General features: G+C 70.5%; 51 protein-coding genes and 1 tRNA gene (1 of these 52 running past the window's edge). 31 read left to right on the top strand and 21 right to left on the bottom strand.

The features are described from left to right. Window positions 1–142 precede the first annotated feature (142 nt). The 3 genes from hrpA to MHY30_RS00015 form a co-directional block, all read right to left on the bottom strand. Window positions 143–4,288 carry an ATP-dependent RNA helicase HrpA gene (hrpA, locus tag MHY30_RS00005; RefSeq protein WP_239272785.1) on the bottom strand — a complete coding sequence of 1,382 codons (4,146 nt, stop codon included), beginning with the start codon at window positions 4,286–4,288 and terminating at the stop codon, window positions 143–145. A 93-nt stretch (window positions 4,289–4,381) separates the two neighbouring features. Continuing rightward, the gene (locus MHY30_RS00010; protein ID WP_239272786.1) at window positions 4,382–5,539 is read right to left on the bottom strand and encodes a glycoside hydrolase family 3 N-terminal domain-containing protein; all 1,158 of its coding nucleotides are present in this window, start codon (window positions 5,537–5,539) and stop codon (window positions 4,382–4,384) included. A gap of 51 nt (window positions 5,540–5,590) precedes the next feature. Beyond that, window positions 5,591–6,835 carry an LCP family protein gene (locus tag MHY30_RS00015; protein WP_239272787.1) on the bottom strand — a complete coding sequence of 415 codons (1,245 nt, stop codon included), beginning with the start codon at window positions 6,833–6,835 and terminating at the stop codon, window positions 5,591–5,593. 87 nt (window positions 6,836–6,922) lie between these two features. Between MHY30_RS00015 and MHY30_RS00020 the strand changes: the two genes are divergently transcribed. Next, window positions 6,923–7,759: an aldo/keto reductase gene (locus tag MHY30_RS00020; protein WP_239272788.1), complete on the top strand. Its 837-nt coding sequence runs from the start codon at window positions 6,923–6,925 to the stop codon at window positions 7,757–7,759. 14 nt (window positions 7,760–7,773) lie between these two features. Continuing rightward, window positions 7,774–9,612: a thioredoxin domain-containing protein gene (locus MHY30_RS00025; protein WP_239274748.1), complete on the top strand. Its 1,839-nt coding sequence runs from the start codon at window positions 7,774–7,776 to the stop codon at window positions 9,610–9,612. On the opposite strand, the gene MHY30_RS00030 is transcribed toward MHY30_RS00025, so the two are convergent. Next, complete coding sequence (locus tag MHY30_RS00030) at window positions 9,531–10,793, bottom strand: glycosyltransferase (protein ID WP_239272789.1); 1,263 nt, start codon at window positions 10,791–10,793, stop codon at window positions 9,531–9,533. The genes MHY30_RS00025 and MHY30_RS00030 overlap by 82 nt on opposite strands. Window positions 10,794–10,963: 170 nt before the next feature. Here MHY30_RS00030 and MHY30_RS00035 point away from each other — a divergent pair, with 170 nt between their 5' ends. Next, the gene (locus MHY30_RS00035) at window positions 10,964–12,055 is read left to right on the top strand and encodes a hypothetical protein (RefSeq protein ID WP_239272790.1); all 1,092 of its coding nucleotides are present in this window, start codon (window positions 10,964–10,966) and stop codon (window positions 12,053–12,055) included. Between the two features lie 9 nt (window positions 12,056–12,064). On the opposite strand, the gene MHY30_RS00040 is transcribed toward MHY30_RS00035, so the two are convergent. Next, complete coding sequence (locus tag MHY30_RS00040; RefSeq protein WP_239272791.1) at window positions 12,065–13,630, bottom strand: dolichyl-phosphate-mannose--protein mannosyltransferase; 1,566 nt, start codon at window positions 13,628–13,630, stop codon at window positions 12,065–12,067. A 22-nt stretch (window positions 13,631–13,652) separates the two neighbouring features. On the opposite strand from MHY30_RS00040, the gene rsmI reads away from it, so the two are divergent. The 3 genes from rsmI to MHY30_RS00055 are packed head-to-tail and all read left to right on the top strand — an operon-like array spanning window position 13,653 to window position 17,008. Beyond that, the gene (gene rsmI, locus MHY30_RS00045) at window positions 13,653–14,471 is read left to right on the top strand and encodes a 16S rRNA (cytidine(1402)-2'-O)-methyltransferase (RefSeq protein ID WP_239272792.1); all 819 of its coding nucleotides are present in this window, start codon (window positions 13,653–13,655) and stop codon (window positions 14,469–14,471) included. Between the two features lie 48 nt (window positions 14,472–14,519). Further along, on the top strand, window positions 14,520–16,094 hold the full coding sequence (gene metG, locus MHY30_RS00050) for a methionine--tRNA ligase (protein WP_239272793.1): 1,575 nt from the start codon (window positions 14,520–14,522) through the stop codon (window positions 16,092–16,094). Next, a complete protein-coding gene (locus MHY30_RS00055; protein WP_239272794.1) occupies window positions 16,091–17,008 on the top strand; it encodes a TatD family hydrolase in 918 nt (305 codons plus the stop codon). The genes metG and MHY30_RS00055 overlap by 4 nt, the downstream gene beginning before the upstream one ends. Before the next feature lie 57 nt (window positions 17,009–17,065). Here the strand turns inward: MHY30_RS00055 and MHY30_RS00060 are convergent, their stop codons facing one another. After that, window positions 17,066–18,523: a sugar porter family MFS transporter gene (locus MHY30_RS00060; RefSeq protein ID WP_239272795.1), complete on the bottom strand. Its 1,458-nt coding sequence runs from the start codon at window positions 18,521–18,523 to the stop codon at window positions 17,066–17,068. 58 nt (window positions 18,524–18,581) lie between these two features. Between MHY30_RS00060 and rsmA the strand changes: the two genes are divergently transcribed. Together rsmA and MHY30_RS00070 are read left to right on the top strand one after the other, a co-directional pair. Then, complete coding sequence (gene rsmA, locus MHY30_RS00065) at window positions 18,582–19,421, top strand: 16S rRNA (adenine(1518)-N(6)/adenine(1519)-N(6))-dimethyltransferase RsmA (RefSeq protein ID WP_239272796.1); 840 nt, start codon at window positions 18,582–18,584, stop codon at window positions 19,419–19,421. A 203-nt stretch (window positions 19,422–19,624) separates the two neighbouring features. Further along, entirely contained in the window at window positions 19,625–20,560 is a 936-nt protein-coding gene (locus MHY30_RS00070) for a phosphodiesterase (RefSeq protein ID WP_239272797.1), read from the top strand. Here the strand turns inward: MHY30_RS00070 and MHY30_RS00075 are convergent. Beyond that, complete coding sequence (locus MHY30_RS00075) at window positions 20,511–22,091, bottom strand: stealth family protein (RefSeq protein WP_239272798.1); 1,581 nt, start codon at window positions 22,089–22,091, stop codon at window positions 20,511–20,513. The genes MHY30_RS00070 and MHY30_RS00075 overlap by 50 nt on opposite strands. A 243-nt stretch (window positions 22,092–22,334) precedes the next feature. On the opposite strand from MHY30_RS00075, the gene MHY30_RS00080 reads away from it, so the two are divergent. The 7 genes from MHY30_RS00080 (at window position 22,335) to MHY30_RS00110 (ending at window position 28,910) form a co-directional block, all read left to right on the top strand. Further along, window positions 22,335–23,267: a 4-(cytidine 5'-diphospho)-2-C-methyl-D-erythritol kinase gene (locus tag MHY30_RS00080; protein WP_239272799.1), complete on the top strand. Its 933-nt coding sequence runs from the start codon at window positions 22,335–22,337 to the stop codon at window positions 23,265–23,267. Window positions 23,268–23,404: 137 nt separating this feature from the next. Next, entirely contained in the window at window positions 23,405–23,707 is a 303-nt protein-coding gene (locus MHY30_RS00085; protein ID WP_239272800.1) for a DUF427 domain-containing protein, read from the top strand. Window positions 23,708–23,721: 14 nt separating this feature from the next. Continuing rightward, complete coding sequence (locus tag MHY30_RS00090; protein WP_239272801.1) at window positions 23,722–24,546, top strand: ABC transporter ATP-binding protein; 825 nt, start codon at window positions 23,722–23,724, stop codon at window positions 24,544–24,546. Next, complete coding sequence (locus tag MHY30_RS00095) at window positions 24,543–25,223, top strand: ABC transporter permease (RefSeq protein ID WP_239272802.1); 681 nt, start codon at window positions 24,543–24,545, stop codon at window positions 25,221–25,223. The genes MHY30_RS00090 and MHY30_RS00095 overlap by 4 nt, the downstream gene beginning before the upstream one ends. Then, window positions 25,220–25,981 carry an ABC transporter permease gene (locus tag MHY30_RS00100; RefSeq protein WP_239272803.1) on the top strand — a complete coding sequence of 254 codons (762 nt, stop codon included), beginning with the start codon at window positions 25,220–25,222 and terminating at the stop codon, window positions 25,979–25,981. The genes MHY30_RS00095 and MHY30_RS00100 overlap by 4 nt, the downstream gene beginning before the upstream one ends. Window positions 25,982–26,015: 34 nt before the next feature. Then, window positions 26,016–26,927: an ABC transporter substrate-binding protein gene (locus MHY30_RS00105; RefSeq protein WP_239272804.1), complete on the top strand. Its 912-nt coding sequence runs from the start codon at window positions 26,016–26,018 to the stop codon at window positions 26,925–26,927. Between the two features lie 192 nt (window positions 26,928–27,119). Next, window positions 27,120–28,910, top strand: a complete 1,791-nt coding sequence (locus MHY30_RS00110) for an ABC-F family ATP-binding cassette domain-containing protein (protein ID WP_239272805.1) — start codon at window positions 27,120–27,122, stop codon at window positions 28,908–28,910. An 18-nt stretch (window positions 28,911–28,928) separates the two neighbouring features. Here the strand turns inward: MHY30_RS00110 and MHY30_RS00115 are convergent, their stop codons facing one another. Continuing rightward, window positions 28,929–29,441 (bottom strand): hypothetical protein, encoded by a 513-nt coding sequence (locus MHY30_RS00115; RefSeq protein WP_239272806.1) that lies wholly within the window; start codon window positions 29,439–29,441, stop codon window positions 28,929–28,931. Further along, entirely contained in the window at window positions 29,438–29,935 is a 498-nt protein-coding gene (locus MHY30_RS00120; RefSeq protein WP_239272807.1) for a MarR family winged helix-turn-helix transcriptional regulator, read from the bottom strand. Before MHY30_RS00120 ends, MHY30_RS00115 begins: the two co-directional genes overlap by 4 nt. Before the next feature lie 68 nt (window positions 29,936–30,003). Here MHY30_RS00120 and MHY30_RS00125 point away from each other — a divergent pair. From MHY30_RS00125 to MHY30_RS00150, 6 genes are all read left to right on the top strand, one after another. Then, window positions 30,004–30,075 (top strand) — tRNA-Gln (locus MHY30_RS00125). 1 nt (window position 30,076) lies between these two features. After that, window positions 30,077–31,525, top strand: a complete 1,449-nt coding sequence (gene glmU, locus MHY30_RS00130) for a bifunctional UDP-N-acetylglucosamine diphosphorylase/glucosamine-1-phosphate N-acetyltransferase GlmU (RefSeq protein ID WP_239272808.1) — start codon at window positions 30,077–30,079, stop codon at window positions 31,523–31,525. Beyond that, window positions 31,515–32,549, top strand: a complete 1,035-nt coding sequence (locus tag MHY30_RS00135) for a ribose-phosphate diphosphokinase (RefSeq protein ID WP_239272809.1) — start codon at window positions 31,515–31,517, stop codon at window positions 32,547–32,549. Before glmU ends, MHY30_RS00135 begins: the two co-directional genes overlap by 11 nt. A 108-nt stretch (window positions 32,550–32,657) precedes the next feature. After that, a complete protein-coding gene (locus MHY30_RS00140) occupies window positions 32,658–33,143 on the top strand; it encodes a hypothetical protein (RefSeq protein ID WP_239272810.1) in 486 nt (161 codons plus the stop codon). A 4-nt stretch (window positions 33,144–33,147) separates the two neighbouring features. After that, a complete protein-coding gene (locus tag MHY30_RS00145) occupies window positions 33,148–34,023 on the top strand; it encodes an FAD:protein FMN transferase (RefSeq protein ID WP_239272811.1) in 876 nt (291 codons plus the stop codon). Next, on the top strand, window positions 34,023–35,576 hold the full coding sequence (locus MHY30_RS00150) for an FAD-dependent oxidoreductase (RefSeq protein ID WP_239272812.1): 1,554 nt from the start codon (window positions 34,023–34,025) through the stop codon (window positions 35,574–35,576). The genes MHY30_RS00145 and MHY30_RS00150 overlap by 1 nt, the downstream gene beginning before the upstream one ends. A gap of 62 nt (window positions 35,577–35,638) precedes the next feature. On the opposite strand, the gene MHY30_RS00155 is transcribed toward MHY30_RS00150, so the two are convergent. The 6 genes from MHY30_RS00155 to MHY30_RS00180 form a co-directional block, all read right to left on the bottom strand. Beyond that, entirely contained in the window at window positions 35,639–37,078 is a 1,440-nt protein-coding gene (locus tag MHY30_RS00155) for a cell wall metabolism sensor histidine kinase WalK (RefSeq protein WP_239272813.1), read from the bottom strand. A gap of 44 nt (window positions 37,079–37,122) precedes the next feature. Continuing rightward, entirely contained in the window at window positions 37,123–37,857 is a 735-nt protein-coding gene (locus MHY30_RS00160; protein WP_239272814.1) for a response regulator transcription factor, read from the bottom strand. A 22-nt stretch (window positions 37,858–37,879) separates the two neighbouring features. Further along, window positions 37,880–38,383 (bottom strand): VanZ family protein, encoded by a 504-nt coding sequence (locus MHY30_RS00165; RefSeq protein WP_239274749.1) that lies wholly within the window; start codon window positions 38,381–38,383, stop codon window positions 37,880–37,882. Further along, on the bottom strand, window positions 38,338–39,933 hold the full coding sequence (gene gndA / locus MHY30_RS00170; protein ID WP_239272815.1) for an NADP-dependent phosphogluconate dehydrogenase: 1,596 nt from the start codon (window positions 39,931–39,933) through the stop codon (window positions 38,338–38,340). Before gndA ends, MHY30_RS00165 begins: the two co-directional genes overlap by 46 nt. 85 nt (window positions 39,934–40,018) lie before the next feature. Continuing rightward, entirely contained in the window at window positions 40,019–40,534 is a 516-nt protein-coding gene (locus MHY30_RS00175; RefSeq protein WP_239272816.1) for a gluconokinase, read from the bottom strand. A 45-nt stretch (window positions 40,535–40,579) separates the two neighbouring features. Then, the gene (locus MHY30_RS00180) at window positions 40,580–41,251 is read right to left on the bottom strand and encodes a FadR/GntR family transcriptional regulator (RefSeq protein WP_239272817.1); all 672 of its coding nucleotides are present in this window, start codon (window positions 41,249–41,251) and stop codon (window positions 40,580–40,582) included. A 160-nt stretch (window positions 41,252–41,411) separates the two neighbouring features. On the opposite strand from MHY30_RS00180, the gene MHY30_RS00185 reads away from it, so the two are divergent. Both MHY30_RS00185 and MHY30_RS00190 read left to right on the top strand, forming a co-directional pair. Next, window positions 41,412–42,800 (top strand): GntP family permease, encoded by a 1,389-nt coding sequence (locus tag MHY30_RS00185; protein WP_239272818.1) that lies wholly within the window; start codon window positions 41,412–41,414, stop codon window positions 42,798–42,800. Between the two features lie 82 nt (window positions 42,801–42,882). Next, a complete protein-coding gene (locus MHY30_RS00190) occupies window positions 42,883–43,884 on the top strand; it encodes a zinc-binding dehydrogenase (protein ID WP_239272819.1) in 1,002 nt (333 codons plus the stop codon). Between the two features lie 76 nt (window positions 43,885–43,960). Here the strand turns inward: MHY30_RS00190 and MHY30_RS15020 are convergent, their stop codons facing one another. After that, window positions 43,961–44,086: a hypothetical protein gene (locus MHY30_RS15020; protein WP_275437739.1), complete on the bottom strand. Its 126-nt coding sequence runs from the start codon at window positions 44,084–44,086 to the stop codon at window positions 43,961–43,963. A gap of 284 nt (window positions 44,087–44,370) precedes the next feature. On the opposite strand from MHY30_RS15020, the gene MHY30_RS00195 reads away from it, so the two are divergent. Next, a complete protein-coding gene (locus MHY30_RS00195) occupies window positions 44,371–45,009 on the top strand; it encodes a 50S ribosomal protein L25/general stress protein Ctc (protein ID WP_239272820.1) in 639 nt (212 codons plus the stop codon). A 104-nt stretch (window positions 45,010–45,113) separates the two neighbouring features. Next, window positions 45,114–45,695 (top strand): aminoacyl-tRNA hydrolase, encoded by a 582-nt coding sequence (gene pth, locus MHY30_RS00200; RefSeq protein WP_239272821.1) that lies wholly within the window; start codon window positions 45,114–45,116, stop codon window positions 45,693–45,695. A 31-nt stretch (window positions 45,696–45,726) separates the two neighbouring features. Here pth and MHY30_RS00205 read toward each other — a convergent pair whose 3' ends face one another. The 3 genes from MHY30_RS00205 to MHY30_RS00215 form a co-directional block, all read right to left on the bottom strand. Further along, entirely contained in the window at window positions 45,727–45,891 is a 165-nt protein-coding gene (locus tag MHY30_RS00205) for a hypothetical protein (RefSeq protein ID WP_239272822.1), read from the bottom strand. Window positions 45,892–46,232: 341 nt separating this feature from the next. Next, on the bottom strand, window positions 46,233–46,760 hold the full coding sequence (locus MHY30_RS00210) for a hypothetical protein (protein WP_239272823.1): 528 nt from the start codon (window positions 46,758–46,760) through the stop codon (window positions 46,233–46,235). Window positions 46,761–46,872: 112 nt separating this feature from the next. Next, window positions 46,873–47,358: a hypothetical protein gene (locus tag MHY30_RS00215; RefSeq protein WP_239272824.1), complete on the bottom strand. Its 486-nt coding sequence runs from the start codon at window positions 47,356–47,358 to the stop codon at window positions 46,873–46,875. A 120-nt stretch (window positions 47,359–47,478) separates the two neighbouring features. Here MHY30_RS00215 and mfd point away from each other — a divergent pair, with 120 nt between their 5' ends. Next, window positions 47,479–51,075: a transcription-repair coupling factor gene (mfd, locus tag MHY30_RS00220; RefSeq protein ID WP_374204578.1), complete on the top strand. Its 3,597-nt coding sequence runs from the start codon at window positions 47,479–47,481 to the stop codon at window positions 51,073–51,075. A 5-nt stretch (window positions 51,076–51,080) separates the two neighbouring features. Here mfd and MHY30_RS00225 read toward each other — a convergent pair whose 3' ends face one another. Beyond that, window positions 51,081–52,034 carry an NAD(P)-dependent alcohol dehydrogenase gene (locus tag MHY30_RS00225; protein WP_239272865.1) on the bottom strand — a complete coding sequence of 318 codons (954 nt, stop codon included), beginning with the start codon at window positions 52,032–52,034 and terminating at the stop codon, window positions 51,081–51,083. A gap of 89 nt (window positions 52,035–52,123) precedes the next feature. Between MHY30_RS00225 and MHY30_RS00230 the strand changes: the two genes are divergently transcribed. The 3 genes from MHY30_RS00230 to MHY30_RS00240 are packed head-to-tail and all read left to right on the top strand — an operon-like array spanning window position 52,124 to window position 53,433. Further along, on the top strand, window positions 52,124–52,558 hold the full coding sequence (locus MHY30_RS00230; RefSeq protein WP_239274750.1) for a hypothetical protein: 435 nt from the start codon (window positions 52,124–52,126) through the stop codon (window positions 52,556–52,558). Then, a complete protein-coding gene (locus tag MHY30_RS00235) occupies window positions 52,558–52,773 on the top strand; it encodes a helix-turn-helix transcriptional regulator (protein WP_239272867.1) in 216 nt (71 codons plus the stop codon). Before MHY30_RS00230 ends, MHY30_RS00235 begins: the two co-directional genes overlap by 1 nt. Before the next feature lie 60 nt (window positions 52,774–52,833). Beyond that, window positions 52,834–53,433 carry a gamma carbonic anhydrase family protein gene (locus MHY30_RS00240; protein ID WP_239272877.1) on the top strand — a complete coding sequence of 200 codons (600 nt, stop codon included), beginning with the start codon at window positions 52,834–52,836 and terminating at the stop codon, window positions 53,431–53,433. Window positions 53,434–53,463: 30 nt separating this feature from the next. Here MHY30_RS00240 and MHY30_RS00245 read toward each other — a convergent pair whose 3' ends face one another. Then, window positions 53,464–56,136, bottom strand: coding sequence for a phosphoenolpyruvate carboxylase (locus MHY30_RS00245; RefSeq protein WP_239272901.1), 2,673 nt, complete (start codon window positions 56,134–56,136; stop codon window positions 53,464–53,466). Between the two features lie 355 nt (window positions 56,137–56,491). Between MHY30_RS00245 and MHY30_RS00250 the strand changes: the two genes are divergently transcribed. Both MHY30_RS00250 and hisS read left to right on the top strand, forming a co-directional pair. After that, window positions 56,492–57,082, top strand: a complete 591-nt coding sequence (locus tag MHY30_RS00250; RefSeq protein ID WP_239274751.1) for a MazG family protein — start codon at window positions 56,492–56,494, stop codon at window positions 57,080–57,082. 200 nt (window positions 57,083–57,282) lie between these two features. Further along, a protein-coding gene (hisS, locus tag MHY30_RS00255) for a histidine--tRNA ligase (protein ID WP_239274752.1) crosses the window boundary here: on the top strand, window positions 57,283–57,671 show its 5' end (the start). The gene runs 862 nt beyond the window's last position; the window shows 389 of its 1,251 coding nt (coding positions 1–389); it begins with the start codon at window positions 57,283–57,285; its stop codon lies beyond the right edge, outside the window.

Consider the following 57,671-nt stretch of genomic DNA (forward strand, 5'->3'; position numbering starts at 1 on the left):
GGCTCGGTCTGCTCCTGCAGCCCGAGCCCGTCCTGGTGAACGTCGAGCTGTAGCCCCTCCAGGGCGCGAGTCGCCAGGATTTGTCGCCCCGGCGCAGCCGGCGGCGACAAATCCTGGCGACTCACGCCCGTGAGTGAGCGACCTACGCCGACGTGAGGGCCTTTGCCAGGCGCTGCGGAGAGACCGGTTCGACCGTCCCGAGGCGCTGGGCGAACAGGCTCACGCGGAACTCCTCCAGGAGCCACCGCGTCTGCACGAGGTTCGCCGGGGCGTCGGCCGGAAGGGGCGTCGCGCCCCCCGCCTCGACGAAGCCGGCGGCGCCGCGCTCGTACTCGGTCATGCGCTGACGGTCACGGCCCGGGTTGTCGGGCAGGGTCTTCACCCGGTCCAGAGCACCCGCGAGGTACCGGGGCAGATGCGCCAGGCGGGCCAGCCCGGTGCGCGAGATGAAGCCGGGGAAGATCAGGCCCTTCAGCTGCCCCCGCACGTCGTTCAGGGCCCCGAGCAGCGTGATGGAGGAGGCATCCTTCATCGCCCGCTCGACCTCGCGCTGCGCGAGCAGGATCTTCGCGACGAGCGACACGGCCTTAAACGTCTCGTCGACCGACGCCGCGGAGAAGGCGTCACGGACGCGCTCGAAGTCGGCTTTGGTGCGGACGATCCCGCCGGATGCCGTGCGCCGGAGCACGTCGTCGGCGACGGCGACCCGCGCGTCTTCGATCAGTGCTTTGGCGTTCTGGTACGGCGACGCCGCCAGCGCCAGCTTCTCGTTCGCGGTGAGGTGGTCGAGCACGTAGGTTGCCGGAGAGGGGACGGCGAGCAGCATCAAGCGGAGGATGCCGGCACGCGTGTGCCGCGCGGCCTCCTCCGGCGTCGCCTCCACGCGGAGCGCGACGCTGTCCCCCTCGTCGATGAGCGCCGGATACCCGCGCACGACACCGCCGGCGACCGGGGTGTCCACGACCTCGGCGAGGTCGTCGAGATCCCACGTCGTGAGCTTCGCGCGAGAGGCGAAGGCGGGGGATGCCTCGACGACACGCGCCGCGGCCGTCCGCACCGGAGTACGCGCGATCGTCGACTCCACGCTCGAGCGCGCACGATCGGCGAGTCGTCGCTGCAGCGCGCCCAGGTCGCGGTCGGAGCCGACGGCGCGGCCGCGGGGGTCGACGGCGCGGAACGACATCATGAGGTGCCCGGGCACACGATCGAGTTCGAAGTCCGCGGCGCTCACGCGCTGGTTCGCCACGCGCTGCACCAGCGCCGCGAGCGCGTCGACGAGCGTCGTCTTCGGAAGGCCGTTGGCATGCTCGGGGCCCTTCTCGGCGAGCTCGGCGCTGAACTTCTCGGCCCAGTCGGCGGCCGGGACGACGTTGCGGCGGATGGTCTTGGGCAGGGCCCGCAGCAGCGCGGTGACGAGTTCGTCGCGCATCCCCGGCACCTGCCAGTCGAAGCCGTCGGGGCGCAGCTGGGCGAGCAGCGGCAGCGGGACGACCACCGTCACACCGTCATCCGGTGCTCCCGGCTCGAAGCGGTACGCGAGGTTCAGCGTCTGGTCGCCCTGCCGCCAACGGGCCGGGAAGGCGCGGTCATCGCCCTGCGCGCGGTCGCCGGTGAGATCGGACTCGCGCAGATCGAGCAGGTGCGGCGTGCGGTTCGAGGCATCCTTCCACCAGGTCTCGAACGAGCGGACGTCGGTGACGTCCGCGGGGATCCGTGCGTTGTAGAACGCGAACACCGCCTCGTCGCCGACGAGGATGTCGCGGCGACGCTCGCGCTCCTCGATCTTCTCGAGGAGGCGGCGCTGCTCCTGGTTGCGGCGGAGGAACGCGGTGAGGCGCTTGTCGAGCACCGACGGATCCCATTCGCCCTCGACGAGCGCATGCCGCACGAACATCTCGCGCGCGAGCGGTCGGTCGAAGCGGGAGAGCTGCACCCTCCGGCGACTGACGAGTTCGACACCGAACAGCGTGACCTTCTCGTAGGCGGCGGCGGAGCCGGCATCCTTCGACCAGTGGGGCTCGCTCAGCGAACGTTTCACGAGATCGGGGGCCAGTTCTTCGGCCCACGCCGGGTCGACCGCCGCAACCGTGCGGGCGAACAGACGTGACGTCTCGACGAGCTCGGCGGCCATGACCGCGGAGGGACGCTTCTTCTTCAGTCCCGAGCCGGGGAAGATCGCGAACCGCGCGCCGCGCGCGCCGATGTACTCACCCTTCGTGGGGCGGGCGTCGCCGGGCGCCTTACGGTCCTTGGTCTGCGCGATCGTGCGCGGATCCAGGATGCCGATGTGCGACAGGAGCCCCGCCAGGATGGCGCGGTGGATGGCATCCCCCTGCGCGTGCCCCTCGGGTGCTTCTTCGCGCGACCCTCGCCGCGCTTCGGACGGTGCATGTCGCGAACGGTGCGGTTGGGAGCGACCCGAAGCCGCAGTCTGGGCGCGACGCCGCTCGCGGCCGGCGCCAAGCAGCGACGTCAGCTGCCGGTGTACGTCGACCCACTCGCGCACGCGCACATAGTTGAGGTGCTCGCTGCGGCACAGCCGACGGAACGCGCTCGAACCGAGCTCGGCCTGCTTGTCCTGCAGGTACGCCCACAGGTTCAGCAGCGACAGGAAGTCGCTGGTCGGATCGGTGAAGCGGGAGTGGAAGCGGTCGGCTTCCTCACGCCGCTCCTCGGGACGCTCCCGGACGTCCTGGATCGACATGCCGGCGACGATCGCCATGACCTCGGGCAGCACGTCGGTCTCGCGGGCCTCGAGCAGCATGCGGGCGAAGCGCGGGTCGATGGGGAGCCGCGCGATCTCGCGTCCGATGCCGGTGAGCCGGGGACCGTGCTCGTTCCGCCGCCGCGACGGGTCGCCGTCCTCACGCACGTCGCGGTCGGTGTCCGCTCCCCGCGACCCGGGTGCCGGCAGCTTCACGGCACCGAGCTCGACGAGCAGGTCGAACGCGGCCTTCACGCCGCGGGAGTCGGGCGGCGTGAGGAACGGGAAGGCCTGGATGTCGCCGAATCCGAGCGAGAGCATCTGCAGGATGACGGATGCCAGGGAGGTCCGCAGGATCTCGGGCTCGGTGTACTCGGGGCGGCGGAGGAAGTCGTCCTCGGAGTACAGGCGGATCGCGATACCCGGCGACGTGCGGCCGGCGCGACCCGAGCGCTGCTGCGCGGAGGCTTGAGACACGGCCTCGATCGGCAGGCGTTGGATCTTGGACCGGTTGCTGTACCGCGAAATGCGCGCGGTGCCCGTGTCGACGACGTACCGGATGCCGGGAACGGTGAGGCTCGTCTCGGCGACGTTGGTCGCGAGGATCACGCGGCGACGGACGCCGGCGACCGTGGAGCGTTCGAACACGCGGTGCTGCTCCGCGGCCGAGAGACGCCCGTAAAGGGGGAGGACCTCGGTCGGGGCGGCATCCTTCTGGTACGCCCCGCGGATCGCGTCCGCGGCATCCCGGATCTCGGCCTCGCCGGGGAAGAAGACGAGGACATCGCCCGCGGGCTCCCGGTCGAGCTCGCGCAGCGCCGCGACGACGGCACCGACCTCGTCGACGTCGTCGGTGTCGCGCTTGCCCGCTGCCGGGCTGCGGAGCTTCTTGCGTTGCGGCGCGGTCCTGCCGGCATCCGGGTCGGAATCGCCGTCGTCCTCCGGAGACGGTTCCGCTCCATCGAGCGGCCGGTAGCGGATCTCGACCGGATAGGTTCGGCCGGACACCTCGATGACGGGCGCCGGGATCGGGTCGCCGCCGGGCTGTGCGGGGGCGGCGGCGAAGTGTCGCGCGAAGCTCTCGGGATCGATCGTCGCCGACGTGACGATGATCTTGAGGTCGGGCCGCTGCGGCAGGATGCGCCGCAGGTATCCCAGCAGGAAGTCGATGTTCAGCGAGCGTTCGTGCGCCTCATCGACGATGATCGTGTCGTAGCGGCGCAGCAGACGGTCGCGGTGGATCTCGTTGAGCAGGATGCCATCGGTGACAAGCGCCACACGGGTGTCGGCTGACACCTTGTCGGTGAAGCGCACCTTGTAGCCGACCGTGGACCCGAGCGGCACCTGCATCTCTTCCGCGATGCGCTCCGCGATGGTCCGCGCGGCGATGCGGCGCGGCTGCGTGTGCGCGATCGAGGTGCGGCCGAGCTCGAGGCAGATCTTCGGCAGCTGCGTCGTCTTTCCCGACCCCGTCGCGCCGGCGACGATCACGACCTGGTGGTCGCGGATGGCGCGCGCGATCTCGTCCCGCGCGGTGCTGACGGGCAGCTCGGGCGGGTAGACGATGACGGGTTCACCAGACACAGCCTTCCAGCCTATCGGCCCCCATCGCGTGAGTCGCCAGGTTTTGTCGCCGCGCGGGACGCGCAGGCGACAAGACATGGCGACTCAGGCGGGTCAGGGCGCCTTCGCGGCGAGGACTCGGCGAGCGGCGGCATCCACCTTCGCGGCGAACGCCGGGTCGGCTTGGGCCTTCGCGATCACCGCCTGACGCATCTCGGGGTAGACCGAGGAGTCGGCCGAGACGAGCAGCAGATCGATCCCGGCGTCGACCGCGAGCGTCGCTCGGTCAGCGGGCGGCCACGGTCGCACCTGCTGCGCGGCCGAGAGGTCGTCGGTCGTGACGACGCCGTCGAAACCGACCGTGTCGCGCAGCACGCCCACGACCGTCGGCGAGAACGCGGCGGGGGAGTTCGCGTCGATCTTGGCGTAGATCGCGGTGGAGAGCATGACCACCGCGGGACCCTGCGGGAGGACGGTGCGATAGACGCCGACGTCGGGACCGTCGGCGGTGACGAAGTCGTCGGTGACACCGGAATTCGTGTCGGTGTTCTCGCCCACGTGCCCGAGCCCGGGGAAGTGCTTGAACGTGGGAAGGATGCCGCCGTCGCGCATCCCCTGCGCGAACGCCCCGGCCTTGGCGGCAACGGTGGCGCCGTCGTAGCCGTACTCGCGGGCGAGCTCGCCGATGGGCGGATTGCTCTGCGCGGTCTCGGGGCTCGTCACGACGTCCGCGACGGGAGCGAGGTTCATGTTCACGCCCGCCTGCGCCAGCTGTCGGCCCCACGTTGCGGCGTTGGCGCGGAGCGTGGCGTCGTCCTGCTGTCCCTGGTCGACGGCGGAGGGGATGTCATCGAATCCCGGCCCGGACAGCACCTGAACGGTGCCCCCCTCCTGGTCGGTCGCGACCCACAGCTCCGGCTGGCCCGTTGCCACCACCGAGGTGAACCCGCTCACCAGGTCGGCGGTCGCCTGCGCGCCGGCATCCGACCGGCCGTGGAGGAAGATGCCGCCGATGCGATCGTCGCGCACCGCGGCCAGGGTCGTCGGGTCGGTGCCGTTCACAGACGTCCCGACCATGAACATCTGCCCGACTTTGTCCTCGAGGCTCCAGCCGGCGAGGGGATCAGGTGTCGGCGTGGGGGTGGGAGCGGGGGTCGCTGTTGCTGACGGCGTCGGCGTCGCGGAGGGTGTTGGCGCCGGTTCGGGAACGCAGCCGGCGAGCGCGACGGCGGCGAGCAGGAACAGGACCATGGACCGCGCAGTCTTCGTCACCCCTCGATCGTCGCGCATCACTCGCCTCCGCGCACCTGGGCTGAGTAGTGCTCAGCCGTTGCCGGCCGAGCACGTGGCCTGGTCGGCCTTCGACCCGCTGACGTTGCTCGGCAGTTCGACGACCTCCGGCGCGGCGGTGGGGTCGGTGGCATCCGGCGCCGGGGTGGTCTCGACGGGAGCCGGTTCGGTCGGGGCCGGTGCGGACGGGTCGGCGATCACTCCGCCGTTCGCGCCGGCCTCACCCGTGAGCGCCAGGGGAGCGTTGCGTTCGAGCGCGTCCCACAGGATCGCCGCGGATGCCTCGTCGGGCACCACGCGGTTCGGGTCGTCGGGATCGTCGACCACCGGGAACTGCACGAACGTGATGTCGTCGAAGGGGACGTCCTTCAGCGTGTAGGCGAGCTGCGCGATGCGGATCGGATCGGCCAGGCTCTCGCTCGGCGTGATGTTGTTCACCGCGGTGTTGGCGAGACCGATGAGCGTCCCGGGGTTGGACAGCACCTCGTCGCTGCGCAGCTTGTTGACCAGCCGCGAGAGGTACTGCTGCTGGTTGCCGATGCGGGCGAGGTCGCTGCCGTCGCCGATGCCTTTGCGCGTGCGCAGGAAGGCCAACGCGTCGTACCCGGTGACCACGCGGGGGCCGGGCTCCCAGTCGATGCCCGCGTCGGGGTCGTCGATGCCGTCGCCGCCGATGCACACCTCCACGCCGCCGATCGCGTCGGTGATGTTCACCACGTTGCCGAAGCTCACTTTGGCGGCGAAGGGGATGCTCTGACCGCTCAGCTGAGACACCGTCTCGGCGACGCATGTCAACCCGCCCGCGCCGTAGGCACTGTTGATGGGTGCCTTGAAGGAGCCCTCGAAGACGGTCCCGTCCGGGGCGGTGCACTCCGGGATCGGCAGCTCCAGGTCGCGGGGGAAGGACACCACGGTCACGCGGCGGGGATCGGCCGAGACGTGCACGAGCATGTTGACGTCATTGCGGGTGCCGTCGTTCTCGGGGTCGGTGCAGCGGGCACCGAACGCCTCCCGTACCTGGTCGTCGCATTCGTCCGTGCCGACGACCAGCACCGTGAACGGTTCGCCGTACTCGCTCAGCGCCGGGGGCTGTTCCGGGGCGTCCTGGAGCGGCACGGCTGCCTCCTGCAATCGCTGCGACAGAGACCAGGCGTAGAAGCCGCCGACGGCGACAGCGGCGACGACCGCGACGGTCAGCGCGATCGCGAGGGCCTTGGCCCCGCGGCGCCATCCGGAGGCGGGACGTCGGCGCGCGTGCTGCGCGGAGGGCTGCGTCATGGGGGTAGTCAACCATGGCTGTCCGTGTCCGACCGTGCGGCGTCAACCCCGGAACGAGGTTCGCCTCTCGCTCCTAGGGTTGGTCTCATGACTGTTCCCTCTGTCCAGCTCAATGACGGAAACTCCATCCCCCAGCTCGGCTACGGCGTGTTCCTCGTTCCCGCCGACGACGCTGAGCGCGCCGTGTCCGAGGCGCTCGAGGTCGGCTACCGCCACATCGACACCGCCGCGATCTACAAGAACGAAGAGGGCGTCGGCCGCGCGATCGCCGCCAGCGGCATCCCGCGCGACGAGCTCTTCATCACCACGAAGCTCTGGAACGACCGCCACGACGGCGAGGAGCCGCACGCCGCGATCGACGAGAGCCTCGGCAAGCTCGGCCTCGACGCCGTCGACCTGTACCTCATCCACTGGCCGACGCCGAAGAACGACAACTATGTGCACGCGTGGCAGAAGATGATCGAGATTCGCGAGGCCGGGAAGACCCGGTCGATCGGTGTCTCGAACTTCCTCGTGCCGCACCTCGACCGCATCGTCGCCGAGACGGGTGTGACCCCTGTGGTCAACCAGATCGAGCTGCACCCGGCGCTCAGCCAGCGCGAGATCCGGGCGTGGGGCGCCGAGCACGACATGCACATCGAGTCGTGGGGCCCGCTCGGCCAGGGCAAGTACGACCTGTTCGAGATCCCCGCCGTCGTCGACGCCGCGGACGCCCACGACAAGTCGCCGGCCCAGGCGGTGCTGCGGTGGCACATCCAGCACGGCCTCATCGTCTTCCCGAAGTCGGTGCGCCGCGAGCGCCTCGAGGAGAATTTCGACCTGTTCGACTTCGAGCTCAGTGCCGACGAGATGGCCGCGATCGACGCGATCGACCCCGGCGACGACTCGGGCCGTGTCGGCACCCACCCCGACGACCTCAACTGAGGACGGATGAGACGCTGAACCGCCTCGCGAACGCCTCGAGCCCCTACCTGCGGGCCCACGCCGACAATCCCGTCGCGTGGTTCCCGTGGGGGCCCGAGGCGTTCGCCGTCGCGGCCGAGCGCGACGTTCCCGTGCTCGTGTCCATCGGCTACAGCACGTGCCACTGGTGTCACGTCATGGCGCGGGAGTCGTTCCAGGATGCCGAGACCGCCGCGCTCGTCAACGACGGGTTCGTGGCGATCAAGGTCGACCGCGAAGAGCACCCCGACGTCGACGCGGCCTACCTCGACGCCGCCTCCGCGTTCACGCCGCACCTGGGATGGCCCCTGACAGCATTCGCCTCGCCGGACGGCCGCGTCTTCTACGCCGGCACGTACTTCCCGCCGGAGCCGCGCGGACAGCTTCCCTCGTTCCGCCAGGTGCTCGCTGCCGTTCGCGAGGCCTGGACCGAGCGGCGAGCCGAAGTGGATGCCACGGGCACCGCCCTCCGCGAGGCGCTTGCCGCCGCAGCCCCCGCCGCGGCCGAGGCGCTCCCGTCCGCCGACGCGCTCGCCGATGCCGTCGCGGCCGTCGTTGCCCGCGAGGATCACGAGTTCGGCGGGTTCGCGGCGGGCGCCGCCGTCGAGTCGCCGAAGTTCCCGAACACCCCGGTGTTGCGCCTGCTGCAGCACCCCGCACTGGCGTCCCTCGCCCCCGAGGCCGCGAGCGTGGCATCCCGCGCCCTAGCGGCGATGACGGGGTCCGAGCTGCGCGACCCGGTCGAGGGCGGATTCTTCCGCTACGCCACGCGCCGCGACTGGACCATCCCGCACTACGAGCGGATGCTGACCGACAACGCCGGACTCGTCGAGGTCGCGCTCGCCGCGGGCGACGACGGGACCGCCGCCGAGACCGCGCGGTTCCTCGTCGACGTCTTGCAGTTGCCGTCCGGGGGGATCGCCGCCGCGCAGGACTCCGAGTCGATCATCGACGGGCAGCGTTCCGAGGGCGGCTACTACCGGGCCACCGATCGTTCGCAGCTGGCGCCCCCGGCCCTCGACGCCAAAGTGGTCACGGGCTGGAACGGGCACGCGATCGCCGCGCTGGCCGCCGCCGGTGCCCGGACGGATCCGCGATTCGTGGAGGCCGCCCGGTGGGCCGCCGACACCGTGCTCGAGAACAACGTCGCCGACGACGGGTCTCTGCGGCGCGCGTCGCTCGACGAGATCCGGTCCGCCGCTCCCGCGACGCTCGAGGACTACGGCGGGCTGGCGCGCGGTCTGCTCGTCCTCGCACGCGTCACCGGGGAAGTGGCGTACGCCGAACGGGCGCGCGCCCTCGTCGACGCGTGCGTCGGGGCCGATGGCATCCACCCGCCCGGTGGGGGCGATCCCGTACTCGCCCGGCAGGGGATGCAGCCGCAGGGTGTTCCCAGCGACGGCGCGGCTCCATCGGGGCCGTCGGCGTTCGCTGCCGCGGCCCTGGACCTGTGGCGGATGGGTGCGGGGGAGCGCTACCGCGAGGCAGCGGCGATGCTCGTCCGGGCGGCTGCGCCCGCGGCGCTGGGGGCACCGCTCGCCTACGGGGCGATCCTGGAGGTGGCGCTGGGGCTGGCGACGCCGCCCCGTCAGCTCGTCGTGGTCGGGGAGACGGACTCCGAGATCGCCGACGTGGCCCGCCGCGTCGTGGCCGACGTCATCGCGGTGGTCACCCCCGCTCAGGCGACCGCCTTCGCTCAGGCCGGCTTCGCGCTCTTCGAGGGCAAGGTCGCCCGCGACGGCGGGGCAACCGCCTACGACTGCCGGGCGTTCACCTGCGCGCTTCCGACCTCCGATCCCGCCGCGCTGGAGACACCGCGGCGCACGTCCGCGTAGATCGCGAGGTACGCCGCAGCGGGGGCGGGCGGGGGCGGAACCGGGGTCGTCGGTCGTGGACCGTCCGCCAATGCCGACGCGAGAGCCGTTGCCCAGGCGCCCGGGTCGGAGAAACCGGTCACGGTGCGGATCCCCTCGCCGTAGAGATCAGCGAGCTCGGGCAGTCCGCCGACGTGGGAGGCCACGACCGGCGTTCCCGCTTGGAGCGCCTCGGCCGCGACGCGGCCGAACGGCTCGTGCCATTGGGTGGGGACGGCCAGCACGTCGCAGCGGGCGAGGAGGTCGCCGGGGTCGACGTAGCCGAGTTGGACGCACGCGCCGGCGGCGTACTCGAGGGCATAGCGGTCCGTGAGGGCGCGTCCGTAGGACGTGGGTCCGCCGGCGACCAGCAGACGGACTTCGATGCCGCCCGCCCTCAAGAGACGGACCGCCTCGTGCAGGATGCCGACCCCCTTGTCGGCGTCCAGACGGCCGAGGTACCCCACGACCGGGAGCCCGTCGGCCCGGTGGGACGGCGTCGCGCTCTCGGCGGTATCGCCGGAGGGGCGGGGGCGGTTGCGGACGATCGTCGGGGTGTCGTCGCGGCCGCGCACCCCGGCCGCCCTCATCCGGCGCCACACGTAGTCGCTCACCCCGACCACGCGGCGGGGGCGCAGCCACGACAGGGTGAAGGGTGCCTTGAGGATGCGGCAGCGCAGGCTCCGGCGGGAGCACACGGAGTGGTTGTGCTCGCCGAACGACGACGTGCAGACGAGGGAGTAGTCCCGCACCGTCTGGACCGTCGGGACGCGTCGGACGGCGAGCCATGCCAGCCAACCGAACCCGGCGATGTTGTTGAGGTGGACGACGTCCGGCCGTCCCTGGCGGATCTCCGCACGCAAGGCCGCGTACTCGCGAAGTCGCAGGAGCTCTCCCACGTGCCACAGGGCCCGAGCCCACCGGGCCGGATGGCGCCCCTCGGGGTGCAGGCGCCGTCGCCACAGGCGTCGGACCGAGACCCGTCCGGGCTCCGGGGACGCATCGGCGTCGCGGTGGGCGTCGCGTCGACTGCGCGGGGCGAGACACAGGACCCGGACGACGTGCCCGTCGGCCGCGAGGTCTTCGGCCAGCTCCTGCACGGAGAGCTCGGCGCCGCCGATCACGAAGGGAGGGTACGACGTGTTGACGAGCAGCACCTTCACTCGTGCGATTATCGCCGTGTCACCGGCCCCGTTCTTCGGGTCGTCCCTGGAGTCGTCTCTGCGCTCACCAGAGGTCGAGCCTTCATTCACCATGACCGCGATCGGCGCTGGCCGAGAGCCGTCTCGTCGGTCAGGATGTGGGGGTACCCGATCGCTCGAGGAGGAGCACCATGTCCGCGCACGCCATTCCCGACACCCCCGAGATCCGCGCCCGGATGGATGCCGCTCAGGCTGAGGGGATGGCCGCGCTCGGTCTGCACGGGAGCGAGGTGCAGGCCTGGGAGGACGGCTATCGCGCCGCCGAGGCCGCCGACTCGACCTTCGAGTGGTGGTACTTCGACTGCCAGTTCGACGACGGCTCGACCCTCGTGGTCACCTTCTCGAACAAGCCGCACACCGACCCGGGTGGGCCAATCACACCGACCGTGCTGGTCATCCGCCAGCTCGCCGACGGAACACGGACCCACGTCGAGCCCTCTTTCCCCGCGGAATCGTTTGCGGCCGAGACCACCCGGTGCGATGTGCGCATCGGCGCCAACACGGTGACCGGAGACCTCGACACCTACCGGTTGCACGTGGATGTCGAGGGCCTGACCGCCGACGTCACAATCCATCGCGCCGCGCCGTCGTGGCGGCCGGGCGCCGGGATCACTTTCTTCGACGCGGCCAAGACGCACTATCTCGCCTGGGTCGTTCCGGTCCCGTACGGCACCGTGGAGGCGACGATCACCCAGAGCGGAAAGACCGTCACTCTGACGGGCACCGCGTATCACGACCACAACTGGGGCAACCACCTCATGGGGTCGTTCCTCGACCACTGGTTCTGGGGGCGCGCCCACCTCGGGGAGTACACACTCGTGTACGTGCAGATGACCACGAAGGGACTGTTCGGTCTGGGACAGATTCAGATCCCGACCTTCTACCTCGCGCGCGGCAACGAGGTACTGACCGATGACCTCTTGCCGCTTCGGCTCATCACAAGCGGCGAGGTCCCGGGTCCCGGACACCAGACGTATCCCACGCGGCTCGAGTGGACGTGGGAACGCGAAGGCGACCGCATCGCCTTCACCGTCACGCAGCCGCGACTGATCGAGGCACTCGACATGCGCCCGCGACGATCGCCCCTGTCGGCCGTGCTGCACGCGGGGGAGCACCCGGAGTACTACGACTTCACCGCCGACGCCGAGCTCGACATCCGGCTCGGTAACCTCGTCGACCGCGTCACGGGCCGGACGCTCTACGAGAAGATGATGTTCCGCTGACGCGGGCGGTCAGATCCAGGTCGGCAGCCAGTTGTGCAGGCGCCAGAACTCGTAGGGCACCGGCAGTCCCGTCCACACCGGGTACCAGAACGCCGAGAGCAGCAGGCACGCGGCGAGGAACACCGTCACCCAGGCCTGCCCGCTCGCCCGTGACATCGATGCGGGACCCCGCGCGACGTCGCGGAGCGCGAACGTCAGCGCGAGCACGAGGAAGGGCGCCATGGCGACCGTGTAGAACTGGAAGATCGTGCGCTCGGGGTAGAGAAGCCACGGAACGTACGTTGCGGCGAGGCCGGTGAGAACGAGGGCGTAGCGCCCGTCGCGCACGATCACGAACCGCACCAGCAGGTACACCGATGCCGCGATGCCCGCCCACCACAGCAGCGGGTTGCCGATGCTGGAGATGGCCTCGGTGCAACCATCGGGGAGCTGGCATCCGTTCACACCGAAATCGTCCTGATGCCAGTACATCGACGTGGGGCGTACGAGCAGCGGCCACTGCCACGCGGGGCTCGCGTACGAGTGCGGGGTGGCGAGCCCGACATGGAACCCGTACATCGCCTGGTGGTAGGCCCACAGATTCTGCAGCGGCAGCGGCACCCACGCCCAGAACCCGGTGCCGGGGGAGGCGTCGACCGCGTGGCGTCCGTACCCGCCGTCGGTGAACAGCCACCCGGACCAACTGGCGAGGTACACCACGGCGGCAACCGGGACGAGCAGCACGAACGAGACGGCACCCTGGCGTACGGCATCCGCGGGCCACTGCGCCACGCCCGCCCGCCGGCGAGCGAGCGCGTCGGACACGACGACGTACACACCCACCGCGGCGAGGACGTACAGCCCCGACCACTTCACCGCCGTGGCCGCGCCCGCCGCCGCCCCCGCGGCGAGCAGCCAGGGGCGATTCCAGAACACGGGTCCCCACGCCGACCGCGTCTGGCCGCGTGCGGCCCACCGCTCCAGCGATGCGCGCCGGTCCCGCGCGACGAAGAACAGCGTCAGCACGACGAAGAACGTCAAGAAGATGTCGAGCAGCGCCACCCGGCTGAGAACGATGCTGAGGCCGTCGATGGCCAGGAGACCGGATGCCACCGAGGCGAAGACGATCGATCCCGTCAGGGTGCGCGCGAGCACGTACACCAGCAGGACGGTGGCGGTACCGAACACGACCCCGGCGATCCGCCAGCCGGTCGCGGTGTCGGCGCCGAAGAGGGCCATGCCCGCGCCGATGAAGATCCGCCCGAGCGGCGGGTGGACGACGTAGCTGCCAACGCCGGAGAAGAAGTCGGTGTCGCCGCTGTTGAAGCGTTCATCGGCGCCCTCGGGCCACGTCGAGGGGAAGCCGAGCAGCCACTGACTCCACGAGTCCTTGACGTAGTACGTCTCATCGAACACCAGTTCGTGCGGGTCGCCGACGTGGACCACGCGCAGCACGAAGGCGATCACGGTGATGAGCGTCGGTGCGAGCCACCGCCACAGGCGTTCCCCGCGCGGGGTGGCCAGGAGCGCGTCGCGCCATCGGTCGAGGCGCGTCGCCGGCTCCGCGGTCGAGGCGGGCGGAAGGACGGCACTCACGCCCCCAGCATAGGGTGGGGCGGTGATCATCCTCGCGGCGACCCCCATCGGCAACCTGGGCGACGCATCGCGCCGGCTGGTGGAGGCCCTCGAGAACGCCGCCGTGGTCGCCGCCGAGGACACCCGGACCACGCAGCGTCTGATGGCGGGGCTGGGCGTCGCGAATCGACCGCGGCTGATCGCCCTGCACGATCACAACGAGAAGGACCGTGCCGCCGAACTCGTCGAGCTCGCGCGTGAGGACGATCTCCTCGTCCTCAGCGACGCGGGCATGCCCACCGTCAGCGATCCCGGCTATGGACTCGTCGCGGCGGCCGCCGCGGCGGGGGTCACCGTCACCGCTCTCCCCGGACCCAGCGCGGTAGTCACCGCGCTCGCCGTCTCCGGACTGCCGACCGACCGCTTCGCGTTCGAGGGCTTCCCGCGCCGTAAGCCGGGCGAGCGGCGCCGCATGTTCGCCGAGCTCGCCGCCGAGCAGCGCACCCTGGTGTTCTTCGAGTCGCCGTCGCGGCTGGCATCCACCCTCGACGACCTCGCCGCCGCATTCGGCGCCGACCGTCCGGCGGCGGTGTGCCGCGAGCTGACGAAACTCCACGAGGAGGTGCGGCGCGGCACCCTCGCCGAGCTGGCCGCGTGGGCGGCCGAGGGCGTGCGCGGCGAGATCGCGATCGTCGTCGGCGGCGCGTCCGCGCGCGAAGTGGCGTTCCCGGATGCCGTGACCCAGGTCTTGGAGCTCGTTCGCGACGGCGCGCGCCTGAAGGCCGCGGCGGCCGAGGTGGCGGCGCTGACCGGACACTCGTCCCGCGAGCTGTACCAGGCGGCGCTCGCGGTGCGGGGCTGACGCGTCACACCGGCCGGGCCGGGCGGCGCGCCCCCGTAGAATCCTGAGGTGACTTCCGGCCGATCCTTCTACATCACGACGCCGATCTACTACCCCAGCGACCTGCCCCACATCGGGCACGGGTACACGACCGTCGCCGTCGACACGCTTGCCCGCTGGCACCGCCAGGCCGGGGACGACACCTGGATGCTGACCGGCACCGACGAGCACGGGCAGAAGATGCTGCGCGCCGCCGCCGCGAACGGGGTCACTCCGCAGGAGTGGGTCGACAAGCTCGTGAACGAATCGTGGTTCCCGCTCCTGCGCACTCTCGACGTCGCCAACGACGACTTCATCCGCACGACGCAGCCCCGCCACGAGGAGCGGGTGCAGCAGTTCGTGCAGGCTCTCTTCGACCGCGGGTACATCTACGCGGGCGAGTATGAGGCGCTCTACTGCGTCGGCTGCGAGGAGTTCAAGCCCGAAGCCGAGATCGTCGACGGCACGGGCCCCTTCGAGGGTCTCAAGGTGTGCGCGATCCACTCCAAGCCGCTGGAGCTCCTCCAGGAGAAGAACTACTTCTTCAAGCTCAGCGAGTTCCAGGATCGCCTGCTCGAGCTGTACAAGACCGAGCCCGACTTCGTGCGTCCCGAGTCGGCGAAGAACGAGGTCGTGTCGTTCGTGCGCAGCGGCCTGAAAGACCTGTCGATCTCGCGCTCGGCGTTCGACTGGGGCATCACGGTGCCGTGGGACCCGTCGCACGTCATCTACGTGTGGGTCGACGCGCTGCTGAACTACGCCACGGCCGTCGGGTACGGCACCGACCCGGAGGAGTTCGCTCGACGGTGGCCCGCGTACCACGTCGTCGGCAAGGACATCCTGCGGTTCCACGCCGTCATCTGGCCCGCGATGCTCATGGCCGCGGGGCTGGACGTCCCCCGCGGGGTCTTCGCGCACGGTTGGCTCCTCGTCGGCGGCGAGAAGATGTCGAAGTCGAAGCTCACCGGCATCGCCCCGACCGAGATCACCGACGTCTTCGGGTCCGACGCCTACCGCTTCTACTTCCTTTCGGCCATCGCCTTCGGCCAGGACGGTTCGTTCTCGTGGGAAGACCTGTCGGCCCGGTACCAGGCCGAGCTCGCCAACGGCTTCGGCAACCTGGCATCCCGCACCATCGCCATGATCGAGCGCTACTTCGAGGGCATCGTGCCCCCGGCGTCCGCCTACACCGAGGGCGACCGCGCGATCCAGGCGACGGTGGCGGATGCCGCGACGCGGGCCGACGCGGCGGTCGAACGCTTCCGCCTCGACGAGGCGATCCAGGCCATCTGGACCATCGTGGACGCGCTCAACGGCTACATCACCGAGAACGAGCCGTGGGCCCTCGCCAAAGACGAGACGCAGCGCGAGCGACTGGGCACGGTGCTCTACACCGCGGCCGAGGGCCTGCGCGCGCTCGCGGTGCTGCTCTCGCCGGTCATGCCCGCCTCGACCGAGAAGCTGTGGATCGCGCTCGGCGCGGCCGAAAGCCTCGGGCGCCTGCACGATCAGCCGCTCCGCGAAGCCGGGGAGTGGGGTGCGCTGCGACCGGGCTCGTCGGTCAACGGCCTCGCTCCGCTCTTCCCCCGGGTCGAGCAGGCGTGAGCACTCCCGTCGAGCGTCCCCGCGGCACGATCGAGGGCGGTGACCCCAGCCAGTACGTGCGCGAGCGGTCGGCGGACGGCCGCCGCGACGTCAGCTACCCGCCGGCCCCGGAGCCCCTGCGGGTGCCGGTCTACGACAACCACTGCCACCTCGAGATCGAGGACGGCGAGACCGGGCTGTCGCTCGACGAGCAGCTCGAGCGCGCGGTCTCCGTCGGCGTGCACGGCGTCGTCCAGGCCGGGGGAGACGTCGATTCCTCCCGGTGGTCGGCGTGGGCGGCGGCGAACCACCCGCGCGTCCTCGCCGCGGTCGCGATCCACCCCAACGAGGCGCCCGCCTACGCCGCCGCCGGCGAACTGGATGCCGCGATCGCGGTCATCGACGAGCTCGCGGCCGAGCCGCGGGTGCGGGCCATCGGCGAGACCGGCCTGGACTTCTTCCGGACCGAGGCCGATGGCATCCCGGCCCAGATGCATTCGTTCGAAGCGCACATCGCGCTCGCGAAGAAGCACCGCATTGCGATGCAGATCCACGACCGCGACGCCCACGACGCGGTCCTCGAGACGCTCGAACGGGTCGGCGCCCCCGACAAGACGGTGTTCCACTGCTTCTCGGGCGACGCCGACATGGCACGCATCGCGGCCGAGCGCGGGTACTACCTCTCGTTCGCGGGGAACGTCACGTTCAAGAACGCGCAGAACCTCCGCGACGCGCTCGCCGTGACCCCGCGCGAGCGCATCCTCGTCGAGACCGACGCGCCCTTTCTGACCCCGACGCCGTACCGCGGGCGTCCCAACGCGCCGTACCTCGTGCCCGTCACGCTGCGCTTCCTGGCCGCCGAACTCGGCACGGATGCCGACGAGTTCGGGGCGCAGGTCGCGGCCAACACCCTCGAGGTGTACGGCGAGTTCTGACGCGACCCGGAACGACGAAGGCCGGCACCCTGCGAGGGTGCCGGCCTTCGTCGTTCGTCAGGCCTTCGTCTTCTGCTTGCGGACGAACAGCGTCTCGGTCTGCTCGAGCTCCATGCCCTTGGTCTCGGGGATCTTCCACAGGACGAAGACGAAGGACAGTGCCGCGAAGAACGCGTAGGCGCCGTAGGTGATCGTCAGCGACCAGTCCGCCAGCTGGGGGAACGTCCACGACACGAGGAAGTTCGCGAGCCACTGAGCGCCCGCGGCGACGCCGAGCGCCTTGCCGCGGATACGGCTGGGGAAGATCTCGCCGAGCAGCACCCATACCAGCGGGCCCCACGAGGCGCCGAACCCGACGACGAAGAGGTTCGCGGCCACGAGGGCGACGGGGCCCCACGCACCGGGAAGCGAGACATCCTGACCCGAGCCCGTCGCGAACGAGAACGCGAGCGCCATCGTGCCGAGCGACAGAGTCATGAGGGCGGAGCCCACGAGCAAGAGCGGCTTGCGCCCGACGCGGTCGACCAGCCAGATGGCGATGAGCGTCACCAGCACGTTGGTGACCGAGGTGATGACCCCGATGAGGAGCGAGTTGCTCTCATCGAATCCGACCGCGCGCCACAGGCTCGTGGAGTAGTAGAAGATGACGTTGATCCCGACGAACTGCTGGAACACCGACAGGATGATGCCGATCCACACGATCGGCTGCAGCCCCAGTGCGGGGCCGGCGAGCGACGCCCCCTTGTTCTTGCGGTCGGTCTCGATCGCGGTGGTGAGATCGTTGACGGTCTTGTCGAGGTCTGCCGGCGGCACCAGGCGCGCGAAGATCGCGCGTGCTTCGTCGGTGCGACCACGCGAAAGCAGGAAGCGCGGCGACTCGGGCATCGTGAACGCCAGGAAGCCGTAGACGGCGGCCGGGATGACGCCGATCAGGAACATCCACCGCCAGGCATCCAGGCCCCACCACAGCATGTTGTCGGCGCTGCCGCCCGCCACGGCGACGAGGAGCGCGTTGCTCAAGAGCGCGGCGAAGATGCCCAGGGTGATGGCGAGCTGCTGCAGCGAGGCGAGGCTCCCGCGGATCTGGCGGGGCGCGACCTCGGCGATATAAGCCGGTGCCACCACCGACGCGATACCGATGCCGAGGCCGCCGAGGATGCGCCAGACGATCAGGTCCAGCACGCTGAAGGTGAGCGCCGACCCGATCGAGGAGATGAGGAACAGGGCGCTGCCGACGATCATGACCTTGAGGCGCCCGTAGCGGTCGGAGAGCGCACCCGCCGCGATCGCGCCGACGGCGCAGCCGATCAGGGCGATCGCGACGACGAAGCCGGTGAGGATCGGCTCTTTGGTGTAATCCGCCTCGATCGAGCGGACCGCGCCGTTGATGACCGACGAATCGAAGCCGAAGAGGAACCCGCCGACGGCCGCTGCGATCGAGAGGACGATCGCCCGCCGCCCGTAGGGACTGCGAAGGGTGAAGGCATTGGCGGGGATCGACTGCGTTTGACTCACCCGCTTCACGGTACTCCTCGCACAGGGGTGAACGGCGGAGGCTGACTACAGTGGAACAATGCCCGTTTCCCTCCTCGGTGCCGCCGAGATCCGCCGGCTCGCCGCCGACCTCGACGTCACACCGACGAAGAAGCTGGGGCAGAACTTCGTCGTCGACGCCAACACGGTGCGCAAGATCGTTCAGGCGGCGAGGGTCTCGGCATCCGATCGGGTGGTCGAGATCGGGCCGGGACTGGGCTCGCTGACGCTCGCGATCCTCGAGGCCGGTGCCTCCGTCGTCGCCGTCGAGATCGATCACCGCCTGGCCGCGCGCCTGCCCGAGACCACGGCCGCGCACGGCGTTGCCGAAGACCGGCTGACGGTCATTGACGCCGACGCTCTCCAGGTGCGCGAGCTGCCCGGCGAGCCCGAAGTGCTCGTCGCGAACCTGCCCTACAACGTCTCGGTTCCCGTCCTCCTGCACTTCCTGGAGACGTTCCCGTTCCTGCGGCGCGGAGTGGTGATGGTGCAGGCGGAGGTGGGGGAGCGCCTCGCGGCCCCTCCCGGGTCGAAGGTGTACGGCGCGCCCAGCGTCAAGGCTGCCTGGTACGGACCGTGGCGCCTGGCGGGAACGGTGTCGCGTCAGGTGTTCTGGCCGGTCCCCAACGTCGACAGCGTCCTCGTCGGGTTCGAGAGGGATGCCGTGCCGCGCGGCGACGAGGAGCTTCGGCGCCGCACCTTCGCGATCGTGGATGCCGCTTTCCAGCAGCGCCGCAAGATGCTGCGCCAGGCGCTCGCGGCGGTGCTGGGCGGTTCCGCCGCCGCCGCGTCCGAGGCGCTCGAGCGCGCCGGCGTGGATCCGACGTCGCGCGGCGAGCAGCTATCGATCGACGACTTCGTCCGCATCGCCGCCCTGTAACCCGGCGCCCCTGGGGCGCGAGTCGCCAAGATTTGTCGCCTGCCGCGGAGCGGCGGCGACAAATCTTGGCGACTCGCGCGTCCGGGACGGGGGAATTCGCGACGTGTTCATCACGCGTTCCCGAAACATGTCTGTAACATTTCGAGCCAACCGGGAGCATCACGCCGGTCAGAGGTCGCACCCGACGACCCGAAGGGAACGAGATGCGCTACGCCGAATACCCGCGCGCCGAACGCGTGCTGCTGCACCTGAGTGACACCCACCTGCGCGCCGGCGGGGCACCGCTGTACGACCACGTCGACTCGGAAGCGCGTCTGGCGCAGGCGGTCGCGGCGATCGAGGCATCCGGTATCCGCCCCGACGGGCTCATCTTCACCGGTGACCTAGCCGACTGGGGTGAGGGCGATGCGTACGCGCGCGTCCGGGCGATCGTCGAACCGGCGGCCGAGCGCATCGGAGCGCCCGTCATCTGGGTCATGGGCAACCACGACGACCGTGCGACGTTCCGCGCGCACCTGCTCCCCGGCGACGACAGCGACCCGACAGCCCCGGTCGACCGCGTCGACGAGGTCAACGGTCTCCGCGTCGTCACGCTCGACACCTCGGTCCCGGGTCACCACCACGGCGAGGTCACCGCCGCGCAACGCGAATGGCTCGCTGAGGTCCTTTCCGTTCCCGCCCCTCTGGGCACGGTCCTCGCGATGCATCACCCACCCGTTCCCAGCGTGCTCGACCTCGCCGCCAGCGTCGAGCTGCGTGATCAGCGCCTCCTGGCCGACGTGCTGCGCGGCAGCGACGTCCGCACGATCCTGGCGGGGCACCTGCACTATTCGACCTTCGCCACGTTCGCGGGGATCCCGGTGTCCGTGGCGTCCGCGACGTGCTACACGCAGGACCTGATGGTCCCCGTCGGCGGCACCCGTCCCCAGGACGGGGCTCAGGGCTTCAACCTCGTCCATGTGTACGACGAGATGATCGTCCATTCGGTCGTGCCGGTGGGGACGGCCGAGGTGCTGCAGTACGTCGACGCGGCGGAGTCGCAGGAACGGCTTCGTGCGGCCGGCATCGCGGTGCCGACCGCACGCGAGCTCAGCGGACGGGTGTCGCCGCCGACGGCGCCTCTGCCGATCCTGCGCTGACCGCGGTCTTCTCCCAGGGCGCGGCCACGGGGAAATAGCGCTCGAGACAAGCGCGAAGCGCCGGCACGCGCACCTCTTCGGGGATCTCGGGCACGCTGCCGTCGTTGAGGCAGAACATGTCGGTGTCACGGCGCGACACCAGGCGCTCCATGCGGCGCAGGGAGTCGAGCTGCGTCGTCTGCACGTACCGCGTGCGCGGCTCGGTCGTGATGACCGCCCGCCCGGTGGCCAGCGCGTAGTAGTGGTAGAGGCTGTTGGTCACCGAGATATCGGTCGCCGACCGGAACCTGCTCGCCGCCGTGCGCGCGTAGTCCTCCGCGAACTCGCGCTCCAGCTCGTACGCGACCGAACGCCGCAGCGGCGTGGCGCAGTGCTCCAGATCGAGGGTGATGACCCGTCCGAACCGTTCCTGGAGCAGTGCGCGATTGACCCGCAGACCGTTGTCGTGCCCGGACCTTCCGACGTGCGTGGGCCCGCTGCCGATGCGGATGCCGCTTTCGACGAACCGGCTGATGCCGGAACCGCTGAAGAACAGTTCGGGGGTGACCGGACGGCCGAAGAACATGTCGTCGTTGCTGTAGAGGAAGTGCTCGGCGAGGCCCGGAATGCGGTGCAGCTGGGCTTCCACCGCGTGCGAGTTGTGGGTCGGCAGCACCGACGGGTCGGCGAAGAACTCCTCGCTGCGCACGATCGTGACCTTGGGGTGATCGGCCAGCCACTCGGGGGTGGGCGAGTCGGTCGCGATGAAGATGCGGCGGACCCAGGGTGCGTACATGTGCACGCTGCGCAGCGCGTAGCGCAGCTCGTCGACCTGGCGGTAGCGGGCGGCGTTGTCGTCGCCGTCGCCGACGACGTAGCCCTTCATTCGTGCCGCACGCTGCCGCTGGAACTCGCTCGAGGACCCGTCGACCCATGAGAAGACCATGTCGACGTCTTCGGTGAACTCGTTCGGGTGCGGGTCGAACATCCCGGCGATCGTCCGCCAGCGTCGCCCGTAGCGCTCGACCTCGACGAGGTCCAGGTCGGCGACGGCGAACGTGCGGCGGGTCAGCGCGCTCGGGCGCGGTGCCTCGACGGTCTGCGCGCCGAAGCGCCACAGTTCGAGGCGCGGCGCGAGAGCGGAACCGTAGCGGTACGACCCCTCCGTCGACGTGCGCGGACGGAAGACGGCATACGCTTCGACCGCGTTGCGGCTCGGTGTCACGCTGTGGGCGGGTACGGGGTCTTCGCCGCGCGCCTTCAGGTAGACGGGGCCGAGGTCGGGGTCGCGCAGCGCCGCGAGCGCGGCATCCGCGTGCGTGGTGTCGACGACCAGTTTCGGTCGGCGGTTGGCATCCCGCACCAGCAGCACGGCGATCCCCGCGGCCTCGATGGCGGCGGCCACCGTGAGGAGGTCGTCTCGCTCGGCGTCCGCGGGGGTCGAGGAGTCGTCGATGACGTGGAGGATGCCGTCGACCATGCGGATGTCGTTCCGCGAGAGGAGGGCGCGCCACGGGTCGGTCTCGACAGAAAGGGGGACCATCGATCGCATACTGTGCCTCCTCGGGGGTGATGGGGGACGATTCGTACACCGTAGGTAGCCGGCGTTACGTCCGCGTTTCGGCGACGGCGCCGAACGGCGGAGGGTGGGGCGCTACTGTCGAAGAGTGACTGAGATCGCCCGTTCCGGCCCGGCCGCCATCGACCCGTCTCTCGCGGGCCGGACGTTCTCGGACCGACGTTCCAGTTTCGCACACCCGGCGGCGTGCGAAGTCCCGGGCGTGGCGGTGCGTCGATGAGCGGTCCGCTTCCCGCGCGCGTGCGCGTGCGCGCGCCCGGAAAGATCAACGTCTTTCTCGAGGTCGGTGACGTCCAGGACGACGGTTATCACGATGTGGCGACCGCGTATCAGGCCGTGTCGCTCTACGAGGAGGTCACCGCGACGGCGTCGGATGACGTCACGATCGAGATCGTCGGCACCTCCACGGTCGACGTCGAGGGCGTGCCCACCGATGAACGCAATCTCGCCGTCCGCGCCGCGCGGATGCTCGCGAGAGTGGCGGGTGTGACGGACGGAGTGCACCTGGCCGTCCGCAAAGCCGTGCCGGTGGCGGGCGGAATGGGGGGCGGGTCCGCCGACGCGGCCGCAGCGCTCGTGGCGTGCGACGCCCTCTGGGGGGTCGGGATGCCGACGGCCGACCTGGCGCGCCTGGCAGCGCGTCTGGGCGCCGACGTGCCGTTCGCGCTGCTCGGGGGCACCGCGGTCGGCACGGGGCGTGGCGACGAGCTGAGTCCCGCTTTGGCGTCCGGCCGCTTCGACTGGGTCCTCGTTCCCAACAGCACCGGCCTGTCGACTCCCGTCGTGTACGGAGAGCTCGATGCGCACCGCGAACGCCATGCCGTCGACATCGGCCGGGCGACCCGGGCGCCGGCCGTCGACCCCGACGTCCTGCACGCCCTGCGACAGGGCGACGCGCAAATGCTCGCCGCCACCGTGCGCAACGACCTCCAAGCGCCCGCGCTGCACCTCCGGCCCGATCTGGCCCGTGTCCTCGAGCGGGGGGAGGGTTCGGGAGCGCTCGCCGGGATCGTCTCGGGCTCTGGACCGACGCTCGCTTTCCTCGCCTCCGACGAGACCGCGGCCATCGACCTCCAGGTCTCCTTGAGTGCTGCCGGGTACCCGGCTCTTCATGTGCACGGGCCGGTCGCTGGCGCACGTGTGGTCTGACCAGGCGGGCACCATAGCCCAGGTCGTCACATGCGGCAATCTGCCATTTCGTGTCGGAGGCCCTCGCTAGCCTCAATCGAGGTGGCCACCCACCGGCGGGCGTTGCGCCCGCAAGCGCCCACGGAAGGGGAATCCCCATGAAGGCAGTACTCGACGGCGTCGTCATCGCCGAAGCGGACCGCAGCGACCTCGTGTCGATCGAGGGCAACTGGTACTTCCCGCCGAGCGCGGTACGGGAAGGTGCCCTGTCGCAGAGCCCGACCCCGTACACGTGCCCGTGGAAGGGGGCGGCCCAGTACTGGAACGTCTCGCTCGACGGAGCCGAGCTCCCCGACGGTGCGTGGTCCTACCCCGACCTCCGACCGGGAGCGGTCGACCGTGTCGGCACCGACTTCGCCGGGTACGTCGCGTTCGACCGGAAGGTCGTGGTCTCCGACTGAGTTCGGACACGCGCATGATCGAGTTCTCGACCGTCTCGAAGGTCTTCCCCGACGGCACTCGTGCTGTCGACGATTTCAGTCTCGTCATCCCCTCCCGAAAGACCACGGTCTTCGTGGGATCGTCGGGATGCGGAAAGACCACGCTCCTGCGGATGATCAACCGCATGGTGGAGCCCTCCGCCGGCACGATCAGCATCGACGGCGACGACATCGCGTCGCGACCCCCGGTGCAGCTGCGGCGCAGCATCGGCTACGTGATGCAGAACTCCGGGCTCCTGCCGCACTTCACCGTCGCCGAGAACATCGCGACGGTGCCCGTTCTTCAGGGTGAGAACCGCAAGAAGGCGCGCACCCGCGCGCTCGAGCTGATGGAGACCGTGGGCCTGGACACCGCGATGGCCGACCGCTATCCCAGCCAGCTCTCGGGCGGTCAGCAGCAGCGCGTCGGCGTCGCGCGGGGCCTCGCGGCCGACCCGAACATCCTTCTCATGGACGAGCCGTTCGGCGCGGTCGACCCGATCGTCCGCGACGAATTACAGCAGGAGCTACTCCGGCTGCAGAGCGACATCGGCAAGACCATCGTCTTCGTCACTCACGACATCGACGAAGCCTTCCTCCTGGGTGACCAGGTGGTGCTGCTCGAGAAGGGCGCCCGGGTCGCCCAGGTCGGGGCTCCGAGCGAGATCATCGAGAACCCGGCGAGCGACTTCGTCGCGAGCTTCATCGGCGCGGTGAAGGGCAAGCGTGCCCTGCGGTTGAAGCAGACCCCCCGGGGCACCGTCGTCGTAGACGCCGAGGGACGCACGCAGGGTGCGCTCGTGGAGGAGCCGCGCGCGTGACCTGGGTCTGGAACAACCTCGACCTCATCGCGGAGCTGACGCTGGTGCATCTGCGTCAGAGCCTCATCGCGCTCGTGGCCGGCTTTCTGCTCAGCATCCCGCTGGGGTGGGTGGCGTGGCGTTACCGGCTCGTACGCAGCGGTGTCATCACCATCACCGGGCTGCTCTACACGATCCCGTCCCTCGCCCTCCTCATCCTGCTTCCGGTCGTGACCGGGTGGTACTCGATCGTGAGCGAGACCAACCTCATCGTGGCCCTCGCGATCTACGCGGTCGCGATTCTCGTCCGCGCGGTCGCCGACGGCCTCGACTCCGTCGACGCCGGGGTGCGGCAGGCGTCCACGGCCGTCGGCTACGGGTCGTTCCGCCGCTTCTGGGCGGTGGAGTTCCCCCTCGCGGGACCCGTGATCCTCGCCGGTCTGCGCGTCGCCTCGGCGAGCACGATCGCTCTGGCCACGGTCGGCATCCTGGTCGGCATCCAGAACATCGGGTACCTGTTCACGAACGGTCTGCAGCGCCGCATCATCCCGGAGGTGTTCGCCGGCGTGATCGCCGTCGTCGTGCTCGCGCTCGTGATCGACCTCCTGCTCGTGGTCCTCGGACGCGTGCTCATGCCGTGGACGCGGCGTGTCCGCACGCGGGCGCCGCGCGCGAACCGGACGGCGGTGGCCGCGTGAACCTCATCGGCGATGCCATCGGCTGGATCTTCTCCGGCGAACCGGGGCGCGGATTCGACAGCATTCCCTCGGCCATCGGGGTGCAGCTGCTGTACACGGTGATCTCCGTGGTGATCGCCGGGGTGATCGCCATCCCCCTCGGCTGGTTCATCGGCCACACCGGAAAGGGCCGCGAGATCGCAGTGGCCGTCTCGGGCGCCGCGCGTGCCATCCCCTCGTTCGGTCTGCTGATCCTGCTCACGCTGCTTCTCGGAGTGCTCCACAAGCCCGAGGCGGCCGTCATCTCGTTCGTCGTGCTGGCGATCCCGTCGCTCTTGGCCGGCGCGTACACGGGGTTCGAGGCCATCGACCGCCGTGTGCTCGACGCGGGGCGGTCGATGGGCATGACCGAGTCGCAGATCCTGTGGCGCATCGAGGTGCCGCTCGGGCTGCCCCTGCTCGTCGGCGGCATCCGTGCGGCGACGCTGCAGGTGCTGGCGACCGTGACGATCGCTGCCTACATCGGTCTGGGTGGGCTCGGGCAGTACATCATCGCGGCCATCCCGCTCCGCCGGTTCGACATCCTCATCGGCGGGGCCATACTGGTCGCCGTGCTCGCCCTCGTCATCGACGGACTGTTCGCCCTGCTGCAGCACCTCGTCGTGCCCCGTGGCATCCGGGCCGCCGGCGCCGCCTCGCCGCGTGCGCGCTCGGCGCGCGAGCGCCGCGCCGAGGCCGTTGCGGTCGGCGCCCCCGCGTCCCCGCCCACGACCACCTGACTCACCCGACTCCCACCACCAGAAAGAGGAACCCATGTTCACAGCACGAACTCGCAAGGGCCTCGGCGTCTTCGCCGGGCTCGCGGTCGCCTCGCTCGCCCTCGCCGGCTGCGGCGGCTCGAGCGACCCTCTGAGCGATGGCGGCGACGCCAGCGCGTCCGCCGATGAGATCGTCGTCGGCTCGCAGGCGTACTTCTCGAACGAGATCATCGCCGAGATCTACGCTCAGGCCCTCGAGAACGAGGGGCTCACGGTCAAGCGCCAGTTCCAGATCGGTCAGCGCGACGCCTACATTCCGCTGCTCGAGGACGGCACCATCACCGTGTTCCCGGAGTACAGCGGCAACCTGCTGCAGTTCTTCGACGAGGAGACCACGGCTCGCACCGCCGACGAGGTCTACGCCGCTCTGCCCGACGCTCTGCCCGAGGGCCTCGAGGTCCTCGACCAGTCCTCGGCGACCGACCAGGACTCGTACACGGTCACCGCGGCCTTCGCTGAAGCCAACGGCCTGACCACCATCGCCGACCTGGCGAAGGTCACGACGGGGCTGACCCTCGGTGGCAACGCCGAACTCGCCGAGCGCCCCTACGGCCCCGAGGGGCTGAAGGCGACCTACGGCGTGGACGTGCAGTTCTCGCCCACCGGTGAGACGACGGTCGACGACCTCGTCGCCGGCACGATCCAGGTCGCGAACGTCTACACCGCCGACCCCCGCATCCAGACGGACGACCTCGTCACGCTGGAAGACCCCGAGGGCCTCTTCCTCGCTTCGAACGTCGTTCCGGTCGTGAACTCGAGCGTCGCGTCGCAGGTGTCCGACATCCTGAACAAGGTCAGCGCCGCGCTGACCCCCGAGGGGCTCGTGGAGCTCAACGTGAAGTCGACCGTCGACCAGGAGTCGCCGGCCGACATCGCCGAGGCCTGGCTCGCCCAGAACGACCTCTGAGGTCGTAGCCGCGCCCCGCGGGGCCGTCCGGTCATCCGGGCGGCCCCGTTTCGCGTGTGCGCGCGCTGCTGGCGTCCGTGTTCTCCCCAGCTCGCCTCATCGATGGTCGTCTCGCGGACGGGATGCCGGATGCCAGCAGGCGGGGACAGGGCGGAAGCACGCCGCGTCCGCGCCGCGTAGCCTGGGACGGATATGGCACATCTGCTCGGGGGCGAAGCCCTGCACCTGGAATACCCGACCAAGGTCGTGTTCGACTCCGTCTCGCTCGGCGTGAACGAGGGCGACCGCATCGGCATCGTCGGCCGCAACGGCGACGGCAAGTCGAGCCTGCTCGGGATGCTCGCCGGGATTCGCGAACCCGACGGTGGTCGTGTGACCGTGCGCGGGGGAGTGACGGTCGGCGTCCTCGATCAGCAGGACACCCTCGACGACGACGACACCATCGGCCGCGCGGTCGTCGGCGACCGGGCCGAGCACGAGTGGGCGGGTGACGCCCGCACGCGCGACGTGATCGCAGGGCTCTTGGGCGACCTCCCCTGGGACGCCCGACTCGGGGATCTGTCCGGTGGCCAGCGCCGCCGTGTCGCGCTCGCGCGGCTCCTCTCGGGCGACTGGGACGTGCTGTTCCTCGACGAGCCCACCAACCACCTCGACGTCGAGGCCATCACGTGGCTCGCGGGGCATCTGAAGAAGCGGTGGGCGCCGAACGCGGGCGGTCTGCTCGTCGTCACGCACGACCGGTGGTTCCTCGACGAGGTGTGCAACACGACGTGGGAGGTGCACGACCGGATCGTCGAGCCCTTCGAGGGCGGCTATGCGGCCTACATCCTGCAGCGCGTCGAGCGCGACCGTCAGGCGGCCGCGATCGAGCAGCGTCGGCAGAACCTCGCCCGCAAAGAGCTCGCGTGGCTGCGACGCGGCGCACCGGCGCGCACGTCCAAGCCGAAGTTCCGCATCGATGCCGCGAACGAGCTGATCGCCGACGTCCCCGAGCTGCGCGACCGTGTCGCACTGCAGTCGCTCGCCGTCGCCCGCCTCGGCAAGGACGTCGTCGACCTCCTCGACGCGGGCGTGACGTACGGCGACCACACGGTGCTGCGCGACGTGGAGTGGCGCATCGCCCCGGGGGAGCGCACCGGCATCCTGGGCGTGAACGGCGCCGGCAAGTCCACGCTGCTCGGCCTCGTGTCCGGCACCATCGAGCCCACCACGGGTCGGGTGAAGCGCGGGAAGACGGTCAAGGTCGCGACCCTGACGCAGCGTCTCGACGAGCTGGAGCAACACCTCGACGACCCGGTCCGCGTCGTGATCTCGCGCTTGCGCACCACCTACACGTTCGGCGCCGGGTCGAAGGCGCAAGAGCTGACCCCCGGACAGCTCCTCGAGCGCCTCGGCTTCTCGAGCGCCCAGCTCTCCACACCCGTGAAGGATCTCTCGGGCGGGCAGAAGCGCCGCCTGCAGCTGCTGCTGATCCTGCTCGACCAGCCGAACGTCCTCATCCTCGACGAGCCCACCAACGACCTCGACACCGACATGCTCGCCGCGATGGAAGACCTCCTCGATTCCTGGTCGGGCACGCTCATCGTCGTCTCGCACGACCGCTACTTCCTGGAGCGGGTCACCGACCAGCAGTTCGCGATCCTCGATGCGCGCCTGCGTCACCTCCCCGGAGGCGTCGACGAGTATCTGCGTCTGCGGGCGATCCAGGATGCCGAGCCCCGGCGCTCGACGAGCACGGAGGTCGTGGCATCCGCGGGTCTGCAGGGTGCGGAGCTGCGCGCCGCGCAGAAGGAGGCATCCGCGACCGAGCGCAAGATCGAGAAGCTGCAGGCTCAGATCGATCGGGCCAAAGCCGCGCTGGCCGATCACGACCAGTCGGACTACGTCGGGCTCGGGAAGGAGATGCAGCGCATCTCGGAGTGGGAGTCCGAGCGCGACGAGCTCGAGCTGCGCTGGTTCGAGCTCACCGAGGCGATCGGCTGACCGCGACCGATCCGGGCGTCAGTGGAAGCCGTACTCCAGGATCACGATGAAGATGCCCAGCATCGCGGTCGCCAGGGCTCCGAGGATGCGGCCGAGGACCGGCGCCCGGCGGCTCTGGAAGGCGTGGTAGCCGAGGATGGCCAGCACGATGAACGCTGTCAGCAGGCAGTTGTCCACGGCGTCGGCGAGGGTGGCCCCGGTCAGGTCGGACACGACCAGGACGATGATCGAGGGCACCGAGGCGTAGAGCATCCCGGCGCCGTGGCGGAGGGCGTTGCGTGTGGCCGCACGGAAGCCGTGCTCGGAATGCTCGGTGAGGGTGTGGGCGAAGACGTGCGCGATGAAGAAGACGATGAGACTCGCAACGGAGGTCGCCAGCATGTCCTCGATGCTCTCGGCGTGGTCTTCGGCGATCGTCACGAGGGCCGTGAAGACGATCAGGCCGTAGATGGCGGCGGGTGAGCGGAACCGGACGTCGAGCCACGTGACGATGCGTCGCCAGACCGACGGTGACGTCGCCGGGGCGCTCACGCGTCGAACCCCAGACTGAGCTTGCGCAGCAACGTGGCCAGGCGGTCACGGTCGGCGCGGGAAAGGCTCTCCAGCAGCAGCGCCTCGGCGTCGACGAGGCGGGTGATCGCGGCATCCACGCGCACGCGACCGTCTTCGGTCAGGGTCACCAGAATGCTCCGTCCATCGCCCGGATCGGCTTCTCTCCGCACGAACCGGCGGGCGACGAGCCGGTCGATGCGGTTGGTCATCGTGCCGCTGGAGACCAGGGTCTGCTGCAGCAGCTGCTTGGGGCTGAGCTGGTAGGGCTCGCCGGCGCGACGAAGTGCCGAGAGCACGTCCCACTCCCAGGACTCGATGTCGCTGCGGCGGAACGCCTCTTTCCGGGCGATGTCGAGGTGCCGTGACAGGCGCGCGACGCGCGAGAGCACCTCGAGCGGCGAGAAGTCGAGGTCGGGTCGCTGGCGCACCCAGGCCTCGACGATGCGATCGACCTCGTCGCTGTCCCGGCTCACGTGTTCATTATGTCGAGAACGTTCCGGCGTCGCGGTCTGGCAGACTTGACCGGTGCCCGCGGGCACGGTCCGCCGTGGTGTAACGGCAGCACGACAGCCTTTGGAGCTGTGAGGTTCAGGTTCGAATCCTGGCGGCGGAGCATGACATCAACGACCGATCTCGCCGTCGTGGTGCTCGCGGCGGGGCAGGGCACCCGCATGCGTTCGCGCACCCCTAAGATCCTGCACACGGTGGGCGGGAGGCCGCTCGTCGGGCACGTGCTCGACACCGCCGCAGCCCTGGATCCGGCGCGCATCGTCGTGGTCGTGCGGCACGAACGCGAGCGCGTGGCCGAGACCGTCGCCGAGCTGGCGCCCGGGGTCGTCATCGTCGATCAGGACGAGGTGCCGGGCACCGGGCGCGCGGTCGAGGCCGCTCTCGGCGCACTCGAGGACTTCACGGGCGACGTGCTGGTGCTCAGCGGCGATGTTCCGCTGCTGCAGGCGCACACGCTCACCGATCTCGTCGCGGCCCACCGGGCCGGCGGCACGGCCGTGACCCTGCTCACCGCGCACGTGGACGATCCGCAGGGCTACGGCCGGATCATTCGCGACGACACCGACGGTGTGCGCCGCATCGTCGAGCAGAAGGATGCCACGGCCAATGAGGCCGCGGCCCGCGAGATCAACGTCGGGGTCTACGTCTTCCAGGTGTCGCCGCTGCGCGACCACCTCGCGCGCGTCGGCACCGCCAACGCGCAGGGCGAGAAGTATCTGACCGACGTCGTGGCGTTGCTGCGCGATGCGCAGCTGGGGGTCGCGGCATCCGTCACCCCCGATGCGGGTGCGGCCCTCGGGGTGAACGACCGCATCCAGCTGTCGGAGGCCGGGCGCACGCTCAACGAGCGCACCGTGCGGCACTGGCAGCGCGAGGGTGTCACGGTCGTCGACCCGGCCACGACGTGGATCGACGTCACCGCCGTGCTGGCCCCCGACGTGACGATCCTGCCCAACACCCACGTCCGTGGTGCGACGGTCGTCGCCGCGGGAGCGACTATCGGACCCGACACGAGCCTGGTGGACTGCGAGGTCGGCGAGGATGCCACCATCACCCGCACCGACGCGACCCTCGCGGTCGTGGCGGCGGGGGCGACCGTCGGCCCGTTCGCGTACCTGCGCCCCAACGCGCGCGTGGGGGTGGGCGGCAAGGTCGGCACGTTCGTCGAGGTGAAGAACTCCTCCATCGGCGAGGGCAGCAAGGTGCCGCACCTGTCGTACATCGGCGACACCGAGATCGGCCGTGGCGTGAACCTCGGGGCCGGGGCGATCACGGCGAACTACGACGACATCGCCAAGCATCGCACCGTCATCGGCGACGAGGTGCACAGCGGCTCGCACAACGTGTTCGTGGCGCCGGTTACCATTGGAGACGGCGCCAAGACCGGCGCCGGCGCGGTGATCCGCAAGGATGTGCCGGCCGGTGCGCTGGCCCTCAGCGTTGCACCCCAGCGGAACATCGAGGGGTGGGTCGAGAAGAATCGACCGGGCACGGCCGCGGCGGACGCTGCAGCGCGTGCTCGGGATGAACAGGAAGCGCGCGATGGCTCGTAAGAAGAACCGTGTAGATCTCGACCGCGACAACGGCATCGCCCCCGGGCTCGTCGCCAAGACCAAGAAGCGGCTCGTGGTCGCCTCCGGGAGGTCGCACCCCGAGCTGGCGCACGAGGTGGCCCGTCATCTCGGCACGGAGCTCGCTCCCACCGAGCACCGCACCTTCGCCTCGGGCGAGATCTACACCCGGTTCGAGGTGTCGATCCGCGGGTGTGACGTGTTCGTCGTCCAGTCGTTCGGCCCGCCGGTGAACGAGTGGCTCATGGAGCTGCTCATCATGCTCGACGCCCTCAAGCGCGCGTCGGCCAAGCGCATCACGGTCGTCGCGCCGTACTTCCCCTACTCTCGCCAGGACAAGAAGGGACGCGGCCGCGAGCCCATCAGCGCGCGCCTCGTCGCCGACCTGCTGAAGACCGCGGGCGCCGACCGCATCATGAGCGTCGACCTCCATGCCGCTCAGATCCAGGGCTTCTTCGACGGCCCCGTCGACCACCTGTTCGCCAAGCCGGTCCTCCTCGAGCACTTCGAGCAGGGTCTCACCGGCGAGGACCGCGAGACCCTGACGGTGGTCTCGCCCGACATGGGCCGGGTTCGTGTCGCCGACACGTGGTCCGACAGCCTCGGCGCGCCGCTGGCCATCATTCACAAGCGCCGCGACCCGAAGGTCGCCAACCAGGTCTCGGTGCACGAGATCGTCGGTGACGTGACCGGCCGCACCTGCCTGCTCGTCGACGACATGATCGACACCGGTGGCACGATCCAGAAGGCGGCGCAGGCCCTCAAGGCGAACGGGGCGCGCAAGGTCATCGTGGCCGCGACGCACGCGATCTTCAGCGACCCGGCGAGCGAGCGGCTCCAGGATGCCGCGATCGACGAGGTCGTCGTCACGGACACCGTGCCGCTGCCGCCGGAGCGTCGCTTCCCGGGGCTCACGGTGCTGCCGATCGCGCCGCTGCTCGCGCGCGCCATCCACGAGGTCTTCGAGGACGGCTCGGTGACGAGCATGTTCGGCGGCGACGCCTGAGACTCACGGCGTGCTCAAAGGTTCGGCGAAGACTGAACCGGGCCGGGCCGGGGATCGTGTTGTGAGGGAGCACGCTCGCTCCGTGAGGCACGACCGAAAGAGGACCCCATGATCCGCGCGACCGCCGTCCCCCGTCCCCTCCGTCTCGGCACCGCCCTCGTGGGCGTCGCCGGCATCGCGGCCCTGGCCGGATGCTCGGGCGGGACCGTCGATGCCGCAGACCCGGCCACGTCGGCTCCGGCCGCCTCGGCGGCGCCGAGCGCGGAGGCCGGCACGGGGGGTTCGACCGCGTCCGGCACCTTCGCGGACGGCACGTACGAGGCCACCGGCCAGTACGCCACCCCCGAGAGCGTGGAGACCGTGGACGTGACGCTCACGATCGCGGACGACACTGTCACGGACGTGACCGTCACCGGCGACCCGCAGGCGGCCGAGTCTCGGCGCTACCAGGCGGAGTTCATCGGGGGGATCAAGGACGAGGTGGTCGGGAAGAAGCTCGATGAGATCTCGGTGAGCAAGGTCGCGGGTTCCTCCCTCACCAGCGGCGGATTCATGAAGGCTCTCGAGACGATCACGTCCGAGGCGCGGGCCTGAGTCCATGACCGCGGCGACCGCGACTGGTTCCGTCTGGACCTTCGACGCCATCGGTACCGCGTGGGCGATCGAGACGACGCACCCGCTGTCTCCGGTCGTCCGGGCGGAGGTCTCCGCCGTCGTGGACGGGTTCGACCGGGCCTGGTCGCGGTTCCGCGACGACTCGGCGGTCTCGGCGCTGGCCACGGGGCGGTCGGCATCCGTCGATGCCCCCGAAGACACGGATGCCATGCTGGCGCTGTACGACGAGCTCGACGTCGCGACGCGCGGCGCCGTCAACCCGCTCGTCGGCGATGCGCTCGCACGCCTCGGCTACGACGCGCGGCTGACTCTGGCCCCGGTCGGATCGCCGGAGTCCGCGCCGCCCTGGCGCGAGGTCATGACGTGGGGGAGTGGCATCCTGTCGCTCTCCCTCCCCGCGACGATAGACGTCGGCGCGCTGGGGAAGGGGCGCCTCGTCGACCGTGTGTTGGAGTCGCTCCTGTCGCGCGTGAAGGGCGACGTGGTCGTCGACGGCTCGGGCGATCTCGCCGTTCGAGGCGCGCCCGTGCGCGTCGGGTTGGAGCACCCCTACGATCCGACCCGCGCGATCGGTGTGGTCGAGGTGCGGGATGCCGCGCTGTGCGCGTCGGCGATCACCCGCCGCGCGTGGGGTCAGGGGCTGCACCATGTGCTCGATGCCCGGACGGGGGCGCCGGTGGACGCGTTCGCGGCCACGTGGGCGATCGCCGACACCGCGATGCGGGCGGATGCACTCGCCACGGCGCTGTTCTTCGACGGCGGCCCGGAGCTCGCGGCCGCCTGGGGCGCCTCGTGGGTGCGCATGCGCACCGATGGCCGCGTGGAGTGGTCGCCCGGATTCGAGGGGGAGATCTTCTGATGAGTGCGACGTTGACGGCGGGTTCGACTCGTGTGCGCGGCATGCTCGGCCGTGTCTCGATGTACCGACTCGTGCTGGCCTCGCTCGGTCTTCTCTCGCTCATCGCCGTGGTCCTGGCGTTCGCCGGGCTGGTCGTGCCCGATCCGCTCGAGATCGTCGTGAGCGCGGTGGTCCTGAGCGCCGCGTGCGTCGCGGCCGACCTCGTCGCGCAGAGCGTTCTGCGGATGCCGCGACGCCTGGAGTCCTCGCTCATCACCGCGGCGATCCTCCTGTTCGTGCTCCGCCCCACGGTCGAGCCGCTGGGCGTGGCCGGGCTCGTGCTCGCCGGTGCCGTGGCATCCCTGTCGAAATACCTGCTCGCGTGGCGCGGCCGGCACATCCTCAACCCGGCCGCGACGGGTGCGACCGTGTTGACGATCGTGAGCGTGTGGGCACCCGAGCTCGGGGGGTCGTCCTGGTGGGTGGGGTCACCATGGCTGGCGGGCCCGGTCCTCGTCCTGGGGCTGCTGCTCCTCGCGCGCACGGATCGCCTCGCCGTCGTCGCGGTGTTCTGGGTGGTTGCGGTGGTCGTGGCGTTCATCCGGACGACCGTGCAGTTCCAGGCGGCGGGCTTCCCCGTCGATGTCGCGGCGGTGCTGCTGCAGGTGACGTTCTCGTCACCGTTCCTGTTCCTCGGGGCGTTCATGCTGTCCGAGCCGCTCACCCTGCCACCGCGCCGGCGTCAGCAGTTCGTCGTCGCCGCGATCGTCGGTGTCCTCGCCGGCTGGCCGATCGCCGTCGGCGCCATCACGCTCGGTCAGGAGCGTGCGCTGCTGATCGGCAATCTGGTGGCGTTCCTGTTCTGCCTCCGAGCCGCCGTGCGACTGCGGCTGGAGGGTCGACGCGATCTGACCCCGACGGTGCGGGAGCTGACGTTCCAGGCGGCGCGGTCGTTCTCGTTCGCGCCGGGGCAGTACTTGGAGCTCGACGTTCCCCACCGGCGACCCGACGGACGCGGCACGCGGCGAGAGTTCTCGATCGCATCGGCCCCCGAGGATCTGCCGACGGTGCGCATCGCCTTCAAGGACGGATCGCAGTCGTCGTACAAGCGTGCCCTCGCCGAGGTTCCGCTGGGCGGCACCCTCGCCGTGACCGGAGTGTGGGGCGACTTCGTCCTCCCCGCCCGTCCGACGGCGCCCGTCCTCCTCGTCGCCGCGGGCATCGGCGTGACGCCGTTCGTCGCGCAGCTGCGGCACCTGGCGGCCACGGGACAGCGCCGCGACATCGTGCTCGTCTACGTCGTCTCGGACTCGGGCGAGCTGGCCTTCCGCGACGACATCGCCGCCAGCGGCATCCCGGTCGTGGTGTTCTGCCCCGACGAGCCGCGCGACCTGCCCGCCGGCTGGACGTGGGCCGGCCCCGAGCGTGTGGATGCCGAGAGCCTCGTGCGCGCGGTCCCCGACATCGCGCAGCGCGCGGCGTACGTGTCGGGTCCGCCGCGTCTCATCGCGGCGCTGGCACCGGGCCTCGCCCGCGCGAAGTCGCTCACGACCGACGCGTTCGCCGGGTACTGAGACGGCACGCGCGGTGACCGGGGAGCCCGGGTTCGGCCGGGCCCCGCGGTTCGCGTGAGGATTCAGACCGGATCGACCGGCTTCGCGGGCAGCCGCACCTCGAAGGTCGTGTCGCCCGGGGTGCTGCGCACCGTGATCGTCCCGTGGTGGGCTTCGACGATCGCCCTCGCGATCGACAGGCCCAGGCCCGTGCCCCCGGTCTTGCGGTCGCGGGAGCGGTCGGCGCGCGCGAACCTCTCGAAGAGCTGAGGGGCGACGGCCGGGTCGATCCCCGGGCCGTCATCGTGCACGCGCAGGACCGCGTCGTCGCCTTCGCGCGCGACCGAGACCGTGACCTCGGTTCCGGCCGGCGTGTGGGTGCGGGCGTTGGCGAGCAGGTTGGCGACGACCTGATTGAGCCGTGAGGCGTCGCCGGCGAGCTCGACCGGCTCGTCGCCGACCTCGATCGACCAGGCATGATCCGGTCCGGCCGGGCGTGCGTCCCCGACCGCCTCGACGGCCAGCCGCGTCAGGTCGACGGTCCCGTAGACGAGCTCCTGCCCTTCATCGAGACGCGCGAGGAGCAGCAGGTCCTCGACGAGCGTGGTCATGCGCAACGATTGCGCCTGAATGCGTTCGAGCGATTGCTCGGTGGTTTCCACGGCCATGGCGGTGCGCTGGCGGGTCTCGTCGTCCTGGGCCTGGCGCATCGCGCGCAGCGAGAGCTCGGAGAAGCCCCGGATGGATGCCAGCGGCGTGCGCAGCTCGTGACTGGCATCCGCCACGAACCGGCGCATCAGCTCCTCGTTGCGCTGTCGAGCGGCGAGCGAGGCGTCGACCTTGTCGAGGAGCGTGTTCAGCGCGGCGCCGACCTGTCCGATCTCGGTGTGCTCGTCGACCTGCTCCGCCGGGACCCGTTCGTCGATGGAGACGTCTCCCTGGTCCATGCGGATGGATGCCACGCGCGTCGCCGTTTCGGCGACGGAACGCAGGGGGCGCAGGCCCACGCGGATGACGAGCGCGATGATCACGGCGAGGAGGAGCAGGCCACCGGCGGTGACGAGGGCCACCGTGGTCAGGATCGCTCCGATGGTCGCCGTCACCTGGCTGAGGGGCAGCCCGAGGACCACGACCGTGCCGGCCTGGTTGCCGGTGATGCCGATGCGGTAGTCGCCGAGGCGCGGGAGATCGACGGTGTCGGAGCCGATCTCGGAGAGACCCGTCGCCACCGCATCGCGGATCTCGTCGACCTGCGCCTCGTCGAGTGCGCTCACCGACCGACCGTCGACATAGGCGCCGGTGTCACCGGTGAGCGGGGTGCGCAGGACGAGGACCGTGCCGTCGGGAAACGGTCCGGCCGCGAGGACGTCGATGGCCGAGCTCGTCGGTCCGACTTGAACATTGGCCAGGGCAGCCGAGACCTGCGCATTGAGGTTGGTCTGCAGCACGCCGGTGATGATCGCGCTCGTCGAGACGGCGATCATCACGAGGATGAAGGTGACCATGCCGATGACGGCGGTCATCAGTCGCGCCTGCAGCGTCCACCGGTGGCGCGCGAGGGGGCGGGTCACTGAGGTGCTTTGATCATGTAGCCGACGCCGCGGACGGTGTGGATGAGCGGCTCGTTGCCGGCGTCGATCTTCTTGCGCAGGTACGAGATGTACAGCTCGACGACGCTGGAGCGCCCCCCGAAGTCGTAGTTCCAGACGCGGTCGAGGATCTGCGCTTTCGACACGACGCGTCGCTGGTTGCGCATGAGGAAGCGCAGGAGCTCGAACTCCGTGGCCGTCAGATCGATCTCGGTCCCCGCACGCACCACCTCGTGGCTGTCCTCGTTCAGAGACAGGTCGCCCACGCGCAGGATCGGCTCGGAATCCCTTGTCGACGCGGTCCCCGCGCGGCGCATGAGGCCGCGCAGGCGCGCCACGACCTCTTCGAGGCTGAAGGGCTTCGTCACGTAGTCGTCACCGCCCGCCGTGAGTCCGGCGACCCGGTCGGCGACGGCATCCTTCGCGGTGAGGAACAGCACCGGGACGTCGTTGCCGGAGTGACGCAGCCGCTGCAGCACCGCCATGCCGTCGAGGTCGGGCATCATGATGTCGAGCACCATGGCATCCGGTTCGAAGTCCCGGGCGGCGGCGAGAGCGTCGAAACCGGAGCCCGCGGTGCGGACGTCCCACCCCTCCATGCGCAGAGCCATCGACAGCAGGTCGGTGAGCATCTGCTCGTCGTCCACGACGAGGACGCGGAGGGCACTGCCGTCCGGACGGGTGAAGGCGGGAGCGCTGGCGGTCGTGGTCATGGCACCCATTGTGCGGTGAAATCTATGAGCTTTCTATGGCGCGCGCTATGCGCTCGCTGTGAAGTCGACGGGCCCGCGCGACGGCCATCGCCGCGACGACCCCGACGGCCGCGCCGATGGTGTTGGCGAGGAGGTCCCGGGCATCCGCCACCCGGCTCGGAAGCAGTGCCCATTGCGACAGCTCGATCACGACGCTGAGCGCGAGGCCGCCGAGGACGCCCAGCCACGGCCGGCCGCCCCACGCCAGGACGAGGAGTCCGAAGGGCGCGAACAGCGCGATGTTGGCGCTGAACTCGACGAGCTCGAACGTCACCCACGCCGTCGGTGGCCACGCCTCCAACGCACGGAGAAGGCTCGCCAGGACGCTCGCCGTCTCCGGGCCGTACGGTGCGGGGCGCAGGGTGATCCACCAGAGCCCGAACGCATACGACGCCGAAGCGGCGACGAGCAGGGCCCGCCGCCGCTTCGTGATGGTGCGCCTCAGTGGGTGTCCTCGGCCTCGATCTCGGTGCGGTCGCCGGACCAGAGGGTGTGGAACGTGCCCTCCTTGTCGATGCGGCGGTACGTGTGCGCACCGAAGAAGTCGCGCTGGCCCTGGATGAGAGCCGCCGGGAGGCGGTCGGCGCGCAGGCCGTCGTAGTACGCCAGCGACGAGCTGAACGCGGGAGCGGGGATGCCGCTCGCCGCCGACAGCGCGACGATGTGGCGCCACGCGTCCTGGGCGCGACCGAGAGCCTCGACGAAGTAGGGCGCGGTCAGGAGGACCGGCAGGTTCGCCTCGGCGTCGTACGCCTCGGCGATGCGGTTGAGGAACTGCGCGCGGATGATGCAGCCACCGCGCCAGATCTTCGACACCGCACCGAGGTCGATGTTCCAGTCGTACTGGGCCGCACCGGCGCGGATCTCGTCGAAGCCCTGGCTGTAGGCCACGATCTTCGAGGCGTACAGCGCCAACCGCACCTGCTCGATGAACGCATCGGCATCCTCTCCCGAGAGCAGGTCGGTGCCGGAGGGGCCGGGGAGATCACGCGACACCTCGCGCTGCTCGGGGTGGCTGGACAGGGAGCGGGCGAAGGTGGCCTCGGCGATGCCCGAGACCGGCACGCCCAGATCGAGCGCGGTCTGCACCGTCCATGCGCCCGTACCCTTCGCCCCGGCCTGGTCGAGGATGACATCCACGAGCGGCTTGCCGGTCTCGGCATCCGTCTGGCGCAGGACCTCGGCGGTGATCTCGATCAGGTAGGACTCCAGTTCGCCGCGGTTCCACTCGGCGAAGACGTCGGCGATCTCGGCCGGGGACTTGCCCGTGGCGCGACGGATGAGGTCGTAGGCCTCGGCGATGAGCTGCATGTCGGCGTACTCGATGCCGTTGTGCACCATCTTCACGAAGTGGCCGGCGCCATCGTGGCCGACGTGGGTCACGCACGCCTCGCCCTCGGCGACGGCGGCGATGGAGGTGAGGATCGGGCCGAGAGTGGTCCACGATTCGTCGGAGCCGCCGGGCATGAGCGACGGCCCGAGCAGCGCGCCCTCCTCACCGCCGGAGACGCCCATTCCCACATAGTTGATGCCGGTCTCGCGGACGGCCTTCTCGCGACGGATGGTGTCGGTGAACAGGGCGTTGCCGCCGTCGACGATGATGTCGCCCGGCTCGAAGACCTTCACGAGCTCGTCGATGACGAAGTCCGTCGCGCGACCGGCCTTGACCATGATGATCGCGGTGCGCGGCTTCGACAGGGAGGCAGCGAAGTCCGCGTACGAGAACGACGGCACGAACTCGGCCTCGGGGTGGGCGGAGACGAGGTGCTCGGTCTTGTCCTGGCTGCGGTTGAAGATCGCCACGGTGTTGCCTTCGCGGCTCGCGAGGTTGCGCGCGAGGTTCGACCCCATGACGGCCAGACCGACCACGCCGATGTTCGCCGTGCCCTCCCCGCGACCCTCGGGGCGCGAATCCGCTTCCGCGGTCGGGCGGGCGACGTCCTCGGGGCCCGGTGCGCCCTCGTGCACCTGCGCGGCCTCGTGCGGTGCCTGGTCCTGGTCGGTCGAAGGTCCGGTCGGGGAGGGGGTCGACGTCATTCGTTGCTCCGTTTTCACGCGCGAGAGAAGAGGGCGGACGGGAGTCGCGCACCCCCGCCACTGTATCGGCTCGGTTCGCCGCGGATCAGGCCTCGGCCTGCAGGTGCAGACGCGTGAGGATGGCGTCCACCTGTTCCTGCGGCGTCATGTCCAGGTCGATGTGGATGGCCCGCTCGTCGGCATCCGGCACCTGCAGGGTGTCGAACTGCGAGGTGAGGAGGGCCGGCGGCATGAAGTGCCCCTGGCGGCGCAGCAGACGCTCGAGCACGAGGGCGGGGTCGCCCATCAGGAGCACGAACGTCACGTCGTCACGGCGCAGCACGTCACGGTAGCTGCGCTTCAGGGCCGAGCAGGTGATGACGCCGGGGCGGCCCGCGGCGATCTGGCCGTCGATCCAGGCGGCGACCCGATCGAGCCATGGCCACCGGTCGTCGTCGTTGAGCGCGTGACCGGCCGCCATCTTCGCGACGTTGGCGGCGGGGTGCAGGTCGTCACCTTCCTGCAGGTCCCAGCCGAGACGCCCGGCGAGGAGGGCGGCGACGGTGGACTTGCCGGTGCCGGCGGGGCCCATGAAGACCAGGACGGGGGTGGTGCTGTCCAAGGAACTCTCTCTTCGTCGAGGTGCGGTGGATGCCGCACGGGGCGATCAGATGCTGCGGCGGACCTCGGTGAGTACCGCGGCGACGTAGCGGCGGGTGTGCTCTTCCGCGGCGTCGGGATCGGCGCGTCCGATGGCCGCGGCGGTCTCGATGTGATTGTGGAGGGCCTCGGGGTTGGGAACCCCGGGAGTGAGCCCGTGCAGCGAGCGGCCTTCTATCGCCGCCGCGATGGGGGCCCGAGCCGCAGCGAGCATGAGGTTCCCGCTCGAAACGAGGATGAGGTCGTGGAAGGCGATGTCCGCCTCCAGGTACTCGGGGGAGTCGCCGCGCCCCTCGGCGCCCAGACGCGCGAGCTCGTCCGCGAGACGAAGGATCTCCCGCCGCTGCACGTCGGTGGAACGCTGCGCGCTCAGCCGCGCCGCGATGGGTTCGATCCCCGCGCGCAGCTCCGTGGTGTTGACGATCAGCTGATCGCGACGACGGCCGGCGAGTTGCCAGCCGATGAGGCGCGTGTCCAGTGCGCTCCACGCACTCGGCGGTCGCACGGTGACCCCGACGCGGCGGCGCTGTTCGACCAGACCCATGGCCTCCAGAACCCGCACGGACTCTCGCACCACGGTCCGGGAGACGCCGTACTCGGCTTCGAGGCCGCCGAGGGTCAGGACCGTGCCCGGCGCGAGGTCACCGTCCGCGATCCGGGCGCCGATCGCGTCCGTCACGGAGCCATGCGAGGCTCGGGCCATAACCCCTCCTTAGGTACGACCATATCTTGCCAAAAATATGATCATTGTGTGAAGATCGTGCGGCGCCCCCGGCGGAAGCTGCGCGACGCGCTTGCGTGCGGCGTTGCCTGACCATCCTGAATCGACGGAGATCTTCTTGGACGACTGGACCCAAACACTCGGCACAGCCCCGCTGCTGGCCATCGCGGCGGGAGCGATCGCGCTCATTCTCGTCCTCATCATCTGGCTGAAGGTGCACGCCTTCCTCGCCCTCATCATCGTGTCGCTCGTGACGGCGTTCGTCGCCGGCATCCCGGTCTCGGCGATCGTGACCACGCTGACCGGCGGCTTCGGGGGAACCCTCGGCACCGTGGCGCTCTTGGTGGCTCTCGGGGCCATGCTCGGGCGGCTGATCGAGCATTCCGGCGGGGCGCGAGCGCTCGCGGAGATGTTCGTGCGCATCTTCGGCGAGAAACGCGCGCCGTTCGCACTCGGAATCACCTCGCTCGTCCTGGGCTTCCCGATGTTCTTCGACGCCGGCCTGGTCATGATGCTGCCGATCATCTTCGCCATCGCGCGGCGCGTCTCGCGCACGAACGTGCTGCTGTTCGGTCTCCCCGCGGCGGCCGCCTTCTCGGTCATGCACGTCTTCCTGCCGCCGCACCCCGGACCGGTGAGCGCGAGTGAGCTGTACGGAGCGAATCTCGGAATCGTCCTGCTGGTGGGCCTCATCATCGCTTTCCCCGTCTGGTACGTCTCGGGCTACCTGTGGGGGAAGTTCGTCGCTCAGCGCATTCAGCTGCCGGTCCCCGCGCTCTTCGGCGAGATGGACGACGACCAGCCGGTCAATCCGCCCAAGCCGGGCACCGTCATCGCGGTTCTGCTGCTGCCGATGTTCCTCATCTTCCTGAACACGGGCCTGTCGACCCTCGCCAGCGCGGGTGCGGTCTCCACCGACGACACCTGGGTGCAGGTGCTCATCCTGCTGGGCAACTCGGCCGTGGCGCTGCTCATCACGGTCATCGTGGCCACGATCGTCTTCGGTTTCCGCCGCGGCGAGAAGGGCACCGCGATCGAGAAGGTCGTGGACTCCTCGCTCGGGCCGGTGGCATCCGTCATCCTCATCACCGGCGCCGGCGGAATGTTCGGTGCCGTGCTGCGCGCCTCGGGGATCGGCGACGCGCTCGCCGACAGCCTCGGTGATCTCGGTCTGCCGGTCATCGTGGCGGCCTACATCATCGCCGTCGTGCTCCGTCTGGCACAGGGCTCGGCGACCGTCGCGCTCGTCACCGCCGCGGGTCTGGCCGCCCCCGCCGTCATGGCCGGGGACTTCTCGCCCCTGCAGATCGCGGCCATCACGCTCGCCACCGCCGCGGGTTCGGTGTTCGCGGGGCACGTCAACGACTCCGGGTTCTGGCTCGTCGGCCGCCTCATGGGCATGGATGTCAAGACGACGCTGAAGACCTGGACCGTTCAGCAGGCGATCGAGTCGGTTCTCGGCTTCCTCGCGGCGCTGATCGTGTTCGGCATCGGCGCCGTCATCTGACCGGAGGACTCGTGAGCCGCTCGGACCGGAACGTCGTCGTCGACGACGGCATGACCGCCCTCGTCTGAGGAGAGCACCAAGCATGGACGCGCTGTTCATCGACGCCGCCCTCGAGGCGGAGGTTCGCGAGATCGCCGTTCCCGAGCCCGCGGAGGACGAAGTCCGTATCCGCGTCGAGTACGTGGGGATCTGCGGCTCCGACCTGCACTACTACTTCCACGGGGCGAACGGCGCATTCGTCGTGCGCGAGCCGCTCATTCCCGGCCACGAGCTCGCGGGGCGGATCGATCACGATCCGACGGGACAGTGGGCGGCCGGTACCCCGGTCACGGTGCACCCGGCGCGATTCGGCCGCCCCCGGCCCGGTCTCGAAGGTGCCCCGCACCTGTGGCCGGGCGGGTCGTACCTGGGCAGCGCCTCCACGTGGCCCCACACGCAGGGGGCGGCGGCGGAGTATCTCGTCGTCGACCGGGGCATGATCCGTGTTCTCCCCGAGGGCGTCACGGCTCGCCGGGCCGCGCTCGCCGAACCGCTCGCGGTCGCCCTCCACGCGCTCGGCGTGGCCGGGCCCGTCGCCGGCGCCCGGGTGCTGGTGACCGGATCGGGCCCGATCGGACTCATGGCTGTCGCTGCCGCGGTAGCCGCGGGAGCCGAGGTCACCGCCACCGACGTGCTGCCCGGACCGCTGGCCCGGGCCCGTGTCCTGGGTGCTTCGCACACCGTGGACGTACGGACCGAGGAACTGGACGCGGGGGTGTTCGACGTGGTGCTGGAGTGCTCCGGTGCGCCCCAGTCCATCTCGGCGGCGCTGCGGGCCGTGCGGGCGGCGGGCGTCGTGGTGCAGGTCGGGATGCTGCCCGATGCGGAGCGTCCCGTGAACCTCGCGCCGTTCATCGCGAAAGAGGTCCGCTACCTCGGGAGCTTCCGCTTCGCGGACGAGATCGATGCCGCGATTCGACTCCTCGCCGAGCACCCCGTCATCGAGGCCGCGATCACGCACGAGTATCCGCTCGCGGAAGCGGCCGCCGCCTTCGCCACGGCTCGGGACTCCGACGCCTCCGGGAAGGTGCTGCTCGTGCTGTGAGTGCTCCGCTTCGTCGACGTGCGAACGGCGCCGTGCCCCTGGGCCCGGCGCCGTTCGCGATGTCTGCGGGGAGCGGTCAGTGCTTGTTGTAGCCGGAGTGACGTCCCATCGAGAACAGGGCGCCGACCACGCCGACCCCGCCCACGAGCGTGATCGCGCCGACGACCCAGAGCAAGACGTGAGAGAAGAAGTCGCTGTCCATGGTGTTCCTCCGGTCCGTGGGGCTTCGCTCGATTCTATCGGGGCCCGCGGAGGCGTCCTGAGGGCGGGTCGAACGCGGGACGGGTCGCTGGTAGACTTTCGGGGAACTTCGGCGAGGGATGCATCGCCGTGCGCCTGGCGGGTGTGCGTGGCATCCGTAATCGACGCGGTGATGCAGGCTCCCGGCTTTCCTCACGCGCTCGCGTTCGAGTCGAATCCAGACCACATACGCGCGGACTCCGTCCGCTCCCAAGCTGCGGGACCCGTGCCCGCGAGGAGAACATCATGTCGGAAGACAACAAGGTCGTCGCCGAGGTGCGCGAGAACTTCGGCAAGGGCTTCGCCCGCCGTCTGCGCGCCGCCGGCAAGATCCCCGCCGTCATCTACGGGCACGGCACCGAGCCGCAGCACGTCGCGCTGCCGGGCCACCAGGTGTCGCTGCTGATCCGCCGCGCCAACGCGCTGCTCGACCTCGACATCAACGGCAAGAGCCAGCTGACGCTCGTCAAGGACGTCCAGAAGGACCCGGTGCGCCAGATCGTCGAGCACATCGACCTGCTCGTCGTCCGCAAGGGCGAGAAGGTCGCCGTCGACGTTCCCGTCGTCGTCGTCGGTGAGCCCTTCTCGGGCACCGTCGCCATGCTCGACACGGCCACGGTGTCGCTCGAGGTCGAGGCCACGCACATCCCCCAGACCATCGAGGTCGACGTCGAGGGCGCCGAAGACGGCACGCAGATCACCGCGGCCGACCTGGTGCTGCCCGCGGGTGCCGCACTGGTGACCGAGCCCGAGACCCTCATCGTGGGCGTTTCGGTTCCGCTGGACACCCTTGCCGCCGAGGAAGAGATCGCCGAGGCCGACGCCGAGGTGGCCGAGGAGCAGTCCGAGGAGTCCGAGGCGGCTTCTGAGGCTGACCAGAACTGAGGCTCGCGGACCGCAGGAGCGGTCCGGTAACGACGAGGGGGCGTGCATACGCCCCCTCGTTCGTCGTATCAGGGTCCGCGGACGGATCCGGAAGGATGGATGCCATGGCGGACACCTGGCTCATCGTCGGTCTCGGCAATCCCGGGCCGCGGTATGAGGCGACCCGGCACAATGTGGGCCAGATGGTCGTCGACGAACTCGCCGCCCGCCGCCGGGAGACCTTCCGCGCGCACAAGGCGAATGCGCGCGTCGCGGAGACCTGGGTGCGTCCCGGGGGAGCGAAGCTCATCCTGGCGAAGCCGAACAGCTTCATGAACGTCTCGGGCGGCCCCGTCTCGGGGCTCGCGCGCTTCTACGCGGTCGACCCGGAGCGCGTGATCGTCGTCCACGACGAGCTCGACATCCCGTTCGACACGATCAAGCTCAAGACCGGCGGCGGACACGGCGGACACAACGGTGTGCGCGATGTCGCCAAAGCGCTCGCGACTCCCGAGTTCCCTCGGGTCCGCGTCGGCATCGGCCGGCCCGTCGGCCGTCAGGACCCGGCGGACTGGGTGCTCGATCCGTTCGGGGCGAAGGAGCGGGAGACCCTTCCCCTCCTCGTGTCGGATGCGGCGGATGCGGTCGAGACGCTCGTGGAAGAGGGACTGCTCGCGGCGCAACAGCGCTTCCACGCGCCCCGCTGAGCGTCCTCCGGCGGCCCGAGGGATGCCGTCGTCAGTCCGATCTCCGCTGGCGAAGGGCGCGCGCCAGGGTGACCGTCCCGAAGATCCCGGCGGCGACACCCGCGAGGCAGGCGGCGAGGCAGCAATAGGCGCCCACGTCGTCGAGGAGACGGTCCTCGCCGCGACGCAGCGCGAAGGCGAGGGCGAACAGGATCACGCTGCCGGACCCGCACACGAGAAAAGGAACGCGGCGAGAGGGCCTCAGAGCTCGCGGTCCGTGCTCTGCCCACCCCGAGGAGAGGTCGTGCGGTGCGGCGGTGACCGTCGGGCGTTGCGCGGGCAGGCGTGCCCGGTCAGGCTGTCGGTCGGTCGGTCGCATTCCCGCGAGGTTAGGAGATCACGAGTACCGGTACGCGCGGTCATCTCAATCTGTGGAGAAGTAGCGCACGACTCCGGACTGTGGAGGAGGGGTGGCCGCCCGCGGCCCGCGGCGGCGTACACGGAAGAGCCCCGGCCATGACCGGGGCTCTCGAGAGACGGGCCTCACGGGCCCGCGCGTCACTGTGCGTAGGGAGCGGCTCCGATGACGGCGCCGATGCCGAACACGACCAGCACCACGCCACCGCCGAGGACGGCGAGGATGATGGCGGCGATGGCCCAACCGCGACCGCGGTTCTTCACCGCGGCGACGATGCCCTGGATCAGGCCCCACAGGGCGAGGACGCCCCATATGAGGAAGGCCGAGACCGACAGGGCGCCGGCGGCGAGACCGATCTGGTTCGCCGCTTCGGGCAGGGTCTCGGGGTCGAGAGTCGCCGTGCCGTTCGCCACGTCGGCGAACTGCGCCAGGCTGCCGCTCTGGATCCCACCGAGGAGGGCGAGGATCGAGCCGATGACGACCGCCGCGAGCGACACCACGAAAGCGATGAGACCGAGTCCGCGCGACCCCTTCGCGCGCCCGGCCGGTGCGGTGGGTGCGGGAGCGGCGTATCCGGCCGAAGCCGCGGGGTATCCGCTCTGTGCGGCCTCCGCGCGTGTGACGGGCGGGGTGTCGTACGGCTCGGGGGGCGGCGGTGTGCTGCTCACGGTGTCCTCCTGTGGTCGTCGAGGGCACGGGCGCCCTCGTCATCGAAAGCCTAGGGAGGGGCCGTGGATGTCCCGGACGGGGTGGACGGATCGCGAAAGAGCCGGTAGGCGGCTAGATCGGCGTCCCCGAGCCCGTCGTCGCACCGGCACCGGCCGCGACGGCCAGGAGCACGAGCCCCGCGAACAGGAACGGCCCGAGCGCGGAGATCACGATCGCCGCGATACCCGAGGCGCGGCCGGAGTTGCGCACGGTGGCGACGATGCCCAGGGTCAGGGCGACCACTCCGAGGACGGTCCCCGACCACAGGGCGATCTCCGCCACCAGCACGAGGCCGCGCACGGGGGACAGCAGACGCCAGTCCACCGCCTGGCCACCGCGCGCGACGAACTCGGTGCCCGCGCCGCGGGCGATACCGAAAGCGGCAAGGCCGGCCACCCCGGATGCCACGACCCCGGCGAGGATCGACAACGTCAGCGCAACCGCACCCATCGGGCGGCGTCGGCGGACGACGGGCGGCGCGGTCAACAGTGCGCCGGCCGGGGGAGCCGCGTGAGGAGCCGTGAAGATCGGACCGCCGGGGGCATCGGGCGAGGACATGAAGCCACTGTACGAGGCGAGCCGCCGTCGACGAAGGGGCCGTGACGCCCGGGCCGGTGTGCGCGCGGGCACCTTCGGCCGTCGCCCGCATCGGAGCCGGTGTCGGTGCCCCCGCGTAGGATGGGTCGAGTGACAGTTCCCGGGATCGTTCGCGCCCTCGAGCAGGCTGAGTCGTACCGGGACGCCGCTTCGGCGGCCTCCTCCGATCTGTCTCTCTCGGTCATCGACGGGCTGGATGCTCCCGTCATCGCCGCCCTCCTCGAGCACCGTCGCTCCGGCGGAGCCCCGGGTGCCGTTCTCGTCGTCGCGCCGACCGGTCGCCGAGCCGAGTCTCTGGGTCCTGCCCTGGATGCCGTGATGCCCGGTGCGCAGGTGCTGCACTTCCCGGCCTGGGAGACGCTGCCCCACGAGCGCTTGAGCCCCAGTCCCGAGACGGTCGGCCGCCGGCTCGACGTGTTGCGCCGCATCGCGGCGTGGGACGGCGTCACGCCCCTCGTCGTCACCGCTTCGGTCCGAAGCGCCCTGCAGCCGCTGGCTCCCGGACTCGGTGCCGTCGAGCCGGTCGAACTGCGTGTCGGTGGTCGCGGGAGCGAGCTCGATGCGGTGATCACGCGGCTGGTGGAGCTGGCCTACCACCGTGTCGACATGGTCTCGCGCCGGGGCGAGTTCGCCGTGCGGGGTGGCATCCTCGACGTGTTCCCGCCCGTCGCCGATCATCCTTACCGCGTCGAGTTCTTCGGCGACGAGGTCGACCAGATCCGCGCGTTCTCGGTCGCCGACCAGCGGTCGCTCCCCGGCGAGGTCACCGAGGTGTCGCTCGTGCCGAGCCGCGAACTCCTCCTGACGCCGGCCGTGCGCGCGCGTGCCGCCGAGCTCCGCGACGGGTACCCCGGCCTCCGACAGTTGCTGGAGAAGATGGCCGAGGGCATCCCCGCCGAGGGGATGGAGTCGCTGATCCCGGTGCTGATCGACGATCTCACCACCATCGTCGACTACCTGCCCGGCGGGAGCGCGGTCGCCCTGGTCGACCCCGAGCGCTCGCTCGCGCGGGCGACCACGCTCGGTGACACGAACCGTGAGTTCCTCGAGGCGGCGTGGTCGGCGGCGACCGCAGGGGCCGATACGCCGGTCGATCTGGGCGCCGGTGATTTCGTCACGCTCGAGGATCTCCGCGAGATCGCCGGAAGCCGTGGCGGCGTCTGGTGGAGACTCAGCGCGTTCGACTCCGGAGCGGCGGATGCCGAGGCCGAGGGTCTCGTCGTCGTCGACGATTCCACGCACCGCGTGAAGGCCGACCCGGTGCCTTCGTTCCAGGGGAACGTCGAGGGCGCGACCGCCCACGTCGGCGAACTCCTCGCCGAGGGGTGGGCCGTCGTGGTCACGGCATCCGGTCCGGGGCTCGTCGACCGCGCACGCGACGTGCTCGCCGAGCGGGGGATCGCGGCACGCCGGGTCGATGCGGTGCTGTCGCCCCCGGAGCCCGGGGTCGCGCACATCGTGTGCGCACCCCTGGAGCGCGGCTTCGAGCTGACCGAGACGAAGTTCGCCGTGATCACCGAGACCGAGTTCTACGGTCGCGCGGTGGGCGGAGACAACCGCGGCGTCAAGAAGCTCGCGTCGCGGCGACGCAACGTCGTGGATCCGCTGCAGCTGAAGCCCGGCGATGTCGTCGTGCACGCCACCCACGGGATCGGGAAGTTCCTCGAGCTCACTCGCCGCGAAGTGTCCAGCGGGGGGCGCAACGCCGTCAAGACGACCAAGGAGTACCTGGTCCTCGAGTACGCGCCGTCCAAGCGCGGCTACCCGGGCGACAAGCTTTTCGTGCCGACCGATCAGCTCGACCTTCTCTCGAAGTACGTCGGCGGTGAAGCGCCGACCCTGTCGAAGATGGGCGGCAGCGACTGGGCCGCCGCGAAGGGGCGTGCGCGAAGGGCCGTGCGCGACATCGCGGTCGAACTGGTCAAGCTGTACTCCGCCCGGATGGCGGCCAAGGGATACGCCTTCGGCCCCGACACCCCGTGGCAGCGCGAGCTCGAAGAGGCCTTCCCGTTCGCCGAGACGCAGGATCAGCTGCAGACGATCGACGAGATCAAGGCCGACATGGAGAAGCCCATCCCCATGGATCGACTGCTCTCGGGCGACGTGGGGTTCGGCAAGACCGAGGTCGCCGTGCGGGCCGCCTTCAAGGCGATCCAAGACGGCAAGCAGGTCGCGATGCTCGTGCCGACGACGCTCCTGGTCAAGCAGCACCTCGAGACCTTCGCCGAGCGCTTCGCGGGGTTCCCGGTGAAGGTCCGCCCGCTGTCGCGCTTCCAGACCGACAAGGAGGCTCGCGACACGATCGCCGGCCTCGCCGACGGCACGGTCGACATGGTCATCGGCACGCACCGCATCCTCACCGAGAAGGTGTTGTTCAAGGACCTCGGGCTCATGATCATCGACGAGGAGCAGCGCTTCGGTGTCGAGCACAAAGACGCGCTGAAGAAGCTCAAGACCAACGTCGACATCCTCGCGATGAGCGCGACTCCGATTCCCCGCACGCTGGAGATGGCCGTCACCGGCATCCGCGAGATGTCCACCCTCGCCACGCCGCCGGAGGACCGGCATCCGATCCTCTCCTACGTGGGGCCGCGCAACGACAAGCAGATCGCCGCGGCCATCCGCCGCGAGCTGCTGCGCGAGGGGCAGGTGTTCTACGTGCACAACCGCGTCTCGTCGATTCAGCGCGTCGCGGCGCATCTGGCCGAGCTGGTGCCCGAGGCCCGCATCGTGGTCGCGCACGGGCAGATGGGGGAGCACCAGCTCGAGCAGGTCGTCGACGACTTCTGGGAGCGCCGCGCGGACGTGCTCGTGTCGACCACGATCATCGAGACGGGGCTGGACATCGCCAACGCGAACACGATCATCATCGATCGCGCGGACAAGTACGGCCTGTCGCAGCTGCATCAGCTGCGCGGTCGGGTGGGCCGCGGGCGCGAACGGGCGTACGCCTACTTCCTGTACGACGAGATGAAGCCGCTGTCGGAGACCGCGGCCGACCGCCTCGAGACGATCGCGGTGAACAACGACCTCGGCAGCGGTATGCAGGTGGCTCTGAAAGACCTCGAGCTGCGCGGTGCGGGCAACCTGCTGGGCGCCGAGCAGGCCGGGCACATCGCCGGCGTCGGTTTCGACCTGTATCTGCGCATGATCGGCGAAGCCGTCGCGACGTTCCGCGGTGAGGACACCGAGGGGCCCACCGAGCTGCGCCTCGAGCTTCCGGTCGATGCGCGCCTGCCCGAGACCTACATCGACAGCGAGCGCCTGCGGCTCGAGGCCTACCAGAAGCTGTCGGCCGCGGCATCCGCCACGGCGAAGGACGACGCGATCGACCTGGTCGTCGACGAACTCCGCGACCGGTACGGAGAGCCGCCGACCGAGGTGGAGGGCCTCGTCGCCGTCGCCCGTCTGCGACGCCGTGCCGCGCAGGCCGGTCTCGCCGATGTGGTGGCGATGGGGTCGAACCTGCGTATCGCTCCGGCGAACCTCGCCGACTCTATGCGTGTGCGCCTGCAGCGCCTGTACCCGAAGGCGAAGCTGGTCGCGAGCGGGGATGCCCTGGTCGTCCCCCTCCCGCAGGATGCCGACGACACGAACCTCATCGCGTGGGTGCGACAGCTCCTCGACGCGCTGTGGCCCCTGCCCGCCGCGAAGGAGTCGGAGACGGCACCGGCGTGAGCCCGCTAGGGGCGCACCAGGATCGTGCCCACCTTGTGGCCGGAGTCCACTCGGGCGTGCGCTTCGACGATCCGATCCAGCGGCAGGGAGGCTTCGATCACCGGGGTCAGCGTGCCGTCGGCGACCCGCTCTACCAGCGCGCTCACGAGGTCGCGCCCTGACCCCGCGGTGCCGGTGAGGACGCGTCCCCGGGCGGTGATCGTCTCGCCGAGCGTCGCCGCGGCCAAGAGGAGGCGTCCGCCCGGTGTGAGGAGCGCATCGGCGTCGCGGGGATGGAGCACGCCCACGGTGTCGAAGACGACGTCGTACCGCTCACCGAGGTCGGTGAGCGAAGTGGTCGCGCGGTCGAGGGTGCGATGGGCGCCGAGACGCGTGAGCAGTGCGGTGTTGGCGGCGCTCGAGGTCGTCGTGACCTCCGCGCCCAGAGTCCGGGCGATCTGCACCGCGTGGCTGCCGACCGCGCCGGCGGCCCCGATCACGAGCACGCGCTCACCCGCCTGCAGTCGGGCGCGGTCGCGCAGGAACCACAGGGCGGTCGTACCGCCGAACAGGACGGCCGCGGCCTCGTCGTCACCGACGTGGTCGGGGATCGCGACGAGGCGGTTGTGGGGAAGCGCGACGTACTGCGCGTGTGCGCCCATGCGCATGTCCGTCATCCCGCACACACGATCACCCGGCCGCACATCGGTCGCCCTCGGTCCTGTCTCGACCACCCGGCCCGACAGGGCGATGCCCAGCACGGGGCGCCGAGGGCCTCGCAGCCCGAGGGCGAGGCGTCCGGGAACAGCGAAGCCCGCGGGAAAGCGCGCGGCGCGGATGCGAGCGTCGCCGCTGTTGACCGAAGCGGCGGCGACCTCGACGACGACGTCTCCGCCGGTGGCGCGCGGGCGGGGGCGGCGCTCGATCCGGACCACCTCGGGTGGGCCGTAGCGGTGAACGACCGCGGCGTTCATGTCCATGAGAGCTCTCCTCGATGTCAAATATTCTTGACACCGGATGGTGCCCCTCCTAGGGTCGTGATGTCAAGTATTCTTTACATGGAGGCGTGATGTCGTTCGAGGAGCGCAACACCTGGGCGGGGCTGATCGCCAGCGTGCCCGGCATCGCCGTGTACGTCGTGTGGATGGTGTGGGCCTCTCGCGACACCCCCGTCGACCGCATCGACTGGGTGTGGCCGATGGCATCCACGATCGTCGCCAGCATCGTCGTCGCCATCGTGCTCAGCATCGTCTGGGGCATCGTCCTGTCGCGGCGGGATCCCGAGACCGACCACCGGTCCGACGTCCGGGACCGCGAGATCGCCACCCTGGGGGACCGCGTCGGTCAGGCGTTCCTGGTCTTCGGAGGACTCGCGGCCCTCGTGCTGTGCGCCGTGCAGGCGCCGTGGTTCTGGATCGCCAACGCGGTGTACGCCGGCTTCGCGCTCTCGGCGATCATCGGCAGCATGGCCCGTCTGGCGCTGTACCGCCGGGGGATGCCGTGATGGCCAAGCCCACGCGGGTGAGCAACGCGATCCGCGACCACCGCGACACCTCCGGCATGACGCAGGCGGAACTCGCGCGGCGGCTGGGCGTGACGCGCCAGACGGTCATCGCGATCGAACAGGGCCGTTACTCGCCGAGTCTCGAACTGGCGTTCCAGATCGCCGCCGAGTTCGGGGTGGGCATCGACGACGTCTTCTCGTACGACCGTGGGTGATCTCGCCGCGGACCGGTCGCGGGACTACGCTGACGCCCATCGAGGGGAAGGACGCCGCTCATGCGCTTCGCTCATCTCGGGGCCGAGCCCCGCATCCATCCCGACGCCGTCGTCGCCCCCACCGCGGTCGTCAGTGGCGATGTCACGATCGGCCCGGGATGCCAGGTCCTCCACGGCGCGGTCCTCTCCGCCGAGGGGAGCCGGATCGTGCTGGGGGAGAACACCATCGTGATGGAGAACGCCCTCCCTCGCGCCAGCTCCACTCACGCGGTGCACGTGGGGGCGCACACCCTCATCGGTCCGATGGCGAGCGTCGCGGGTGCCGAGATCGGTGACGAGGTGTTCCTGGCCACGGGCACGCGCGTCTTCAACGGCGCCGAGATCGGTGACCGATCCGAGGTCCGCATCAACGCGGTCGTCCACCTCCGGACCGTCCTGCCCCGCGAAACGGTCGTGCCGATCGGGTGGGTGGCCGTCGGCGATCCCCTGCGGATCCTCCCGCCCGACCGGCACGACGAGATCTGGGCCGCCCAGAAGGAGCTCGACTTCCCCGGCTACGTCTTCGGTCTCGACCGCGAGACGCCGGATCTCATGGTGCAGCTCACCGAGCGCTATGGGCGCAGCCTCGCCCGCCACGCGGCCGACCGCCGTCTCGACTGAAGCGGGACGGCGGTCTCGCCGGGATGCCGCTCAGCCGGTGTTCTGCAGGCCGGCGGCCACGCCGCTCACCGACAGCAGCAGGAGGCGCTGGTGCTCGGCATCCGGTGTCGCGTTCTCGGCCTGCGTATCGCGGAGAGCCCGGAGTGCACGCAGCTGCAGCAGTGACAGGGCATCGACGTACGGGCTGCGCATCTTCACGGCACGCTGAAGGACCGGCTTGTTCTCCAGCAGGGCGCCGCCCGTGATGCGTTCGACCCACGAACGGGTGAGGAGCATCTCGTCCATGACGAGCTCGGCGAGGTCGTCGCGGTCGCCCAGCGCCAGATAGCGGCGCGCGATGCGCGCGTCGGCCTTCGCGAGGCTCATGGCGACGTTGTCGATCATCGTGCGGAACAGCGGCCACTGCTCGTACGCGTCGCGCAGGCGGTGCTCGTCGCCCACCGCGTCCAACGCGGTGCCGAGACCGAACCAGCCCGCCAGGTTGATGCGTGCCTGCGTCCACGAGAACACCCACGGGATGGCGCGGAGGTCTTCGAGGGACTCCACCGACAGGCCGCGGCGCGCCGGTCGCGACCCGAGCGCGAGGTGGCCCAGTTCCTCCATCGGCGTGACGGTGGCGAACCAGGGCGCGAAGCCGGGGGCCTTCACGAGGGCGAAGAAGCGTTCGCGGGAGGCGACGTCCATCGTGGCGGCGACGTCGGCGAACGCCTCGGCCGCACCCCGATTGCGGCGTTCGATCGAGGGGGAGGATGCCGTGAGGACGGCCGCCGCGACCTGGTCGATGTGGCGCATCGCGATGTCGGGGTCGCCGTAGCGGGCGAAGATGACCTCGCCCTGCTCGGTGAGCTTGAACCGACCGTCGACGGAGTGCGGCGGCTGAGCGAGGATCGCGGAGTTGGCCGGGCCGCCGCCGCGGCCGAGCGCTCCGCCGCGTCCGTGGAACAGTGTCAGCTCGATGCCCTCGGCCTGCGCCCACGTCGAGATCTTCGCCTGCGCTTCGTACAGCGCGAGGTTCGCGGCCACCGGACCGACGTCCTTCGACGAATCGGAGTAGCCGAGCATGACCTCGAGTCGGCGGTTCGTGGCATCCAGTCGCCGGACGAACGCGGGGTGCTCGACGATCTCGGCGAGGATGCCGGGGGCCGCCTGCAGGTCGGCGAAAGTCTCGAACAGCGGGATGACGTCCAGCACGGGCAGCCGCTCGCCCGGGCCCATCGCGTACGTCGCGAGCTCGTGGACGTTCGCCAGGTCTTCGGCCGACTGCGTGAACGAGACGATGTACCGGCCGGCCGCGCGGGGACCGAAGCGCTCCTGCACGTAGGCGATCGAGCGGAAGACCTCGAGCACCTCGTCGGCGAGCTCGCTGCGCTCGCCACCCGCGCGGAGCTCGTCGAGCACCTTGCGGTGCACGGCGGAGTGCTGGCGCACCTCGAGCTCGGTGAGGTGGAAGCCGTAGGTCTCGACCTGCCACACCAGCCGCTGCAGCGCACCGTAGGCCTGGCGCGCGGCACCCGCGGCGACGAGGGAGTCCTGCACCGTGCGCAGGTCGGCGAGCAGGTGCTCGGGGTCGCGGTAGGCGAGGTCGGCGTTGCGCGTGCGGGTCGCGGCGATCTTGCGCGCGATGAGCAGCAGGATCCGGCGGTGCGGCTCCGCGGGGGAGCGCTCGGCGATCTCCGTCGCGGCGTCCTCGTCGGCGGCGCGCAGACGGTGCCACAGCGAGACCAGGGCGTCGCTGGGCGGCGTGGTCTCGGCATCCAGCGTGAGGCCGCGCCCGACGCGCTGGGTCGTGCGCTCCAGGCCCAGGAGGACGTGCTCGCTCGCGATCGCGGCGGCCTTGCGGGTCACGGATGCCGTGACGAAGGGATTGCCGTCGCGGTCGCCGCCGACCCACGAACCGACGCGGACGAACGGCTTGACGATGGGGGCCTTGGCCCCCGAGTCGTCGCCCTGGAGGATGTCGTCGATGCGGCGGTACACGCGCGGGACGGCGGTGTAGAGCGTCTCGTCGAACACCGCCATGACCGAGCGCACCTCGTCGACCGGAGACGGCTTCTCGCGGCGCAGGGGCGCGGTACGCCACAGCGTGTCGATCTCTTCGAGCATGCGACGTTCGGTGCGGCGCGTCTCGCCGGCGTTGTCGCCGGCGGCGTCGTGCTCGCCGAGCAGCTCGGAGAGCCGCCGGATGCTGGTCGAGATCGCGCGGCGCCGAGCCTCGGTGGGGTGGGCGGTGAAGACCGGGTGGAAACGCAGCGCCTGCAGGCGCGCCAGCGCGGTCTGCTCACCCACCTCGCTGGACAGGCGCTCGAACGCGGCGGCGATCGTGTCGGGCGTGCCCGAGCGCGACGGGCGGTCGCCCCGCTCGCGCAGCACACGCACGCGCTGGTGCTCCTCGACGAGGTTGACCAGGTGGAAGTACGCGGTGAACGCACGCGCGACCTCGTCGGCGCGGGAGATCGAGAACCCGTCGGCGATGTCCGCGGCTCGCTCGAACGCCTCGGGCGTCTCGTCGGTGTAGGCCTGGATCGTTGCGGTCCGCAGCTTCTCGACGTCGTCGTACAGGCCGGGGGAGCCGCTCTCTCGCAGCACACGGCCCAGCAGCGAGCCGAGGAGGCGCACATCGGCGCGCATCTGCTCGGGAAGCTCCTGGCCGGCTTCGAAGCGGCCCACGAGGTCGATCGCCTCGGTCGGGGTCAGTTCACGCACACGCCCCAGAGTAGTTGCGTCGCGTTGCGCCCAGATCACACGGGTCCTTCCCGCCCCGTCGCGAGGACGCAACGCCGGAGATTGTCCGACGTCAGGCTGCGGCTGCCGCAGCATTTCGCGCCCGCGGGGGTGATGGCATCCGGAATCTCCTTCGCCGAGTCGCCCCGGGGCCCGGCACAACTCCGGCACGCCATCGACGGGCGACCGCGCGCCGCGTCGGAAGGCGGAATCTTCAGGAGTTGTGACGGGCCTCGGCGGGCGACGGAAAGTCGGGGGATACTCGGGACAGCGGTGCACGGATGCCGCGGGAGGAGGGGCCGTGAGCGAGGACGCCCTGCGGCAGGCCGCCGAGACGATGCGGGCGGTGCGGGAACGCTGCGCGTGGACGCGAACGATCGACCACCGCGACCTCGTGCCGTACCTGGTCGAGGAGAGCGCCGAGGTGATCGACGCCGTCGAGTCCGGCACGCGGGCCGATCTGCGGGAAGAGCTCGGCGACCTGCTCTGGCAGGTGCTCTTCCATGCCGAGATCGCGGCCGGCGATCCCGTGGATCCGTTCGACATCGACGACGTGGCGCGTGGTCTCACCGAGAAGATGGTGCGCCGCCATCCTCACGTGTTCGCCGGCGCCGTGGCATCCACTCCGGAAGAGGTGCTGGTGCACTGGAACGCCGCGAAGGCGGCCGAGAAGCGTGAGCGCACGAGCGTGCTGGACGGCGTCTCCGACCACATGCCCTCCCTCGCGCTGGCACAGAAGGTGCTCGGCAAGGCCGCGCAGGTGGGTGTGGCCGCGGGCCGTGCGCCCCTGGCTCCCGCCGACGAGTCCGAGCTCGGCGACGCGTTGCTCGCCCTGGTGCAGCTCGCCCGCGAGCACGGCTGGGATGCCGACCGCGCCCTCCGGGGTCGCCTCCGCGCCCTGCGCGCCGAGGTCAGCGCCGCCGAGTAGCCGCGCGAGAGCACACGATCGGGTCGAACGCGCACGTTCGCGCCGCCCGCATCGTGTGCGTTCGGCCGCATCGTGCGCGTTCGGCGCCGGGCCGGACGGGGGGCCGCGCGGCGCCGGGCCGGACGAGGCGCGGGCCGGACGAGGGGCGGTGCGGGGCCTGGAACAATGGAGCCGTGGCATCCGTGAACCCGCCGCGCGGCATGCGCGACTTCCTCCCCGCTGACAAGGCCCGGCGCGAGCGCGTGCTCGCCGTCATCCGCGAGCGCTATCGCGCGCACGGCTTCGACGAGATCGAGACCCCGGTGGTCGAGGAGTACGGGCGTCTGCACGCCGGTATCGGCGGCGACAACGAGAAGCTGTCCTTCAGCGTGCTCAAGCGCGGACTGGATGCCGAGGCGATCCGCGCCGCGGCCGATGACCCCGCCGCGCTGGCAGACCTGGGTCTGCGCTACGACCTGACCGTTCCGCTGGCGCGCTTCTACGCGACCCACCGCGCGCAGCTGCCCTCGGTGTTCCGAGCCATTCAGATGGCGCCCGTGTGGCGGGCCGAACGCCCGCAGAAGGGGCGCTACCGCCAGTTCGTGCAGTG

The organism is Microbacterium sp. ACRRU, assembly GCF_022346945.1.
Taxonomy (GTDB): domain Bacteria; phylum Actinomycetota; class Actinomycetes; order Actinomycetales; family Microbacteriaceae; genus Microbacterium; species Microbacterium mcarthurae.

Coding starts and splice junctions, on each gene's coding strand:
- MHY30_RS00015 (WP_239272787.1), bottom strand. CDS start 6,835: ATGACGCAGCCCTCCGCGCAGCACGCGCGCCGACGTCCCGCCTCCGGA.
- MHY30_RS00020 (WP_239272788.1), top strand. CDS start 6,923: ATGACTGTTCCCTCTGTCCAGCTCAATGACGGAAACTCCATCCCCCAG.
- MHY30_RS00035 (WP_239272790.1), top strand. CDS start 10,964: ATGTCCGCGCACGCCATTCCCGACACCCCCGAGATCCGCGCCCGGATG.
- rsmA (WP_239272796.1), top strand. CDS start 18,582: ATGCCCGTTTCCCTCCTCGGTGCCGCCGAGATCCGCCGGCTCGCCGCC.
- MHY30_RS00070 (WP_239272797.1), top strand. CDS start 19,625: ATGCGCTACGCCGAATACCCGCGCGCCGAACGCGTGCTGCTGCACCTG.
- MHY30_RS00075 (WP_239272798.1), bottom strand. CDS start 22,091: ATGCGATCGATGGTCCCCCTTTCTGTCGAGACCGACCCGTGGCGCGCC.
- MHY30_RS00080 (WP_239272799.1), top strand. CDS start 22,335: ATGAGCGGTCCGCTTCCCGCGCGCGTGCGCGTGCGCGCGCCCGGAAAG.
- MHY30_RS00085 (WP_239272800.1), top strand. CDS start 23,405: ATGAAGGCAGTACTCGACGGCGTCGTCATCGCCGAAGCGGACCGCAGC.
- MHY30_RS00090 (WP_239272801.1), top strand. CDS start 23,722: ATGATCGAGTTCTCGACCGTCTCGAAGGTCTTCCCCGACGGCACTCGT.
- MHY30_RS00105 (WP_239272804.1), top strand. CDS start 26,016: ATGTTCACAGCACGAACTCGCAAGGGCCTCGGCGTCTTCGCCGGGCTC.
- MHY30_RS00110 (WP_239272805.1), top strand. CDS start 27,120: ATGGCACATCTGCTCGGGGGCGAAGCCCTGCACCTGGAATACCCGACC.
- glmU (WP_239272808.1), top strand. CDS start 30,077: ATGACATCAACGACCGATCTCGCCGTCGTGGTGCTCGCGGCGGGGCAG.
- MHY30_RS00135 (WP_239272809.1), top strand. CDS start 31,515: ATGGCTCGTAAGAAGAACCGTGTAGATCTCGACCGCGACAACGGCATC.
- MHY30_RS00140 (WP_239272810.1), top strand. CDS start 32,658: ATGATCCGCGCGACCGCCGTCCCCCGTCCCCTCCGTCTCGGCACCGCC.
- MHY30_RS00145 (WP_239272811.1), top strand. CDS start 33,148: ATGACCGCGGCGACCGCGACTGGTTCCGTCTGGACCTTCGACGCCATC.
- MHY30_RS00150 (WP_239272812.1), top strand. CDS start 34,023: ATGAGTGCGACGTTGACGGCGGGTTCGACTCGTGTGCGCGGCATGCTC.
- MHY30_RS00155 (WP_239272813.1), bottom strand. CDS start 37,078: ATGACCGCCGTCATCGGCATGGTCACCTTCATCCTCGTGATGATCGCC.
- MHY30_RS00160 (WP_239272814.1), bottom strand. CDS start 37,857: ATGACCACGACCGCCAGCGCTCCCGCCTTCACCCGTCCGGACGGCAGT.
- gndA (WP_239272815.1), bottom strand. CDS start 39,933: ATGACGTCGACCCCCTCCCCGACCGGACCTTCGACCGACCAGGACCAG.
- MHY30_RS00190 (WP_239272819.1), top strand. CDS start 42,883: ATGGACGCGCTGTTCATCGACGCCGCCCTCGAGGCGGAGGTTCGCGAG.
- MHY30_RS15020 (WP_275437739.1), bottom strand. CDS start 44,086: ATGGACAGCGACTTCTTCTCTCACGTCTTGCTCTGGGTCGTCGGCGCG.
- MHY30_RS00195 (WP_239272820.1), top strand. CDS start 44,371: ATGTCGGAAGACAACAAGGTCGTCGCCGAGGTGCGCGAGAACTTCGGC.
- pth (WP_239272821.1), top strand. CDS start 45,114: ATGGCGGACACCTGGCTCATCGTCGGTCTCGGCAATCCCGGGCCGCGG.
- MHY30_RS00215 (WP_239272824.1), bottom strand. CDS start 47,358: ATGTCCTCGCCCGATGCCCCCGGCGGTCCGATCTTCACGGCTCCTCAC.
- mfd (WP_374204578.1), top strand. CDS start 47,479: ATGGGTCGAGTGACAGTTCCCGGGATCGTTCGCGCCCTCGAGCAGGCT.
- MHY30_RS00225 (WP_239272865.1), bottom strand. CDS start 52,034: ATGGACATGAACGCCGCGGTCGTTCACCGCTACGGCCCACCCGAGGTG.
- MHY30_RS00230 (WP_239274750.1), top strand. CDS start 52,124: ATGTCGTTCGAGGAGCGCAACACCTGGGCGGGGCTGATCGCCAGCGTG.
- MHY30_RS00235 (WP_239272867.1), top strand. CDS start 52,558: ATGGCCAAGCCCACGCGGGTGAGCAACGCGATCCGCGACCACCGCGAC.
- MHY30_RS00240 (WP_239272877.1), top strand. CDS start 52,834: ATGCGCTTCGCTCATCTCGGGGCCGAGCCCCGCATCCATCCCGACGCC.
- MHY30_RS00250 (WP_239274751.1), top strand. CDS start 56,492: ATGCGGGCGGTGCGGGAACGCTGCGCGTGGACGCGAACGATCGACCAC.